This is a genomic window from Bacillus sp. 205(2023), assembly GCF_037027485.1.
GTDB lineage: Bacteria > Bacillota > Bacilli > Bacillales > Bacillaceae > Bacillus > Bacillus halotolerans.
Genome location: NZ_JAXCHF010000004.1, coordinates 1 through 57,671, shown reverse-complemented (window position 1 = coordinate 57,671; position 57,671 = coordinate 1). Strand labels below are relative to the sequence as shown.

The 57,671-nt window shown below is 43.4% G+C and carries 59 protein-coding genes, 1 other RNA gene and 1 pseudogene (1 of these 61 running past the window's edge); 46 read left to right on the top strand and 15 right to left on the bottom strand.

The genetic code is table 11. The annotated features are described in order from the left end of the window. Positions 1-473, bottom strand: partial view of a DMT family transporter gene (locus WA325_RS12375; protein WP_105992115.1) — the 5' portion only. It extends 445 nt beyond the left edge of the window; 473 of the gene's 918 nt are visible here — the first part of the coding sequence; its start codon is at positions 471-473; its stop codon lies off the left edge, out of view. A gap of 98 nt (positions 474-571) precedes the next feature. Between WA325_RS12375 and WA325_RS12370 the strand changes: the two genes are divergently transcribed. Beyond that, on the top strand, positions 572-1,444 hold the full coding sequence (locus WA325_RS12370) for a LysR family transcriptional regulator (RefSeq protein ID WP_105953932.1): 873 nt from the start codon (positions 572-574) through the stop codon (positions 1,442-1,444). A gap of 161 nt (positions 1,445-1,605) precedes the next feature. After that, positions 1,606-2,616 carry an LLM class flavin-dependent oxidoreductase gene (locus tag WA325_RS12365; RefSeq protein WP_059292524.1) on the top strand — a complete coding sequence of 337 codons (1,011 nt, stop codon included), beginning with the start codon at positions 1,606-1,608 and terminating at the stop codon, positions 2,614-2,616. Positions 2,617-2,664: 48 nt separating this feature from the next. On the opposite strand, the gene araR is transcribed toward WA325_RS12365, so the two are convergent. Continuing rightward, positions 2,665-3,753, bottom strand: a complete 1,089-nt coding sequence (araR, locus tag WA325_RS12360; protein ID WP_139372588.1) for an arabinose utilization transcriptional regulator AraR — start codon at positions 3,751-3,753, stop codon at positions 2,665-2,667. A gap of 203 nt (positions 3,754-3,956) precedes the next feature. Between araR and araE the strand changes: the two genes are divergently transcribed. The 3 genes from araE to gap all read left to right on the top strand — a co-directional run bounded on the left by araE (position 3,957) and on the right by gap (position 7,726). After that, positions 3,957-5,351: an arabinose-proton symporter AraE gene (gene araE / locus WA325_RS12355; RefSeq protein ID WP_024122896.1), complete on the top strand. Its 1,395-nt coding sequence runs from the start codon at positions 3,957-3,959 to the stop codon at positions 5,349-5,351. 298 nt (positions 5,352-5,649) lie between these two features. After that, positions 5,650-6,672: a gapA transcriptional regulator CggR gene (gene cggR / locus WA325_RS12350; RefSeq protein ID WP_105953930.1), complete on the top strand. Its 1,023-nt coding sequence runs from the start codon at positions 5,650-5,652 to the stop codon at positions 6,670-6,672. Between the two features lie 46 nt (positions 6,673-6,718). Beyond that, positions 6,719-7,726: a type I glyceraldehyde-3-phosphate dehydrogenase gene (gene gap, locus WA325_RS12345; protein ID WP_010331916.1), complete on the top strand. Its 1,008-nt coding sequence runs from the start codon at positions 6,719-6,721 to the stop codon at positions 7,724-7,726. Between the two features lie 112 nt (positions 7,727-7,838). On the opposite strand, the gene WA325_RS12340 is transcribed toward gap, so the two are convergent. After that, positions 7,839-7,991 carry a hypothetical protein gene (locus tag WA325_RS12340; protein WP_024122894.1) on the bottom strand — a complete coding sequence of 51 codons (153 nt, stop codon included), beginning with the start codon at positions 7,989-7,991 and terminating at the stop codon, positions 7,839-7,841. A 48-nt stretch (positions 7,992-8,039) separates the two neighbouring features. Here WA325_RS12340 and WA325_RS12335 point away from each other — a divergent pair, with 48 nt between their 5' ends. The 12 genes from WA325_RS12335 (at position 8,040) to WA325_RS12280 (ending at position 19,635) form a co-directional block, all read left to right on the top strand. After that, on the top strand, positions 8,040-9,224 hold the full coding sequence (locus WA325_RS12335; protein WP_305935122.1) for a phosphoglycerate kinase: 1,185 nt from the start codon (positions 8,040-8,042) through the stop codon (positions 9,222-9,224). Positions 9,225-9,254: 30 nt separating this feature from the next. Next, entirely contained in the window at positions 9,255-10,016 is a 762-nt protein-coding gene (gene tpiA / locus WA325_RS12330) for a triose-phosphate isomerase (protein WP_326139400.1), read from the top strand. Continuing rightward, positions 10,009-11,544: a 2,3-bisphosphoglycerate-independent phosphoglycerate mutase gene (gpmI, locus tag WA325_RS12325; protein ID WP_103671307.1), complete on the top strand. Its 1,536-nt coding sequence runs from the start codon at positions 10,009-10,011 to the stop codon at positions 11,542-11,544. Before tpiA ends, gpmI begins: the two co-directional genes overlap by 8 nt. Before the next feature lie 27 nt (positions 11,545-11,571). Continuing rightward, positions 11,572-12,864 carry a phosphopyruvate hydratase gene (eno, locus tag WA325_RS12320; protein WP_007409956.1) on the top strand — a complete coding sequence of 431 codons (1,293 nt, stop codon included), beginning with the start codon at positions 11,572-11,574 and terminating at the stop codon, positions 12,862-12,864. A gap of 446 nt (positions 12,865-13,310) precedes the next feature. Further along, positions 13,311-13,874, top strand: coding sequence for a GNAT family N-acetyltransferase (locus WA325_RS12315; RefSeq protein ID WP_336183700.1), 564 nt, complete (start codon positions 13,311-13,313; stop codon positions 13,872-13,874). 2 nt (positions 13,875-13,876) lie between these two features. After that, positions 13,877-14,116, top strand: coding sequence for an acyl carrier protein (locus WA325_RS12310; RefSeq protein ID WP_326222105.1), 240 nt, complete (start codon positions 13,877-13,879; stop codon positions 14,114-14,116). Between the two features lie 15 nt (positions 14,117-14,131). Next, the gene (gene fabZ / locus WA325_RS12305) at positions 14,132-14,590 is read left to right on the top strand and encodes a 3-hydroxyacyl-ACP dehydratase FabZ (RefSeq protein WP_336183699.1); all 459 of its coding nucleotides are present in this window, start codon (positions 14,132-14,134) and stop codon (positions 14,588-14,590) included. 1 nt (position 14,591) lies between these two features. Next, the gene (locus tag WA325_RS12300) at positions 14,592-15,791 is read left to right on the top strand and encodes a beta-ketoacyl-[acyl-carrier-protein] synthase family protein (protein ID WP_336183698.1); all 1,200 of its coding nucleotides are present in this window, start codon (positions 14,592-14,594) and stop codon (positions 15,789-15,791) included. 4 nt (positions 15,792-15,795) lie between these two features. Next, positions 15,796-16,695 (top strand): beta-ketoacyl synthase N-terminal-like domain-containing protein, encoded by a 900-nt coding sequence (locus WA325_RS12295; protein ID WP_336183697.1) that lies wholly within the window; start codon positions 15,796-15,798, stop codon positions 16,693-16,695. A gap of 14 nt (positions 16,696-16,709) precedes the next feature. Next, entirely contained in the window at positions 16,710-17,423 is a 714-nt protein-coding gene (locus WA325_RS12290) for an SDR family oxidoreductase (protein ID WP_336183696.1), read from the top strand. Further along, the gene (locus WA325_RS12285; protein ID WP_336183774.1) at positions 17,423-18,502 is read left to right on the top strand and encodes a peptidogalycan biosysnthesis protein; all 1,080 of its coding nucleotides are present in this window, start codon (positions 17,423-17,425) and stop codon (positions 18,500-18,502) included. The genes WA325_RS12290 and WA325_RS12285 overlap by 1 nt, the downstream gene beginning before the upstream one ends. After that, complete coding sequence (locus tag WA325_RS12280; protein WP_336183695.1) at positions 18,499-19,635, top strand: MFS transporter; 1,137 nt, start codon at positions 18,499-18,501, stop codon at positions 19,633-19,635. The genes WA325_RS12285 and WA325_RS12280 overlap by 4 nt, the downstream gene beginning before the upstream one ends. 290 nt (positions 19,636-19,925) lie before the next feature. On the opposite strand, the gene WA325_RS12275 is transcribed toward WA325_RS12280, so the two are convergent. After that, a complete protein-coding gene (locus WA325_RS12275) occupies positions 19,926-20,393 on the bottom strand; it encodes a GNAT family N-acetyltransferase (RefSeq protein ID WP_105992105.1) in 468 nt (155 codons plus the stop codon). A 126-nt stretch (positions 20,394-20,519) separates the two neighbouring features. Between WA325_RS12275 and WA325_RS12270 the strand changes: the two genes are divergently transcribed. Next, a complete protein-coding gene (locus WA325_RS12270; RefSeq protein WP_336183694.1) occupies positions 20,520-22,337 on the top strand; it encodes a zinc ribbon domain-containing protein in 1,818 nt (605 codons plus the stop codon). 40 nt (positions 22,338-22,377) lie between these two features. Here WA325_RS12270 and WA325_RS12265 read toward each other — a convergent pair whose 3' ends face one another. From WA325_RS12265 to opcR, 3 genes are all read right to left on the bottom strand, one after another. Then, complete coding sequence (locus WA325_RS12265; RefSeq protein WP_248339420.1) at positions 22,378-23,079, bottom strand: zinc ribbon domain-containing protein; 702 nt, start codon at positions 23,077-23,079, stop codon at positions 22,378-22,380. Between the two features lie 160 nt (positions 23,080-23,239). After that, positions 23,240-23,854, bottom strand: coding sequence for a PH domain-containing protein (locus tag WA325_RS12260; protein ID WP_010331909.1), 615 nt, complete (start codon positions 23,852-23,854; stop codon positions 23,240-23,242). 181 nt (positions 23,855-24,035) lie between these two features. Beyond that, positions 24,036-24,593 carry an opuC operon transcriptional regulator OpcR gene (gene opcR / locus WA325_RS12255; protein ID WP_336183693.1) on the bottom strand — a complete coding sequence of 186 codons (558 nt, stop codon included), beginning with the start codon at positions 24,591-24,593 and terminating at the stop codon, positions 24,036-24,038. A 263-nt stretch (positions 24,594-24,856) separates the two neighbouring features. On the opposite strand from opcR, the gene opuCA reads away from it, so the two are divergent. The 4 genes from opuCA to opuCD all read left to right on the top strand — a co-directional run bounded on the left by opuCA (position 24,857) and on the right by opuCD (position 28,294). Next, on the top strand, positions 24,857-25,996 hold the full coding sequence (gene opuCA / locus WA325_RS12250) for an osmoprotectant ABC transporter ATP-binding protein OpuCA (protein WP_101859940.1): 1,140 nt from the start codon (positions 24,857-24,859) through the stop codon (positions 25,994-25,996). Between the two features lie 21 nt (positions 25,997-26,017). Beyond that, entirely contained in the window at positions 26,018-26,671 is a 654-nt protein-coding gene (gene opuCB / locus WA325_RS12245) for a glycine betaine/carnitine/choline/choline sulfate ABC transporter permease OpuCB (protein ID WP_024122875.1), read from the top strand. 64 nt (positions 26,672-26,735) lie between these two features. After that, entirely contained in the window at positions 26,736-27,602 is an 867-nt protein-coding gene (opuCC, locus tag WA325_RS12240; RefSeq protein ID WP_105954126.1) for an osmoprotectant ABC transporter substrate-binding lipoprotein OpuCC, read from the top strand. A 17-nt stretch (positions 27,603-27,619) separates the two neighbouring features. Next, the gene (opuCD, locus tag WA325_RS12235) at positions 27,620-28,294 is read left to right on the top strand and encodes a glycine betaine/carnitine/choline/choline sulfate ABC transporter permease OpuCD (protein ID WP_336183692.1); all 675 of its coding nucleotides are present in this window, start codon (positions 27,620-27,622) and stop codon (positions 28,292-28,294) included. A 33-nt stretch (positions 28,295-28,327) separates the two neighbouring features. Here the strand turns inward: opuCD and WA325_RS12230 are convergent, their stop codons facing one another. After that, positions 28,328-28,861, bottom strand: coding sequence for a GbsR/MarR family transcriptional regulator (locus tag WA325_RS12230; RefSeq protein ID WP_105953914.1), 534 nt, complete (start codon positions 28,859-28,861; stop codon positions 28,328-28,330). A gap of 284 nt (positions 28,862-29,145) precedes the next feature. Between WA325_RS12230 and opuBA the strand changes: the two genes are divergently transcribed. Genes opuBA through WA325_RS12210 form a run of 4 tightly spaced genes read left to right on the top strand, consistent with a single transcriptional unit; the run spans position 29,146 to position 32,587 of the window. Beyond that, positions 29,146-30,291, top strand: a complete 1,146-nt coding sequence (gene opuBA, locus WA325_RS12225) for a choline ABC transporter ATP-binding protein OpuBA (protein WP_336183691.1) — start codon at positions 29,146-29,148, stop codon at positions 30,289-30,291. Positions 30,292-30,305: 14 nt separating this feature from the next. Then, positions 30,306-30,959: an ABC transporter permease gene (locus WA325_RS12220; protein ID WP_105953912.1), complete on the top strand. Its 654-nt coding sequence runs from the start codon at positions 30,306-30,308 to the stop codon at positions 30,957-30,959. Positions 30,960-30,970: 11 nt separating this feature from the next. Further along, entirely contained in the window at positions 30,971-31,891 is a 921-nt protein-coding gene (opuBC, locus tag WA325_RS12215) for a choline ABC transporter substrate-binding lipoprotein OpuBC (RefSeq protein ID WP_336183690.1), read from the top strand. Positions 31,892-31,906: 15 nt separating this feature from the next. Beyond that, complete coding sequence (locus WA325_RS12210) at positions 31,907-32,587, top strand: ABC transporter permease (protein WP_336183689.1); 681 nt, start codon at positions 31,907-31,909, stop codon at positions 32,585-32,587. A gap of 45 nt (positions 32,588-32,632) precedes the next feature. On the opposite strand, the gene WA325_RS12205 is transcribed toward WA325_RS12210, so the two are convergent. From WA325_RS12205 to rghR, 4 genes and pseudogenes are all read right to left on the bottom strand, one after another. Continuing rightward, a complete protein-coding gene (locus WA325_RS12205; protein WP_336183688.1) occupies positions 32,633-34,333 on the bottom strand; it encodes a methyl-accepting chemotaxis protein in 1,701 nt (566 codons plus the stop codon). Positions 34,334-34,460: 127 nt separating this feature from the next. Further along, a complete protein-coding gene (catR, locus tag WA325_RS12200) occupies positions 34,461-34,787 on the bottom strand; it encodes a catDE operon transcriptional regulator CatR (protein ID WP_010331897.1) in 327 nt (108 codons plus the stop codon). 91 nt (positions 34,788-34,878) lie between these two features. Continuing rightward, complete coding sequence (locus tag WA325_RS12195; protein WP_024122861.1) at positions 34,879-35,298, bottom strand: helix-turn-helix domain-containing protein; 420 nt, start codon at positions 35,296-35,298, stop codon at positions 34,879-34,881. A 28-nt stretch (positions 35,299-35,326) separates the two neighbouring features. Next, a pseudogene (rghR, locus tag WA325_RS12190) lies at positions 35,327-35,735 on the bottom strand (transcriptional repressor RghR). A 151-nt stretch (positions 35,736-35,886) separates the two neighbouring features. On the opposite strand from rghR, the gene WA325_RS12185 reads away from it, so the two are divergent. Then, complete coding sequence (locus WA325_RS12185) at positions 35,887-36,120, top strand: helix-turn-helix domain-containing protein (protein WP_024122859.1); 234 nt, start codon at positions 35,887-35,889, stop codon at positions 36,118-36,120. A 43-nt stretch (positions 36,121-36,163) separates the two neighbouring features. Here WA325_RS12185 and WA325_RS12180 read toward each other — a convergent pair whose 3' ends face one another. After that, positions 36,164-36,928 carry an alpha/beta fold hydrolase gene (locus tag WA325_RS12180; protein WP_105953907.1) on the bottom strand — a complete coding sequence of 255 codons (765 nt, stop codon included), beginning with the start codon at positions 36,926-36,928 and terminating at the stop codon, positions 36,164-36,166. A gap of 152 nt (positions 36,929-37,080) precedes the next feature. On the opposite strand from WA325_RS12180, the gene secG reads away from it, so the two are divergent. The 5 genes from secG to ssrA all read left to right on the top strand — a co-directional run bounded on the left by secG (position 37,081) and on the right by ssrA (position 41,688). Continuing rightward, the gene (gene secG / locus WA325_RS12175) at positions 37,081-37,311 is read left to right on the top strand and encodes a preprotein translocase subunit SecG (RefSeq protein WP_003220028.1); all 231 of its coding nucleotides are present in this window, start codon (positions 37,081-37,083) and stop codon (positions 37,309-37,311) included. Positions 37,312-37,442: 131 nt separating this feature from the next. Beyond that, positions 37,443-38,183: an alpha/beta hydrolase gene (locus tag WA325_RS12170; protein WP_142391728.1), complete on the top strand. Its 741-nt coding sequence runs from the start codon at positions 37,443-37,445 to the stop codon at positions 38,181-38,183. Positions 38,184-38,201: 18 nt separating this feature from the next. After that, on the top strand, positions 38,202-40,538 hold the full coding sequence (gene rnr, locus WA325_RS12165) for a ribonuclease R (RefSeq protein WP_095713015.1): 2,337 nt from the start codon (positions 38,202-38,204) through the stop codon (positions 40,536-40,538). A gap of 142 nt (positions 40,539-40,680) precedes the next feature. Then, the gene (gene smpB / locus WA325_RS12160; protein ID WP_010331890.1) at positions 40,681-41,151 is read left to right on the top strand and encodes an SsrA-binding protein; all 471 of its coding nucleotides are present in this window, start codon (positions 40,681-40,683) and stop codon (positions 41,149-41,151) included. Between the two features lie 174 nt (positions 41,152-41,325). Then, positions 41,326-41,688, top strand: a transfer-messenger RNA (tmRNA) gene (gene ssrA / locus WA325_RS12155). 620 nt (positions 41,689-42,308) lie between these two features. Here the strand turns inward: ssrA and WA325_RS12150 are convergent. Continuing rightward, a complete protein-coding gene (locus WA325_RS12150; RefSeq protein ID WP_024122855.1) occupies positions 42,309-42,509 on the bottom strand; it encodes a hypothetical protein in 201 nt (66 codons plus the stop codon). A 458-nt stretch (positions 42,510-42,967) separates the two neighbouring features. On the opposite strand from WA325_RS12150, the gene WA325_RS12145 reads away from it, so the two are divergent. The 8 genes from WA325_RS12145 (at position 42,968) to azoRB (ending at position 49,717) form a co-directional block, all read left to right on the top strand. After that, positions 42,968-43,762 (top strand): SDR family NAD(P)-dependent oxidoreductase, encoded by a 795-nt coding sequence (locus WA325_RS12145; RefSeq protein WP_105991558.1) that lies wholly within the window; start codon positions 42,968-42,970, stop codon positions 43,760-43,762. A gap of 113 nt (positions 43,763-43,875) precedes the next feature. Continuing rightward, positions 43,876-44,430: a TetR/AcrR family transcriptional regulator gene (locus WA325_RS12140; protein ID WP_105991559.1), complete on the top strand. Its 555-nt coding sequence runs from the start codon at positions 43,876-43,878 to the stop codon at positions 44,428-44,430. Between the two features lie 15 nt (positions 44,431-44,445). Continuing rightward, complete coding sequence (locus WA325_RS12135) at positions 44,446-44,799, top strand: DMT family transporter (protein ID WP_202853432.1); 354 nt, start codon at positions 44,446-44,448, stop codon at positions 44,797-44,799. 1 nt (position 44,800) lies between these two features. After that, positions 44,801-45,190, top strand: a complete 390-nt coding sequence (locus tag WA325_RS12130; RefSeq protein ID WP_202853431.1) for a YvaD family protein — start codon at positions 44,801-44,803, stop codon at positions 45,188-45,190. Positions 45,191-45,284: 94 nt separating this feature from the next. Next, positions 45,285-46,232 carry an EamA family transporter gene (locus WA325_RS12125; RefSeq protein ID WP_202853430.1) on the top strand — a complete coding sequence of 316 codons (948 nt, stop codon included), beginning with the start codon at positions 45,285-45,287 and terminating at the stop codon, positions 46,230-46,232. A 6-nt stretch (positions 46,233-46,238) separates the two neighbouring features. Continuing rightward, complete coding sequence (locus WA325_RS12120; RefSeq protein WP_105953900.1) at positions 46,239-46,895, top strand: GntR family transcriptional regulator; 657 nt, start codon at positions 46,239-46,241, stop codon at positions 46,893-46,895. Between the two features lie 135 nt (positions 46,896-47,030). Continuing rightward, positions 47,031-48,929, top strand: coding sequence for an FUSC family protein (locus tag WA325_RS12115; protein WP_336183686.1), 1,899 nt, complete (start codon positions 47,031-47,033; stop codon positions 48,927-48,929). Positions 48,930-49,090: 161 nt separating this feature from the next. Next, complete coding sequence (azoRB, locus tag WA325_RS12110) at positions 49,091-49,717, top strand: FMN-dependent NADH-azoreductase AzoRB (RefSeq protein ID WP_024122847.1); 627 nt, start codon at positions 49,091-49,093, stop codon at positions 49,715-49,717. 34 nt (positions 49,718-49,751) lie between these two features. On the opposite strand, the gene WA325_RS12105 is transcribed toward azoRB, so the two are convergent. Next, positions 49,752-50,798, bottom strand: coding sequence for an oxidoreductase (locus WA325_RS12105; protein WP_248339484.1), 1,047 nt, complete (start codon positions 50,796-50,798; stop codon positions 49,752-49,754). A 157-nt stretch (positions 50,799-50,955) separates the two neighbouring features. On the opposite strand from WA325_RS12105, the gene csoR reads away from it, so the two are divergent. The 6 genes from csoR (at position 50,956) to WA325_RS12075 (ending at position 57,526) form a co-directional block, all read left to right on the top strand. After that, positions 50,956-51,258 carry a copper-sensing transcriptional repressor CsoR gene (gene csoR / locus WA325_RS12100; RefSeq protein ID WP_024122845.1) on the top strand — a complete coding sequence of 101 codons (303 nt, stop codon included), beginning with the start codon at positions 50,956-50,958 and terminating at the stop codon, positions 51,256-51,258. Between the two features lie 75 nt (positions 51,259-51,333). Then, positions 51,334-51,543 (top strand): copper chaperone CopZ, encoded by a 210-nt coding sequence (gene copZ / locus WA325_RS12095; protein WP_044159112.1) that lies wholly within the window; start codon positions 51,334-51,336, stop codon positions 51,541-51,543. Positions 51,544-51,626: 83 nt separating this feature from the next. After that, complete coding sequence (gene copA, locus WA325_RS12090) at positions 51,627-54,038, top strand: copper-exporting P-type ATPase CopA (protein WP_336183685.1); 2,412 nt, start codon at positions 51,627-51,629, stop codon at positions 54,036-54,038. Between the two features lie 168 nt (positions 54,039-54,206). After that, the gene (locus tag WA325_RS12085; RefSeq protein WP_105953896.1) at positions 54,207-56,318 is read left to right on the top strand and encodes a heavy metal translocating P-type ATPase; all 2,112 of its coding nucleotides are present in this window, start codon (positions 54,207-54,209) and stop codon (positions 56,316-56,318) included. A gap of 118 nt (positions 56,319-56,436) precedes the next feature. Continuing rightward, entirely contained in the window at positions 56,437-57,105 is a 669-nt protein-coding gene (locus tag WA325_RS12080) for a DsbA family protein (protein WP_105991567.1), read from the top strand. A gap of 4 nt (positions 57,106-57,109) precedes the next feature. Beyond that, positions 57,110-57,526, top strand: coding sequence for a disulfide oxidoreductase (locus WA325_RS12075; RefSeq protein ID WP_024122840.1), 417 nt, complete (start codon positions 57,110-57,112; stop codon positions 57,524-57,526). The last annotated feature ends 145 nt before the right edge of the window (positions 57,527-57,671 follow it).

The following is a 57,671-nucleotide window of genomic DNA, read 5'->3' as shown; positions in this document are numbered from 1 at the left end:
CCCAGAGCCAGCAGAACCCCTATGACAGAAATATGCCCGCCAAAGCCCGCGGCACTGATGACTGCAACCCCGGCAAAACCGAGCACAAGCCCGATCACTTTCATCGCAAACATGGATTCTCCGAGCCACATCCAAGAAAAGACACCCATCAGCACCGGCTGAAAGAATACGATAGCGGAAAAGAGACCAGCAGGAAGATAATTCAGGCCAATCGTTTGCAGGCCGTAGAATAACGTAATATTTAAAAGAGCAGAAACAAGATAAATCGGCCACGTCTCTTTAAAACGCAGTTTATGAATACGCGGCAATGCGACAATCACTAATAAAAGCCCGCCGATCAGCGTCCGGATGCCCGCGAACAACAATGGCGGCGAATAGGCGAGCGCTGCTTTCGACAGCGGCCAATTGACGCCCCACATGATGACGAGAAAGGCGAGCAGGAGCGCTGTCCGCGTTTTTGATAGCTGCTTCACTTTTGATCACTCCTTGTAGAACATTTCCATCATATGATACGGTAGAACATAAGATAAATAAAATGAATCTTTTTTATGAGGAGCATAAGTAAATTGTTATGACTATTACACAATTAAGAGTTTTCGTCAAAGTAGCTGAAACGGGGAGTTTTACAAAAGCGGGACAGGCGCTGAACATGACACAGCCGGCTGTCAGCCATGCCATTTCCGCGATTGAAGCCGAGCTTGATGTGAAATTAATCATCCGTGACCGCAGAAACGGCCTGATGCTGACAGACACAGGAAAAAAGATCTTAGTCCATATCAGAGAAGTGTTAAAAGGAATCGAAAAAGTTGAGCAGGTCGCAGCGGCAGAAAAAGGGCTTGAGCTGGGAACGATTCATATCGGCACATTTCCAACCGCTTCCGCTTATTTTATGCCGAAGCTGATCAGCGAGTTTAAACAAAGGTATCCGAAATTGGAGCTTGTTTTGCATGAAGGAACCGTAGATGAAGTCAAGGAGTGGCTTCACACGCGGATGATCGATGCCGGCATTCTTCTGTATCCGGCAGACGAGATGGAGTACATTCGGCTGAAAAAAGACAAAATGGTCGTCGTGCTGCGTGATGACCACCCGCTGTGCAATCGCCCGGCCATCACGCTGAAAGATCTCGATTGTGAGCCGATAGTTGTCTGCGACGGCGGCTATGAATCACCTTTTATCGATAAGTTCAAGCAAGCTGGTTCAACGCTGCACACTGCTTTCACTGTCTATAACATTAACACCTCGATCAGCATGATCAAAGAAGGCTTGGGGCTGGCGATTTTATCAGAAATGTCCATGTCGGGAATGCCGCTGCCGGAGCATGTGGTGACGCGGGATCTCGATCCGCAGGTGTATCGGGATGTGCAGCTTGCCGTTCCTTCATTACATGAGGCTTCTTTGGCGGCTAAGCTTTTCATTGATATGGCACAGGAACTGTTTGCGTAAAAATCAAAATGAAGAAACGTCTTTTTTATTGTTCGAATTTCATCGAATCAAATTCTTTTAATCCTAAACGCAGTTGTGTTATGGTGTGATAGAAGTCCTTTCGATAAAGACATAACAGCATAAGGCTGTTTACTTATATCACAACTGCAAAGGAGAACAATATGTCTAACAACCAACGCAAAGATACCTTGCTTTCTGTCTTGAATTTATCTCCTGTTGTTCAAGGGGGAACGATAGCAGAGTCATTCCGAAACAGCATGGACTTGGCGCGCCGTGCTGAGGAGTGGGGCTATCACCGTTATTGGCTTGCAGAGCATCATAATATCGAAGGTGTCGCAAGCTCTGCCACCGCGGTTCTGATCGGCCATATAGCCGGCGGCACAAAGAAAATCCGCGTCGGTTCCGGCGGCATTATGCTTCCGAATCACTCGTCACTTGTCATCGCTGAACAATTCGGCACACTGGAAACACTGTATCCCGGACGGATTGATCTGGGGCTCGGACGTGCACCGGGAACAGACCAATTGACTGCAAGGGCGCTCCGCAGAAACATCAGCAGCGGTGAAGATTTCCCAGAACAATTAGAGGAACTGCGCAATTACTTTAAACCGTCAGGAAACGTGCGCAATCAAGTCCGCGCCATTCCGGGAGAGGGCATAGATGTGCCGATTTGGCTGCTGGGCTCAAGCGGCTTCAGCGCCCGTCTGGCAGGTGAGCTGGGTCTTCCGTTTGCATTCGCTGCCCATTTCTCACCGGCGAATACGGTTCCCGCTTTGGAGCTGTACCGCAATTCCTTTACACCGTCAGAAGTGCTTGATGAACCGTATGCGATGGTCGGCGTAACGATTATCGCCGCAGACACAAACGAGAAAGCGCAGCATCTGGCTACATCGCATTACCAGCGATTCCTTGATCTTGTCCGCGGTACGCCGAACCAGCTGAAGCCGCCAGTAGAAGACATGGATCAAATCTGGAGCCCATATGAAAAAGCGATGGTTCATGAGCAGCTCAGTTCAACCATTGTTGGCGGTCCTGAAGAAGTGAAAGAAAAGCTTGAAGACTTTGTCAAAACGACTCAGGCCGATGAAATTATGGTCAACTCAGAAACCTTTGAACACGCTGACAGAATGCGTTCATTTGAAATTGTGGCTGACATTTGGAAAAACAGATAAAGGCCATAAAAAAAAGCAATGTAAAGGGGAAACCCATACATTGCTTTTTTATTCATTCAGCTTTCTTGCGGACTGGCGGATGATCAGCTCAGGCTCAAAAATGACATCTTCCTGCTTAGGCTTTTTATGCTCCAAACAGTCAATAACATATTTTGCAGCCGCTTTTCCCAGCACAGACTTCGGGTGCTTCACAGAGGTTAATTTCACCTCGGAGATTTGCGCGAAATGGGAATCATCATACCCAACGATGGACATATCCTCAGGCACCTTGATATCCATTTCCCGAAGCATATCAATAACCTTCAGTGCAATTTCATCATTATAGCAAAGAATAGCAGTCGGCATGTTTTTGCTGTTTTTCTCCAGTGTCTCTTTTACTTTCTCCAGCAGCTTTGATTCCTTTTCTTCCGTCGTAAACGTCACAATCATATCCGGAGAAGGAAATAACTCACGCTCACGATGCGCCTGTATAAATCCGTTCATCCGTTTGACACCCTGCGTGTCATCAGCTTTAAAAATACCCATCATGTGCGTATGGCCGAGAGAGAGCAGGTGCTCGGCCGCCATCACGCCGCCTTTCACATCATCCAGAGTAAAACTTGGTGCGGCAAGCTCGGCGTATGACGCATTAATCATTGCAAAAGGAATGCCGTTTTTCTCTAAATTGAGATAGTAGCCAATATTCGGCGTTTGCAGAGCGCTTTTTGTCGGTTCTACAATCAATCCGTCAATATGCTGTGACAGCAGGTTTTCTAATCCTCTGCGTTCATTATCCGGATTGTTGTTTGTGCTTGTCAAAAGCATAGAATATCCCTGCTCGCTTAAATAAGACTCGATTCCCCTAATGATGCTCGGAAAAATATAGTCTGATATGTAGGTCGTCAGAACGCCGATCGTTTTATTGGAATGCAGCGCTGATTTAGCAGAGCGTGAAGCGACAAAGGTGCCCCCGCCTTGCACGCTGTAAAGCAGGCCTTGCGATACGAGGTCTCCGATGGCTTTACGAATGGTATGCCGGCTGACGCCAAATTGCTGCATTAACTCGTTTTCGGTAGGGATCTTTTGATCGGGCAGAATTTTGCCTTGATTAATCCATGAACTGATTTCTTCTTTTACTTGGGCATATTTTGGTAACATATCCATTCCTCCAAAATGTATACGGACAAATTTCAGTATATCACAGTGATCTATACAAGAAAACATTGACAGAAAATGCAAACGGGATTATTCTATATTTGTACGTACTAATAAACAATAATTTTCGTTAAATTTTTAAATAAGTACGTACAATTAGAAAGAAAAATGTAAACGCTTTACTCAACTTTCGGGAGGGCAGAGAAATGAAGAATACTCCAACTCAATTAGAACCAAATGCTCCTGTAACAAGAAGCCATTCAATGGGATTTGTGATTTTGATATCATGCGCGGCGGGACTTGGCGGTTTATTGTACGGCTATGACACTGCAGTTATTTCCGGTGCTATTGGTTTTCTAAAGGATTTATACAGCCTGAGTCCGTTCATGGAGGGGCTGGTGATTTCAAGCATTATGATTGGAGGAGTTGCGGGAGTCGGGGTATCCGGGTTTTTAAGCGACAGGTTCGGACGCAGAAAAATCTTAATGACAGCGGCCCTGTTATTTGCGGTATCAGCAGTTGTTTCTGCTGTTTCACAAGACGTGTCGACCTTAATCATTGCGAGGATTATCGGAGGTTTAGGGATCGGAATGGGTTCGTCATTATCCGTGACTTATATTACGGAAGCGGCGCCGCCCGCCATACGCGGAAGTTTATCTTCCTTATATCAGCTCTTTACGATACTGGGTATTTCCGCAACGTACTTTATTAATCTCGCTGTCCAGCGTTCCGGAACATATGAATGGGGCGTGCAAACCGGATGGAGATGGATGCTCGCTTACGGAATGGTGCCATCCGTTATCTTTTTCCTAGTCCTGCTGGTCGTGCCGGAAAGTCCAAGATGGCTGGCGAAAGCAGGCAGAACAAAAGAAGCGTTATCGATTCTGACACGCATTAATGGAGAAACTGTCGCAAAAGAAGAATTGAAGAACATTGAAAACTCTTTAAAAATAGAACAAATGGGGTCACTATCACAGCTCTTCAAACCAGGCCTCAGAAAAGCGCTTATCATTGGAATCCTGCTGGCGCTCTTTAATCAAGTGATCGGCATGAACGCCATCACTTACTACGGACCGGAAATCTTTAAAATGATGGGATTCGGACAAAATGCCGGATTTGTGACAACCTGTATTGTCGGTGTCGTGGAAGTCATTTTTACCGTCATCGCAGTTTTATTGATTGATAAAGTCGGGCGCAAAAAACTGATGTCCATCGGTTCTGCTTTCATGGCTATTTTTATGATCTTAATCGGGACTTCGTTTTATTTTCAGCTAACAAGCGGATTTATGCTGATCTTCTTTATATTAGGGTTTGTCGCCGCGTTCTGTGTATCGGTCGGGCCGATCACATGGATTATGATTTCTGAAATTTTCCCGAACCATCTGCGGGCGAGAGCCGCAGGGATCGCCACCATCTTTTTATGGGGTGCAAACTGGGCGATCGGGCAGTTTGTGCCGATGATGATCAGCTCGTTCGGACTGGCCTACACGTTCTGGATCTTTGCCGTCATTAACATTCTCTGCTTCCTGTTTGTCGTCACAATCTGTCCGGAAACGAAGAATAAATCGCTCGAAGAGATTGAAAAGCTCTGGATAAAATGAAAACGCTTTAAAATATGTAGCCCTTTCGATTGAGAGGGCTCTTTTATTTTGTGCGCACCATTAACGGTTTGCTGTATAAGATAGAGATATAAAGGAAAAAATAATGAATAAGAAACGCAGCTGCATGAAAACTGCGCGAATATTGTCGATGAATTGGCTCTTAACAGTTGAATAAACATTTCCACCCTGTTAAAATAATTAAAGAAAGCAGAAATAATTTTTTTTGGCTATGATGGGACGTTTTTTGTCATAGCGGGACGTTTGGTGTCCAGCAAAAAAAGGAAGGAACGTTTGAGTCATGAACCAGTTAATACAAGCTCAAAAAAAATTATTGCCTGATCTTCTGCTCGTCATGCAAAAGAGGTTCGAAATCTTGCAGTATATCAGGCTGACAGAACCCATCGGCCGCAGAAGCCTGTCTGCCAGTCTCGGAATCAGCGAGCGTGTGCTGAGAGGCGAGGTTCAGTTTTTGAAGGAACAGAATCTGGTCGATATTAAAACAAACGGCATGACGCTGACAGAAGAAGGTTATGAACTGCTTTCCGTTTTAGAAGATACGATGAAAGATGTTTTAGGTTTGACGCTTTTGGAAAAGACATTAAAAGAACGTTTAAATCTAAATGACATCATTATTGTATCCGGAGACAGCGATCAATCCCCATGGGTCAAAAAAGAAATGGGAAGAGCGGCTGTCGCATGTATGAAAAAAAGATTTTCAGGCAAAAATATCGTCGCTGTGACCGGCGGTACGACAATTGAAGCTGTCGCCGAGATGATGACGCCGGATTCTAAAAACCGCGAGCTTTTGTTTGTGCCTGCAAGAGGCGGTTTAGGCGAAGACGTAAAAAACCAGGCGAACACCATATGCGCGCATATGGCGGAAAAGGCTTCAGGCACTTACCGGCTTTTGTTTGTTCCGGGTCAGCTGTCACAAGGCGCCTATTCATCTATTATTGAAGAACCTTCTGTCAAAGAGGTGCTGAACACGATTAAATCAGCGAGTATGCTGGTTCACGGAATCGGCGAAGCTAAAACTATGGCTGAGCGGAGAAACACACCTTTAGAAGACTTAAAGAAAATAGATGATAACAACGCGGTGACAGAAGCGTTCGGCTACTATTTTAACGCGGACGGCGAAGTGGTCCACAAAGTGCATTCTGTCGGAATGCAGCTGGATGACATAGACGCCATTCCCGATATTATAGCGGTAGCGGGCGGATCATCAAAAGCCGAGGCGATCGAGGCTTACTTTAAAAAGCCGCGCAACACGGTTCTCGTCACTGACGAAGGAGCCGCAAAGAAGTTATTAAGGGATGAATAATCCCTCAATATAAATATCTCTCACTTATTTAAAGGAGGAAACAATCATGGCAGTAAAAGTCGGTATTAACGGTTTTGGTCGTATTGGACGTAACGTATTCCGCGCAGCATTAAACAATCCTGAAGTTGAGGTAGTAGCGGTTAACGATTTAACAGATGCTAACATGCTCGCTCACCTTTTACAATATGATTCTGTACACGGAAAATTAGACGCTGAGGTTTCAGTTGACGGTAACAACCTTGTTGTTAACGGTAAAACAATTGAAGTTTCTGCAGAACGCGATCCTGCTAAACTTAGCTGGGGTAAACAAGGCGTTGAAATCGTAGTTGAATCTACTGGTTTCTTCACAAAACGCGCAGACGCTGCGAAGCACTTAGAAGCTGGCGCGAAAAAAGTAATCATCTCTGCTCCTGCTAACGAAGAAGATATCACAATCGTTATGGGTGTTAACGAAGATAAATACGATGCGGCTAACCACGACGTTATCTCTAACGCATCTTGCACAACAAACTGCCTTGCGCCGTTTGCAAAAGTACTTAACGACAAATTCGGCATCAAACGCGGTATGATGACAACAGTTCACTCTTACACAAACGATCAGCAAATTCTTGATCTTCCGCACAAAGACTACCGTCGTGCGCGTGCAGCAGCTGAAAACATCATCCCAACTTCAACTGGTGCTGCTAAAGCAGTTTCTCTAGTTCTTCCTGAACTAAAAGGCAAACTGAACGGCGGAGCAATGCGCGTTCCAACTCCAAACGTTTCTTTAGTTGACTTGGTTGCTGAACTGAACCAAGAAGTAACAGCTGAAGATGTAAATGCAGCTCTTAAAGAAGCAGCTGAAGGAGATCTTAAAGGAATCCTTGGCTACAGCGAAGAGCCATTAGTTTCTGGCGACTACAACGGAAACAAAAATTCTTCTACAATCGATGCTCTTTCTACAATGGTTATGGAAGGCAGCATGGTAAAAGTAATCTCTTGGTACGATAACGAAAGCGGCTACTCTAACCGCGTTGTTGACCTTGCAGCTTACATCGCTAAAAAAGGTCTTTAATTCATAGCTGAAAAAAGGACCTTACTTGGTTCTTTTGAATAGAAGCGCTATAATGAAAGCGGACAAGGGAAGGGGACGGACTCCCTTTCCCTTTTTCCATGAAGACCGGCTTTCAGAAAACGTTCTGTGAAAGAGAAGCATCTGCGTTTTGCAGCTTTCCGGCGCCTTCGCCTGCGGCCACTGCCCTGGCTTCAGACGATCTGCCCTGTGCCGAAAAGTATGCGATCTGCCCTCGCGGAGTAATCGCTTGATCAGACGGTTTCACGTTTTTCGTGCTGCATGCAAACCATTTTGAAGGAGGATCTCCTAAAGCATGAATAAGAAAACTCTCAAAGACATCGACGTAAAAGGCAAAGTTGTATTCTGCCGCGTTGACTTTAACGTTCCAATGAAAGACGGGGAAGTAACAGACGATACACGTATCCGTGCTGCACTTCCGACAATCAAACACCTTGCAGACCAAGGCGCGAAAGTCCTTCTTGCGAGCCACTTAGGCCGCCCGAAAGGCGAAGTCGTTGAGGAGCTTCGTTTAACTCCTGTTGCTGCACGCCTCGGCGAACTGCTTGGCAAAGAAGTGAAAAAAGCGGATGAAGCATACGGTGATGCTGTAAAATCACAAATTTCCGACATGAAGGACGGAGACGTTCTTGTATTGGAAAACGTACGTTTCTACCCTGGCGAAGAGAAAAATGATCCTGAGCTTGCCAAAGCATTTGCTGAGCTTGCAGATGTATATGTGAATGACGCATTCGGTGCTGCCCACCGTGCTCATGCATCTACAGCTGGAATTGCCGAGCATCTGCCAGCGGTTGCAGGTTTCTTAATGGAAAAAGAGCTTGACGTACTCGGAAAAGCAATTTCCAACCCTGATCGTCCGTTCACTGCCATTATCGGCGGAGCGAAAGTAAAAGATAAAATCGGCGTCATCGAAAGTCTTCTTGATAAAGTAGACAACCTGATCATCGGCGGCGGTCTTGCTTACACATTCGTTAAAGCGCTTGGTTATGAGGTTGGTAAATCTCTGCTTGAAGAAGATAAAATCGAACTTGCGAAAACATTTATGGATCGCGCGAAAGAAAAAGGCGTTAACTTCTACATGCCTGAAGATGTACTCGTTGCAGATGATTTCTCTAACGATGCAAACGTAAAAATTGTGCCGGTCTCTGAAATCCCTAGTGATTTAGAAGCGATTGACATTGGTACAAAAACACGCGAAACGTATGCTGATGTAATCAAAAACAGCAAACTTGTCGTGTGGAACGGACCGATGGGCGTATTCGAAATCGACTTGTTCGCTCAAGGAACAAAAGCGGTTGCGGAAGCATTGGCAGAGGCAAAAGATACATACTCTGTCATCGGCGGAGGAGACTCTGCAGCAGCGGTTGAAAAATTCGGCCTAGCTGACAAAATGAGCCACATCTCAACAGGAGGCGGCGCATCCCTTGAGTTCATGGAAGGCAAAGAGCTTCCAGGGGTAGCTGCACTGAACGATAAATAATTTTAAAACTGCTATAAGGAAGTGGAACAGATGAGAAAACCAATTATAGCCGGTAACTGGAAAATGAACAAAACACTCGGCGAGGCTGTCAGCTTCGTTGAAGAAGTAAAATCTTCCATTCCAGCAGCAGACAAAGCGGAAGCTGTTGTTTGCGCGCCAGCGCTTTTCCTAGAAAAGCTGACTTCTGCTGTTAAAGGCACTGACCTTAAAGTCGGCGCCCAAAACATGCACTTCGAAGAAAGCGGCGCGTTCACAGGCGAAATCAGCCCGGTTGCTCTGAAAGACCTTGGCGTTGACTACTGCGTCATCGGCCACTCTGAGCGCCGTGAAATGTTCGCTGAAACTGATGAAACAGTTAACAAAAAAGCACATGCTGCTTTCAAACACGGCATTGTGCCGATCATCTGTGTTGGTGAAACGCTTGAAGAGCGCGAAGCCGGCAAAACAAATGATCTTGTAGCTGAACAAGTGAAAAAAGGCCTTGCTGGTCTTTCTGAAGAACAAGTTGCAGCTTCTGTTATTGCTTATGAGCCAATCTGGGCAATCGGAACAGGCAAATCTTCTACATCTAAAGATGCGAACGACGTGTGTGCACATATCCGTAAAACCGTCGCTGAAAGCTTCGGCCAAGAAGCGGCAGACAAGCTTCGCATTCAATATGGCGGAAGCGTAAAGCCTGCAAACATTAAAGAATATATGGCAGAGTCCGATATTGACGGTGCTTTGGTCGGCGGCGCGAGCCTTGAGCCACAGTCATTCGTTCAATTATTGGAGGAAGGTCAATATGAGTAAAAAACCAGCTGCACTCATCATTCTTGATGGGTTCGGATTACGAAACGAAACAGTAGGGAACGCAGTCGCTTTGGCGAAAAAACCGAATTTTGACCGCTATTGGAATCAGTATCCTCATCAGACACTGACTGCTTCAGGCGAGGCTGTAGGTCTTCCTGACGGACAGATGGGGAATTCCGAAGTAGGCCACTTAAATATCGGTGCGGGCCGTATTGTGTACCAAAGCTTAACACGCGTAAATGTTGCCATTCGCGAGGGAGAGTTCGAACGCAATCAAACATTCCTTGACGCGATCAGCAACGCGAAAGAAAACAACAAAGCCCTGCATCTGTTCGGTCTATTATCAGACGGCGGCGTGCACAGCCATATCAATCATTTATTCGCGCTGTTAAAGCTTGCGAAAAAAGAAGGGCTGACAAAGGTATATATCCATGGCTTCCTTGATGGCCGTGATGTAGGTCCGCAAACAGCGAAAACGTACATCAACCAGCTGAACGAACAAATCGAGGAAATCGGTGTCGGAGAAATCGCCAGCATTTCCGGACGCTACTACTCAATGGACCGCGACAAACGCTGGGACCGTGTAGAAAAAGCGTACCGTGCAATGGCATACGGCGAAGGCCCGACATACCGCAGCGCACTGGATGTTGTTGATGATTCATATGCGAATGGAATCCACGATGAATTCGTTATTCCATCTGTCATCACAAAAGAAAACGGTGAGCCTGTTGCGAAAATCGAAGACGGCGATTCTGTGATTTTCTATAATTTCAGACCGGACCGCGCCATCCAGATTTCCAACACGTTCACGAACAAAGACTTCCGCGATTTCGACCGCGGCGAGAATTATCCGAAAAACCTGCATTTCGTCTGCCTGACTCACTTCAGTGAAACAGTTGACGGCTATGTGGCGTTTAAACCGATAAATCTTGATAATACAGTCGGAGAAGTATTATCTCAGCAAGGATTAAAACAGCTTCGAATTGCAGAAACTGAAAAGTATCCGCACGTCACGTTCTTTATGAGCGGAGGCCGTGAAGCTGAATTCCCGGGTGAAGAGCGTATTCTTATCAACTCGCCGAAAGTCGCAACATACGACTTGAAGCCTGAAATGAGTGCGTATGAAGTGAAGGACGCGCTTGTCAAAGAAATCGAAGCTGACAAGCATGACGCGATTATCCTTAACTTCGCAAACCCAGACATGGTCGGCCACTCCGGAATGGTTGAACCTACAATTAAAGCGATTGAAGCAGTGGACGAATGCTTAGGCGAAGTCGTTGACGCGATTCTCGCTAAAGGCGGACACGCTATCATTACCGCTGATCACGGTAATGCTGATATTCTGATCACAGAATCAGGCGAACCGCACACTGCACATACGACAAATCCAGTCCCTGTAATTGTTACGAAAGAAGGCATCACGCTGCGTGAAGGCGGAATCCTAGGCGACCTTGCACCAACGTTATTAGACCTTCTCGGTGTTGAAAAACCGAAAGAAATGACTGGAACATCTTTAATTCAAAAATAAGCTGAAAATCAAAGGAGAGACAAACTCATGCCATACATTGTTGATGTTTATGCACGCGAAGTATTAGACTCCCGCGGCAACCCAACAGTTGAAGTTGAAGTATATACAGAAACAGGAGCATTCGGCCGCGCATTAGTGCCAAGCGGAGCTTCTACAGGTGAATACGAAGCAGTTGAGCTTCGTGACGGCGACAAAGACCGTTACCTTGGAAAAGGCGTGTTAACAGCTGTTAACAACGTAAACGAAATCATTTCTCCAGAGCTTCTTGGCTTTGATGTAACTGAACAAAATGCAATCGACCAGCTTTTAATCGAGCTTGACGGTACTGAAAACAAAGGCAAACTTGGTGCGAACGCAATCCTTGGCGTATCTATGGCTTGTGCACGTGCTGCTGCTGATTTCTTACAGATTCCTCTTTACCAATACCTTGGAGGATTCAACTCAAAAACGCTTCCTGTACCGATGATGAACATCGTCAACGGCGGAGAGCATGCTGACAACAACGTAGATATTCAAGAATTCATGATCATGCCAGTAGGTGCTCCTAACTTCCGTGAAGCACTTCGCATGGGCGCTCAAATCTTCCACAGCCTGAAATCAGTTCTTTCTGCTAAAGGAATGAACACAGCTGTAGGTGATGAAGGCGGATTCGCTCCAAACCTTGGTTCTAACGAAGAAGCGCTTCAAACAATCGTTGAAGCAATTGAAAAAGCCGGCTTCAAACCTGGCGAAGAAGTAAAACTTGCAATGGATGCTGCATCTTCTGAGTTCTACAACAAAGAAGACGGCAAATACCATCTGTCTGGCGAAGGCGTTGTGAAAACATCTGCTGAAATGGTTGACTGGTACGAAGAAATGGTTTCTAAATACCCAATCATCTCTATCGAAGACGGACTTGACGAAAACGACTGGGAAGGCCACAAGCTTCTTACTGAGCGTCTTGGCAAAAAAGTTCAGCTTGTTGGTGATGACCTCTTCGTTACAAACACGAAAAAACTTGCTGAAGGTATCAAAAACGGCGTAGGCAACTCTATCCTGATCAAAGTAAACCAAATCGGTACATTGACTGAAACATTCGATGCGATCGAAATGGCGAAACGCGCAGGCTATACTGCTGTTATCTCTCACCGTTCTGGTGAAACTGAAGACAGCACAATCGCTGACATCGCTGTTGCAACAAACGCAGGACAAATCAAAACAGGTGCTCCGTCACGTACGGACCGTGTTGCGAAATACAACCAGCTTCTTCGCATCGAAGATCAGTTAGCTGAAACTGCTCAATACCACGGTATTAACTCTTTCTACAACTTGAATAAATAAGCATAAAAAGGGCTTGGCTACAGATGCAGCCAAGCTCTTTTAAGTGTGAAGCTGAATTTCCTTTACCCTGACACGAGATGTCAGGGTTTTTGATTACAATAAGCTTTATCAATTGCGATTGGAGTGTTATTGCACAGTCAAAAACAGTTTATCTTTATGCTATACAATGTCAGATTGGGAATGTGGATATAAAATCAAGTGAACTCAGGAAGGCATTTCAAAAAAATGCAGCACCTTAAAAGTCATGATAGCAGGAGTGAATAAAGAAATGGAGACTACGTTAGGAAGGGTTTGTCCATAAAACTGGATATCTCCCTTGATGTTGTTTTAAAAATATTTTATGAAATATATGAAGCAATATAAAGTCCCAAATATTCCAAGGGAAAGAGTTGACATATAGGACCTTTAATGTATATATTAGGAAATGGAAGGAGGTGATGTATAAAATGGTTCAACCTGTAATCGTAAAAGAGATAAAGGATCCACAGAAGTTAAATGAGTTATTTAATCAAAGATATAAGACATTCGTGATTGATCAGAGAGCAGCTCCAGCTAAATTATATAAAGATCAATTGATGAAAGATGATTTTGATGATAAGGCAATACATTTAGGAGCATATGTTGACGGGATGCTATTAGGATCAGTATCAGTAGTTATTAAGAAACAAGATCAAGGCCTTTTGTTCATAGAAAAATGTCACAATATTCAGCTTAAAGTTGGAGAGAGTGCAGAAGTTATGAGGTTAATCATTCCAAATAATTCAGTGACTAATAATTTTATTAACAAAAATAGGATACTCAAAAAATTACTTCAAGCAGTGAAACACATTATAATAACTCATAATATTCAGGAAGTATACTTACAAACAACAAAATCAGCTGAGAAAATTTACAAAAAGATAGGATTTGAACAAATTGGCCCTTATCGTCTTTATGAAGGTATTTCTGATGAGGCTCCAATGATGCTTAAAATTCATAATGTAAACAAGAATATAATAAACGGGGGATAAAGATGAGTGAAACAATAAGCAAAAAAGTTAGATTAATTATTTCTGACGTCGCAGAAATGGAGATTGAGCAAATTGACTTTAATAGTGATTTAATTGATGATCTTGGTATTGATTCTATGATGACTCTTGAGATAGTTACTGAACTTGAACGAACATTTCATATTAAGTTGGAAGAAGAAGAACTTCAGGATATTACAGATGTGAATTCTGTTATTGAGGTTGTATCGAAAAAAATTAAATAAGGGGCTTTCTTTAAGATGACAAACCTTGACTTCCTATATATTCAAAAACATTTACCACACAGACATCCATTTATATTTATAGATAAAATTATCGAGTTGAGAAAGGAAGAAGTAATCACTTGCAAAAATACTACAATTAATGAAGCCTTTTTCGCAGGGCACTTTGAGGATATAAAAATTTTTCCAGGTGTTCTAATTATTGAAGCAATCGCTCAGTCTGCAGTTCTTTTATTTACGAATAATGAAAATGAAAATATTCACGAAAGCATTCCATTATTGTATCGTACAGACATAAAGTTCTTAACGCCAGTCTTTCCAGGAGATGTACTAATAATTAACGTCAGAACAGAAAAAGTTATTAATAACTCTATGAAAGTATCAGCAACTGTGAAAAATGATGAAGGTTCAATAGTTTGTAAAGGTAAATTATCCTTTGTTGTTAAAATGAAAAACTATGTTATTGGAGAGAATTAAATTGGAAAAAAGGGTCGTTGTTACTGGGATAGGAATAATTTCATCTCTGGGAAAAGAGAAGAATGAATTTTGGGAAAATTGCAAAATGGGGGCTTCAGGTGTTAGCAAGATTGATAAATCAAATTTAAATTTGTTAGATACCTTGTATGGGGGACAGGTAAAAGATTTTAAAGCATCAGATTATAATATTCCGAAGCAGGTTATTAAACAATGTGGACGAGCTTCACAGTTTTTAATTGCTTCAATGGACCAAGCAATCAAGGATTCTAAAATCGATAATAAAGAGATAGAGCAATCCTCTTTATATGTAGGATCCACTATGGCGGAAATTGAAATTGAAAATTCTAGAAAATTAGAGCATGTTTCAAATAATGATAAGAAAATAAATGACCCTTCAAGTATTATTAAAAATGCTTCAAAACATTTCGGAATAAGGGGATATAGTACATTAATAACTAATGCATGTTCAGCAGGAAACTATGCTTTAATTGAAGGTTATGAGTCCATTAAAAGAGGCGACTCTAAAACAAGTTTTGTTGGAGGAACGGATCCATTTTCAACAGTAGCGTACTACGGATTTAATAGTCTAAAAGCTGTTGCACCTGAAAAGTGTAGTCCATTTGACAAAAATCGAAAAGGAATGCTGGTTGCAGAGGGTGCAGGTGTACTTTTACTGGAAGACCTACAATCAGCGATAAATAGGAATGCTCCTATATATTGTGAAATAGCTGGATATGGGGTAAGTAATGATGCTTATCATATAACATCTCCCCATCCACAGAGTAAAGGCATTATTAAATGTGTACAGAATGCACTTGACTATGCAAATATTACTTCCAATGACATTGACTACATTTGTGCACATGGGACAGGTACTAAAGCAAATGATAAGGTTGAATCTTATGCCATTAAGAGTTTGTTTGATACCTCTAAAGTCTGCGTAAGCTCTATTAAGTCAATGTTAGGCCACTCAATGGGAGCAGCAAGCGCCATTGAGAACATAGTATGCTGTTTAGCAATTAAAGATAATATTGTCCCACCGACAATAAACTTTAAAAACAAGGATGATGAGTGCAATATAAATTGTATTCCGAATAAATTGATTAAAAAAAATATTAACTATGCTTTAAATAACTCATACGCATTTGGTGGAGCAAATGCTAGTGTAATCTTAAAAAAATTTAAGAAGGGGGCAGTTTGAAAAAGTGTTCATAAACAGTAGCTATTCTCTAAAAGAAGATGATTTTCTAAAAAGAGAACAAATAACTGAATATGGTGATATTTTCAACTATGACTTTGATTTTAAGAGCTATATAAATAGAAGAGGATTAAAAAATATAAATCGTTCAACTAAATTAGCCCTTATTTCAGTAAGTGAGTTATTGAATAATTCTGATTATTGTATTGGTGAAAGAACAGGAGTTTTTGTAGGAACAACTACAAGCTATTTAAATGATAATTATTTATTCCTAAAAGATGCAGATCAATATGGACCTGAATATGTAAGCCCTTTGAAATTTCCAAACACAGTTTTGAATTGTACCTCAGGTTGGCTCTCTATTGTTTTCGGAATCTTGGGAGTAAATAATACAATTTATAACGGTGTTACGGCATATACAGATTCATTAAAGCTGGCTTACGAATATTTAAAAAGAGACTTAATAGAAACAGCTATTGTAACAGGGACAGAAGATATCAATGAACTGACCTTAAAACAAATAGCTTTAACAAAGAAAAATAAATATCTTGAGACTTCTGGATCTTTATTTATTAGTAAAGAAAAGAAGGGAGCATGTTCAAAAGAAATTATTAGTATTATAAGCTGGTCAAATCCATATGATTCTATAATTGATGACATTGAAAAACTGAGTAAATGTATAAAAAGTTTTAACCCTGAAATGTTTATATATACAGGTGAAGTTTATGAACGAAAATTATCTAAAGAATTAAATGGGCATAAGACCAGTTTTATTCTAGATAAATATCCATTTGCATTTTGTGTTAATGGTTATTTAAAAGTAGAAGAGGCATTAAGAAAAAAAGAAATGATAGCAATATTTGATTATAACCCTGAGGGAACAAGAAATCTAATTATCCTTAAATGAACAGGAGAGATTTAATGAAGAAGGTAGCTTTAATAACTGGTGGAACCAGGGGGATAGGATACGAAATTTTGAAGAAATTTACACTGGAAGGTATTGTTTGCTATTTCACTTATTTTTCTAGTGATTCTTTTGCAAATAAAATAGAAAGCGAATATAAAAATGCTTTTGGTATAAAAGCTGATGTACGTAATTATTCGATTGCCAAAAATATTATACAGAAGATTTATGGGGAAGAGGGAAAACTCGATATTCTTATCAATAACGCGGGAGTAAACCAAGATAAAACAATAAGATTTATGAATGAAAAATCGTGGAAGGAAGTATTAGACACAAACTTAACGGGAACATTTAATTATTCAAAGTTCGCTTCACAAGTAATGAAAAAAAATGGGGGTGGTTGCATTATTAATATTTCTTCAGTTTCTTCATTGATATCAATAACTGGACAAACAAATTATTCAGCTTCAAAAGCTGGAATAAATAGTTTGACTATGACGTTTGCACATGAATTGGCAAACGACAATATTAGAGTAAATGCCATTGTTCCGGGATACATCGATACAGAAATGGTAGACTCACTTAATTTAGAGGAAATAATAAAAACAATCCCGCTTAAAAGACTGGGAACTGGAGCTGAAATTGCAAGCTTAGCTAATTATTTAATTAGTGAAGAAGCCAGTTATATTACAGGTCAATTATTTGTAATAGATGGAGGATTAACACTGTGATGAATATAGTGAAATATCATAGTATTAAGAAAATAAACAGAGAAGCATTAGAAAATCTGGGGGTTGATATTGAGTGGTACATATACCTTGAAACCTATCACAATTCATATGAATTTACATATTACGCATTTTACCGAAGCAATGAATTAGTTGCAGTATTAACTGGTTTTGTATGCCGAAAATTAGATGTGCAAGAGTATATTCCTGAAAAATATAAAAAAGTAATAAAAGGAATTCGTGTTTTTAATCGTCAAGCTCTTTACTATGATGTATATTTTATAGTTAAACCTTTATCAAGCGGTGAAGGTATCTATATTAAAGACAAATATATTGAAAATGTTACTTCAATAATTAATCATTTACTTGCACATTTCTATAAAATAGAAAATTACGATAGCGTATATATTACTAATTTGTATGATCTCAGTCTTTTAAATGCCTTCGAAAAGAATGATTTTATATCATTTGATTTTTATCCTAACACAGTATTGCAATTAAAGACAACGAACTTTGACGATTACTTAAAAACCCTAAAAAAGAAAAAGCGATGGGATATAAAAAATAAAATAAAAAAAATGAAGGAGTATGGAATTGAGTTTCAAATTCAGTTAGCAAGTGAAATATCTGAGGAATATTATCTTCAGATATACAAATTGTATTTAAATACAAAGAACAAAAGTAATGCAGTCCCTAGTCCAATTAACTACGATTTTGAATCTTTTAAAGCTTTGAGAAATTTGCGTACTAACTATAAATTCATTCTATTTGAATATAAAAGCGAACTGATAGCCTTTGGACTCATCGTTGTCCATAATGAGACCGAAATAACATTGAAACATGTAGGAATGGATTATAATCATTCTGTCCCTTCTTATGCTTATTTCAATATTTTTTATTTAACCATTCAGTTTGCAATTGAAAATAGGTATAAAAAAATTTATTTTGGATCAACCACTTACGATGTAAAAAAGGATATAGGATGTGAGCTAATACATAACAAATCACTTATCAATTTCAAACCTTCAGGATTGGGAAAATTAAATTATTATCTCACTAAGAAAGTAGCTGGTGGATCATGAAGCAAATTTTCACTATAAACATGCTTTTCTCATTTCTCTTTGGAGCATTGACTGCTATATTGCCATTGTCCATCCTTATGACAGGGGCAGCAAGTGGTATGTCTGGAAATGTAATTGGTATTTTCATGATCGCTCTTTTTGTTACTAGAATTATTTTTATGTTTCTCAACCCCTCTAAGAAGATACTGTTATTAGGATGTTTATTATTTCTAATTGGTATTTTGCTTTGGTTATTTTTCTATCATGTTCTTTTTGTTTATTTTTTAGTGGGAATTATTTTAGGAATTAGTGTAGGAGTTATACCTCCGTTATTGATTGTATTTGCTTTAGGGTTAAAAAAAGAAGAGGCAGGAAAAAGTTTATCGTGGATCAACATTTCACAGGCCGCGGGTTCTGCATTTGCTCCTTTACTTGCCGAAGTGGTTTTTAAACAGTTTAGCCTTGTGCTTTTACTGCAGATTTTCTTAATTATGAGTTTGACGATTTTACTCATCTCTTTTTTTATTCAACCTCCTGTAAGCAATACAATGGGAATTAGCAATAAAAGTGATGTGAAATTTCTTTTAAAAGATAGAGGTTTTTGGAAATACTGTTTTTTTTATCTTTTGGGTTCGTTGAGTTATGGATGCGCGATCGCCTACGGTCCAATATTACTTTCAGGTGAGGACGGCGGCAGTATTGGCTTGTTTTATTTTTTATTTTGGCTCTTTTTTGTGATATCTCAATTCTTAATTCGCAAGATTCCTCAACATATTCATTCAGAACCCATTAACCTGCTCATTTGTTTTATCCTCATGTTTTTTGGATCAGCGGGCTTGTGGTTTGCTAACATTCAAATCTTGTTTGTTCTATGCTCATCATCATTCGGTTTTTCTTTTGGTTTCGTTACGATATTTCTACAAAAAACAATTGCAAAAAGTATTGCAGATCACCTTCAAACAAGTGCATTTTCCCTTTTTAGTTTAATGTCTTATTTAGCCGTAGGGTTAAGTGGATTTATTTTTGCGCCAATTGTTAATTACAGTATTAAACTTCCGTTTCTGATTTCCCCGGTGTTTTCATTGATTTTTGCCGTGATCTTAATATTTTTCAGATGGCCTTTAAAAAAGGCTCTTAATGAAAAGTCGATGTGAATATAGGGTGTTTTTAGCAGGACAGAATATAGACCATTTGTTAACCAGGGGCAATTTTAGAATGGATCAACTGTTCATTAAGACACACGGTATAAAAAACGGTAGAAGTTTGATCATCTTATTTTGAATGAAGTATTAAGAGTTAAAAAACAGGGAAAGAAAATAAACAAAAAGCTGATACCCCGGTGGATCAGCTTTCGTTTTTGAGCATTTTTTTCTTCTTCAAAAGAATAAAAGAGCCGCTCCTGTCTCAAAAACGAGGGGCAGTCCCATCAAACGGCATCCCGTTTTTAGAGATCCAAATAAAGTCTCACCATATCACGGCATTGAATGCCGTTTTCGAAAATGTCCTCATCATAATGTCGGGTAAAGAAATCATGATCGATGGCCTGCAGGCGGAAACCGCATTTTTGATAGAGAGAAAGCTGATGAATGCTGGAATTTCCCGTGCCGATTTCAATCGTGTCCGCACCCAGCTCCTTTGCCTTTTCGATGGCGTCATGGACAAGCTGTTTGCCAAAACCCTTCTTTTGAAGAGTCTCTTTTACGGCAATATTTACAATTTCAACTGTTTGCGGCCTTGTTTTTAGCAATACATAAACACCGGCAAGTTCATCACCGGCCCAAGCTGTGTAACATTCTCCTCTTTCAAGATATTCATCTACAATGTCTTTCGACGGATCGGCGAGCAGCAATAGGTCGTATAATTCGTCATTTGCTTTTTCTCTTATTTGAATCCTGAGCTTTTGCACGTTCATTCCACCTTTTCATATGTTTATAGAGATATTTTCATGATTTCCTCCAATTTCATACCATTCTATTATAAAATATGTAACATAGGAAATCTGTACAAAATAGTGGATAAAAAATAGGAGGAAAGTCACATGTTTTGTAAGGAATGCGGTCAAAAAAATAATGAAGGGGCCAAGTTTTGTAAAGAATGCGGCACCCCGATCGGAGGGAGCAGCAGACAGGCAAATAAAGAAACAGCAAGCACTGCTGAAACGAGGCAGGCTCCGCGAAAACCAATCCCTAAGAAAACCATCATGTTATGGAGCAGCATTGCCGCAGCGTGCGTCATATTATTCGCTGCATATAAAACCGGAGCGTACCTTACTTCTAAGGACAGGTTAGTCGACAAATTTGAGCAGGCTGTAAATGATGAGGATAAAGACCAAATCGCTTCTCTGCTAACGCCGGTAAATGACAAGCTCAAGCTTACTAAACAAAACGTAAAGCCGTTTCTTACATATTTAAAGGATCATCCTGACAAAAAAGATGAGCTTTTTGCATCGCTGCGTGCTGAAACAGTCCAAAAGGATATTGTATACGCGGAGAAAGACGGGAAAAGCTTGCTAGTATTTGACCATTATGATTTAAAGATAGCACCTGTTTATTTTGAAGTAACCAGCAATTATAAACATACGGATCTCTATGTGAATAAAGAGGAAGCCGGATCTGTAAAGAAAGCAGATCAAGCACAAACCCTCGGACCGTACATTCCCGGCGAATATACAGTCTCAGCCAAACTGAAAAACGATGTAGTCGATCTTGTGAAAAAGGAAGACATTCAGGCGGTTGGTGACAACAACTTTCGTGTTGATCTCTCATTGGAAGCAGATAATGTAACATTCAGCTTAGCGGACGACATGAAGGATGGAAAGGGAGATTTGCTGATTAACGGTAAATCCATCCATAAGGATCCGTTCAAATCTGTCACATACGGCCCGCTTCTGACAGACGGATCAATGACAGCTGCGGTTGAAGCGGAGTTTCCGTGGGGAAAAACAAAAACAGCGGGTGTGCCGATTGATAGCAAAGAAATGGAGTTAACGTTAATTCCTGACCAAGACACACAAGAAACAATCATGAATACGATTGTCAAAACGACAAAGCAATATTCCAAGGCGCTTTCTGATGGAAATACAGCTCAGATGACAGAGGCAAGTGCCAGTTGGAAAGCCGAAGCAAAAGATAACGTGGATTCGATGAAAAACACGGATTCTTACTTAAAAGATAAATATCTGGAAACAGACTTTGATTTGGATACATTTGCTCTATCCCAGAAAAATGACGGTACATGGCAGGCGTCAGTAAAAGGAAAAGAACTTCACCAGTCGGCTAATTATAATGACTATACGAAACCTGAAATGTCGGATGAGAGCCCGAGCTATGAATATCTGCTTTCATATGATAAAAAACAGAAAAAGTGGATGTTCGAAGATGCAGAATCATCTTTTGATTCTGCCGGGACAAATATAAAGAAAATAAAAAATGATCATGCAGAGACGTACACATCAGCCTGGGCAGACGCAAAAGGCAAGAAAGCAAGCGTAAGCCCATCGACCGGCGATGTCACGGATGAACAAGTGACATCATTTATGGTTAGTTATCTGACAAATCAATCAACCGCAGTGAATTTAAATGAATTTGCGGTCATGGAAGGCAATCTGGAAAAAGGAAGTTCATTATATAATGATCAGCAGAAATTGGTTAAGAAGCTGTACAGCGAGGGGACGACTGAAGTATTTATTGATGTAGAGGTAAAAAGCTTTAATCAAAGCGGCTCGAATATCACAATTAAAACATATGAAGAATTTGATATTACAAAATCAGGCGGCAGTACAAAGCGCAGAACGTACAACTGGACCTACACCGGCGTAGTGAAAGACGGAAGAATCTATTTAACATCTATTCAATAAAAAACAAACCCCCATCACCAGCAGGCGATGGGGGTGTTTTTTAAAAAAAGATATAACGGAAAATCTCTTTAATATAATGTTCGATGATGAACCGAAACGCAACGCATGTGATGAGATAAATCACAATGGTTGAGTAAATGATATCAGCTTTTCCTTTATACGAATACTGGTAACTGCTCAGCATCGCAGGGGGAATAGCGAAAAATGCGCCAATTAAACCAATCGCTAACACGGTGAAGCAAAGATCTGTATGTAATAAAAACAATAGAAGTGCAAGAATCAAAATAGCTGTAAACGGAATAAGAAACGCACCAAATCTGGAGAATGAATCTTTAAATGAGACTTGGTTTCCCGCGATTTTTAAGGAAAAAAAGATCAATGCATGCAACCCGAAAATAAAAAGGGCAAAGTAAATGGTTGGCTTGAAAAAGATTTCTGTAAAGCTCGCACTGCCGGGACCATCTGAAAAAAGAATATAAAACATCAGCGGAGTTAGTAAACTGAAAAGCACCATTGTAATGATTCCGCTGATCAGCTGTTCGCCGCCTGTTGTTTTGCACTCCTGATAAGGGCGTTTCAGAACAGCCAGAACAAATGAACCGAACTGCTTTGCTGCTTGTTTTGCAGCTTCAGCTCCCGCCTGTGCTCCTTGATTTTCGCCGGCTTGGCGTGGAAGAGGCGATCCGCATTTCTCGCAAAACTTTCCGCCATCTGCTTGATGGCCGCATTGAGGACAAAACATATGATGACTCCTTTTACATGTAATATAGGGAAAATAGACTAATAATGTCATTATAAAAGAAAAAAGTAGAAAAGTAACCAATATCCAGCCAAAAATTTTCTCCAAGATTATATATCAGAAAAAAGACACGAGCTGCCAGATGCGAACTCGTGTCTTTTTTCTAGTTATTAATATATTTTTCAAATACGTCACCGAAATCTTTAATATGGTACTGCGAGCGGACGGAAGTGACCCATGTAAATCCGAATTCGGTCAGCTCTTTATATTGTGTTTCAATATTGACGTGCTCAGGGCGGGTATGCTGAAGGATGGTGACTGCTCGTTCCAGACTTTGTTCAGCCTGATTGATCAAAATGTCATTTTCATAGATCGTTTCAGAGATACGGAGAAGGGCTTTATACAAATCTTTCAGCTTTTCAATTTGCTCTTTATGCACATCGATGTCAAATTGTTCAGAGCCCAGCTTGAACTTGATTTCAACATCCAAATCGACCTTCCCGGCGGTTTCCAGAAAAACATCAGAGATTTTATATTGGGAATAAGGATAGCGTTTCAGCGTTCGTTTGGAGGAAGTGGCACGTTCGCCGTCAACATGGATCAGCGCCAGATTCGTGAAGCAATATTCATCGGCTTTTGTTTTAATCAGGAAATAAATTTTTTCGTTGTCTTCATGCATGACATAGTCATCAGCATCTGTTTTGTCATAATCCTGAGGTTCGATAATTTTTCCGATATCTGATAATCCGAGTGCATCTGCTGCAATTTTCTTGAACATATAGATACATCCTTCCTATTTACATAGTCACTTCATTGTAGCACGCGGCGTTTCCGAACGGCTATAAACGTTTGCGAAGAATCAGCCTCTTGGTAAGGCCAATGTCACATGGAGGAAGTATACGATGTTCTCATATATGATGTTTCCAATATTCATCTCATCATGTAGAAAAGCAGTTCCCTTACTTCAGGGAGCTGCTTTCAGCTGTTTTCGGCACGTATTCAAATACTTCTTCACTCTCAAAAAACTCAATTAAGCGGCTCAGCCAATCATAGTAATGAAGCCATTCTCTTAATTCATTCAGCAGCTGATTGACTTTCTCTTCGGCTTCTCGGGGAAGCTCGTCCCTTTGTAAAAGATCCGTCAGCTCCCGGTTTAATTTTTTGTACAGCACTTTGTTTTTGCTCACGACCTTTGTCCAGTTCGCCGCAAATAAAGATATGAAGGTTTGATAATAATCCTGCTCTACGTCGTAAAGATCTTTTCTTACGCCTTTTTCAAACACCTTTTCGGCAATGTTGGCATCAATCATTTCACGGACGACCTGGCTCATCCGTGTTTTGCTCATGCCTGTTGATTCTGACAGCTCGCTTAATGTCATCGGTTTTCGATTCATATAAATAATCCCGAGCACACGCCCGACAGTAGAAGGCATTCCAAACGTATGCATGTTTTCGGCAATCTTCTCGATGAGATGCTCTTCAGCATGTTCAATGATGTCGAGAGCAGTTTTTTCCACAGCTGATCATCCCTTCAAATGGCAATTGATGGTGTCAATATATCATATTTCTGCCAGTTGTTGAAAACAGCTGTATGCGGAGGAAGCGAGAGGTATCCGGCGTAATTGTAAGAACACCCTCTCTGCCTGAGTCATAACAATAAATAATCTGTAAATAACATATAATTTCAACACATTGTAAACTTTTTATTTTACAAAGTTCAAATTATAATAAAGATTATACTTTTCAGAAAAATTAACGGAAACCTGCGGAGGTGCACGGATTGCTGAAATTAGAACAAGTGTCAAAAGTATATAAAGGCGGTAAAAAAGCTGTGAACAGCATTGATTTAGATATTGCCAAGGGCGAATTTATCTGTTTTATCGGCCCGAGCGGCTGCGGAAAAACGACGACGATGAAGATGATTAATCGACTGATAGAACCGTCGTCAGGAAAGATCTTTATCGACGGAGAAAACATAATGGAACAGGACCCGGTTGAACTGCGGAGAAAAATCGGCTATGTGATTCAGCAGATCGGTTTGTTTCCCCACATGACCATTCAGCAGAACATTTCACTCGTTCCGAAGCTGCTGAAATGGCCTGAAGAAAAACGGAAAGAACGGGCGAGAGAGCTGTTAAAGCTTGTTGATATGGGCCCTGAATATTTAGACCGATATCCCCACGAGCTCAGCGGCGGACAGCAGCAAAGAATTGGCGTGCTGCGCGCACTGGCTGCGGAACCCCCTCTCATTTTAATGGATGAACCGTTCGGAGCGCTTGACCCGATCACGCGGGATTCCCTTCAGGAAGAATTTAAAAAACTGCAGAGAACATTAAATAAAACCATTGTGTTTGTGACCCACGACATGGACGAAGCCATTAAGCTAGCTGACCGGATTGTGATTTTAAAAGCGGGTGAAATCGTTCAGGTCGGCACACCTGATGAGATTCTCAGAAATCCGGCAAATGAATTTGTAGAAGAATTTATCGGGAAAGAGCGCCTGATCCAGACAAGGCCTGAAATTGAGCGGGTTGAGCAGATGATGAACAGAATGCCTGTCACGGTTACAGCGGACAAAACGCTTTCTCAGGCCATTCAGCTGATGAGAGAAAAACGCGTCGACTCGTTGCTTGTTGTAGATGAGCAAAATGTGCTGAAGGGATACGTAGATGTTGAAATCATTGATCAAAACCGCAAAAAAGCGAGCGTTGTTGGTGATGTGTACCGCTCGGATATGTATACCGTGCAAAAAGGAGCCCTTCTCCGCGATACCGTCCGGAAAATCTTGAAGCAAGGAATTAAGTATGTTCCCGTTGTTGATGAAGAGCACCATTTAGCAGGGATTGTGACAAGAGCAAGCCTTGTGGACATCGTATACGATTCCATATGGGGCGAGGAAAACCAGCTAATGACGATCTGATCAGGGGAGGAGCTCTTACACATGAATCAAATGATGACTTTTTTACAGACGAACGGCGGAGAGCTGCTGTATAAAACAGGTGAACATTTATACATTTCTCTCATTGCTGTTGTATTGGGTATTATCGTTGCGGTGCCGCTCGGCGTTCTGCTGACCAGAATGAAAAAAGGCGCAGGCGCGGTTATAGGTGCCGTCAACATTGTGCAAACCTTGCCGAGTCTGGCGATTCTGGCATTTTTTATCCCGCTTCTCGGTGTGGGAAAAGTGCCGGCGATCGTCGCTTTATTTTTCTATTCGGTGCTTCCGATTCTGCGCAATACGTATACAGGCATTAAAGGTGTAAACAAAAATCTGCTTGAATCAGGAAAAGGGATTGGAATGACCGGCTGGGAGCAGATCCGGCTCGTCGAGATTCCGCTGGCGATTCCGATTATTATGGCAGGCATCCGCACATCCACGATCTATTTAATCGGCTGGGCGACCCTTGCCTCATTTATTGGCGGCGGCGGTCTCGGTGATTACATTTTTATCGGACTGAACCTGTATCAGCCTGAATACATCATTGGCGGTGCTGTGCCGGTTACAATCTTAGCCATTATCATTGATTATTTGCTAGCCGTGACGGAACGAAAAGTGACACCGAAGGGATTGCAAGGGATGAAGGAAGTTTCTTAAGGAGTTGGCTGTATTGAAAACGAAAAAAATCAGATGGATCGGCGCGCTCGCTTTCGCCTTTGTCATGCTGCTGAGCGGCTGTTCTCTGCCGGGACTTGGCGGCGCCTCACAAGATACGATCAAGGTCGGGGCGCAAAGCATAACAGAATCAGAAATTTTAGCGAATATGATTGCGCAGCTCATTGAACACGATACGGATTTAAATACGGCTTTAGTCAAAAATCTCGGATCAAACTATGTTCAGCACCAGGCGATGCTCGGCGGTGACATTGACATATCCGCCACACGCTATTCTGGCACGGATTTAACGAGCACCCTCGGAATGGAGGCGGAGAAGAATCCGGAAAAAGCGCTGAACATTGTACAGAAAGAATTTGACAAACGTTTTAAATATAAATGGTTTGATTCTTACGGGTTTGATAACACATATGCCTTTACCGTAACAAAAAAGTTTGCGGAAAAGGAGCATGTAAACACCGTGTCTGATCTGAAGAAAAACGCTTCTGAATATAAGCTGGGGGTCGACAATGCCTGGCTGAAACGGAAGGGTGACGGATATAAAGGTTTTGTCAGCACGTATGGATTTGAGTTCGGAACAACCTATCCGATGCAAATCGGACTTGTTTATGACGCAGTCAAAAACGAGAAAATGGACGCTGTTCTTGCTTATTCCACAGACGGCCGGATTAAGGCGTATGATCTCAAAATCCTAGAAGACGATAAACAATTTTTCCCGCCGTATGACTGTTCGCCGGTGATTCCGGAAAAGGTGCTTAAGGAACATCCGGAGCTTGAAGGCATTATTGATAAACTGATCGGGAAGATTGACACGGAAACCATGCAGGAGCTCAACTACGAAGTGGATGGCAAACTGAAGGAGCCGTCTGTTGTGGCAAAGGAATTTTTAGAGAAACATCATTATTTTGACTAAGAAAAGAGGCAGACCAAATGGAAGTATTACAGCAGCTTGGCACTTACTATTCGCAAAACGGCAGTTATGTGCTGCAAGAGTTTTCCCGCCATTTTCTGATGTCGGTGTACGGCGTTTTGTTTGCGGCCATCGTCGGCATTCCGCTTGGCATCCTGATTGCCAGGTACAGAACATTAAGCGGCTGGGTTTTCGCCGTCACGAACGTGATCCAGACGGTGCCGGCGCTCGCCATGCTGGCCGTGCTGATGCTAGTGATGGGGCTTGGCGCGAATACGGTCATTTTATCGTTATTTCTTTATTCACTGCTGCCGATCATCAGAAATACGTACACAGGCATTGTCAGTATTGAACATGCCTATCTTGAATCAGGAAAAGCGATGGGTATGACAAAGTTTCAAGTGCTGCGGATGGTCGAGCTTCCGCTGGCGCTTTCTGTTATTATGGCCGGCCTCCGCACCGCGCTCGTCATTGCTATCGGCATTACTGCCATCGGGACATTTGTCGGCGCCGGAGGCCTTGGAGACATCATCGTCAGGGGGTCAAACGCAACAAACGGGACCGCGATTATATTAGCTGGCGCGATTCCGACAGCCCTTATGGCGGTGATAGCTGATTTGGTCATGGGCTGGCTTGAACGCACGTTAAGCCCGATTAAAAAGAAAGAGAAGAAAAAACTGGCCAGTGCAGCTTAATAAAAAAACGCCTTGTTCATGACAGGGCGTTTTTTACGGTTTCGGCACATATTTAAAAATCTCTTCACTCTCAAAAAACTCAATCAGACGGCCGAGCCAATTGTAATAGTCGAGCCAATCCTTTAATTCCTTCAACAGCTCATTCACCTTTTCTTCCGCTTCAGGAGAAAGCTCTTCATCCAAGATACTGAGCAGCTCCCGGTTGAGTTTTTTATGCATCATTTTATTTTTGCTGACGACTTTGCTCCAAGTGGCTGTAAACAGTGTGATAAAGGTTTGGTAGTAATCCTCTTCAACATCGTATAAGTCTTTTCGCACGCCCTTTTCGAACACCTTCTCGGCGATGTTGGCATCGAGCATGTCCCGCACGACCTGACTCATTCGCGTTTTGCTCATGCCGGTCGCTTCTGATAATTCCGTCAGCGTCATCGGCTTGCGATTCATATAAATAATGCCCAGCACACGTCCAACGGTAGAGGGCATTCCAAATGCATGCATGTTTTCCGCGATTCTTTCTATGAGGTGGTCTTCAGTCTGTTCAATTATCGTTAACGGATCTTTCTCCAACAGTTTCAATCCTTTCAGCTAACAATTCCGATGTCAATATACCACATTTTTGATGCGGCGGAAATGCTGTAATCATAGAATTTGGCAGGAAATTGGAGCAATAAGGAGATCATTACCGGTCAATACGGGTAAATCAGAGTTTACACATACTTTATAAATAATATGAACAAATTGTAAACTTTTTATTTTATAAACTTTATTCTATAATGGGAAGCATTCAATTGTCTGAAAAATTAAATATGAACTGAACGAATTGAATGAATTTAATTTTGGAGGTGCGATGTTTGCTGACATTAAAAAATGTCTCGAAAACATATAAAGGCGGCAAAAAAGCTGTGAACAGCGTGAATCTGGAAATTGAAAAAGGCGAATTTATTTGTTTTATCGGTCCAAGCGGCTGCGGAAAAACGACAACGATGAAAATGATTAACCGATTAATTGAGCCGTCAGCCGGTCAGATTTTTATTGACGGCGAGAACATCATGGAACAGGATCCGGTAGAACTCAGGCGTAAGATCGGCTATGTCATTCAGCAGATCGGACTGTTCCCTCATATGACCATTCAGCAGAACATTTCACTTGTGCCTAAGCTGCTGAAATGGCCGGAGCAGCAGCGGAAAGAACGTGCGCGTGAGCTTTTAAAATTGGTCGATATGGGACCTGAATATTTAGACCGTTATCCTCATGAATTAAGCGGGGGACAGCAGCAGCGAATAGGTGTATTACGGGCACTTGCCGCGGAACCGCCGCTTATCTTAATGGATGAACCGTTTGGGGCGCTTGACCCGATTACGAGGGATTCCCTTCAGGAAGAATTTAAAAAACTGCAAAAAACCTTACATAAAACCATCGTATTTGTTACCCATGATATGGATGAAGCGATTAAGCTAGCAGACCGGATCGTCATTTTAAAAGGCGGAGAGATTGTGCAGATCGGAACGCCTGATGATATTCTGAGAAATCCGGCAAACGAATTTGTTGAGGAGTTTATCGGCAAGGAGCGCCTGATTCAGTCATCAAGTCCTGATGTTGAGCGGGTTGATCAAATTATGAGTACACACCCGGTGACTATTACGGCGGATAAAACGCTCTCTGAAGCGATCCAGCTGATGAGGCAGGAGCGTGTCGACTCGCTCCTGGTTGTAGATGACAGCCATGTTCTTCTAGGCTATGTAGATGTGGAAATCATTGATCAATGCCGGAAGAAAGCCGAGCTCGTAGGCGAGGTCCTGCATCAAGACATCTACACCGTCTTGGGCGCAACACTGCTGCGGGATACAGTACACAAAATTTTAAAACGGGGTGTAAAGTACGTGCCGGTTCTAGATGAAGACCGCCGTTTAATAGGAATTGTGACGAGAGCGAGCCTGGTTGACATTGTGTATGAGTCCATCTGGGGAGAAGAAAAACAGATCGCAGTATTGTCATAGGGAGGTTGTCAGACATGGATCATATCATTGAATTTTTGCAAACCAACGGAGGCGAGCTGCTTTACAAAACATATGAGCATATCACCATTTCTCTCATCGCCGTCATTTTAGGCGTTGCTGCCGCTGTGCCTCTTGGGATTGTGCTTACCAGAATGAAAAAAGGAGCCGGCACCATTATCGGCATTGTGAATATCATTCAGACGCTGCCCAGTCTGGCAATCCTCGCTTTCTTTATCCCGCTCTTGGGAGTCGGAAAAGTTCCGGCTATTGTGGCCTTGTTTTTCTATTCCGTTTTGCCGATCCTGCGCAACACGTATACCGGGATTCGCGGCGTTAACAAAAATCTGCTTGAATCAGGAAAAGGCATCGGGATGACGGCCGCTGAACAAATCCGCCTCGTGGAACTGCCGCTTGCCGCGCCCGTCATCATGGCGGGGATCAGAACATCCACGATTTATTTAATCGGCTGGGCGACGCTTGCATCCTTTATCGGAGGCGGCGGATTGGGTGATTACATTTTCATCGGCCTGAATTTATATCAGCCGGAATATATCATCGGAGGAGCGGTTCCCGTCACGATATTGGCGATTGTCATTGATTATGTGCTGGCGTTGACAGAACGAAAAATCACGCCTGCCGGACTGCAGGGAATGAAGGAAGTTTCATAAGGAGGCTGCTCATGAAAAGAAAACATCTTAAATGGCTGTGCGGTTTCACGCTCGCAGTAATGCTGATGCTAAGCGGCTGTTCGCTTCCCGGGCTCAGCGCCGCTTCAGACCAGACCATTAAAATCGGCGCGCAAAGCATGAGTGAATCAGAAATCATCGCAAGCATGCTTGGCCAGCTGATCGAACACCATACGGATCTAAAGACAACAACCATTAAAAATCTCGGCTCCAACGCGGTGCAGCAGCAGGCCTTAATAAACGGAGAAATCGATATTGCGGCCACAAGATATACAGGTGACGCGCTGACAGGCACGCTGAGGATGAAACCTGAAAAAGATCCGGACAAAGCGCTGGCGCTGACACAGCAGGAGTTTAAAAAAAGATACGATTTAAAATGGTATGATTCCTACGGGTTTGATAATACGTATGCCTTTACCGTCAGCAAGAAGCTTGCGGACCAATATCATTTAGAAAACGTATCAGACGTCAAAAAATGGGCGCCGCAATTAAAGCTGGGCGTCGACAATTATTGGGTGAAGCTGAAAGGGAACGGCTATCAGGATTTCACGAAAACCTACGGCATGACATTCGGCGGCACGTATCCGATGCAGATCGGGCTTGTGTATGACGCGGTGAAAAGCGGAAAAATGGACATTGTCCTCGCTTACTCCACGGACGGGAGAATCAAGTCCTATGATCTCAAAATGCTAAAGGATGATAAACAATTTTTCCCTCCGTACGACTGCTCTCCTGTTGTTCCGGAACAGGTGCTTAAAGAACATCCTGAACTGGAAGGCATCATTCAGAAAATGATCGGAAAAATTGATACAGCCACGATGCAGGAGCTTAACTATGAAGTCGACGGTAATCTAAAAGAACCGTCTGTCGTTGCCAAGGAATATTTGCAAAAGCATCACTACTTCGAATCGTGAAAGGGGGATTGACCAATGAATATGCTTGAACAGTTAATGACGTATTATGCACAGAACGGCAGCTACGTAATGGAAGAGTTCGGCCGCCATTTTCTCATGTCGGCTTACGGCGTCTTGTTTGCTGCTGTCGTCGGGATTCCGGTCGGAATCCTCATTGCGCATTTCCGCCGCTTGTCAGGATGGGTATTCGCTGTAACAAATGTCATTCAGACGATTCCGGCGCTCGCCATGCTGGCAGTCCTGATGCTTGTCATGGGGCTCGGTGCAAACACAGTGATTTTATCATTATTTCTGTATTCCCTGCTGCCGATTATCCGAAACACGTACACAGGCATTGTCAGCATTGAACACGCATACTTAGAATCAGGAAAAGCGATGGGGATGACGAAATTCCAAGTTCTTCGGATGGTTGAGCTCCCGCTCGCGCTTTCTGTCATTATGGCAGGCCTTCGAACGGCTCTCGTCATCGCTATCGGCATTACAGCAATCGGCACATTTGTCGGCGCCGGCGGCCTTGGGGATATGATCGTCCGCGGGTCAAACGCCACAAACGGAACGGCGATTATTCTAGCCGGTGCGATTCCGACTGCGGTGATGGCGGTTGCGGCTGATTTGCTCATGGCTTGGCTGGAGCGGGTGTTACATCCGGTCAAGAAAAAAAGAACCAGGGTGAGACGTATTCAAACAGCTGCATAAGAACAAAAAAAGAGGCTTGGTTGATTCCAGCCTCTTTTTTCTTATTTAAATTGTAAACTGATCCATTTTCTCATTAAGTTCTTTCGCCAAACGCTCAAGCTCCTCAGCATTTTGAAGCACTTGATCCATTGAATGGGCGGATTGCTCGGTAATGGAAAATGTTTCTTCAATGCCGGCGGCGGATTCTTCAGAAACGGAGGCGATATTTTCAATCGATTGGTTAATTGTGATCGATTGGTTTGTTAACTGCTTTAATCCGTCCGTTACTTCCTTAATGCTGTCCGCTACATAGGTGACCGATTGCTTAATGTTCTGCATGGCCTGTCCGGTGTCAGTCAGGTTTTCAGTACCTTTTTCTACTTCGGTAAAGCTGCTTTCCAGGTATTGAATGACAGTGTTGATTTCCTGCTGTGTGCCGCCAACTATTTTAGTGATATCCTGAACGGAGTCAGATACGCCGTCTGCGAGCTTTCGGACCTCCTCGGCCACAACGGCGAAGCCTTTGCCGCTTTCTCCTGCGCGGGCTGCCTCAATTGCGGCATTAAGTGACAATAAGTTCGTTTGCTCGGCAATGCCGTTGATGACCTGAACAAGCTTGTTGATGTCCTGAGAATGCTGTTCCAGCGATCTCACTTTATGAACGGCCTCCTGAACGATATGATGGATTGTTTTCATTTGCTGCACTGACGTATCCATATTTTCGTTTCCGTTTACGGCGAGTTCGAGAACGTTTTGAGACGTATCGCTGATCGTCATGCCGTGATTGTAGGCTTTATCAATGCTTTTTGTAAATTCATTCATTGATTCGGCAATCGTCACAGCGTCTTGCGCCTGCTGCTCGGAGCCTTCAGCCATTTCGTTCATCGTTTCGGTAATATGTCTGCTGCCGGTTCTTGTTTCATTCGTTGCAGTGGTCAGAACCTGTGATGAAGAAAGCACGCGGGTGGAAATTTCTTTTGAATAGCCGACGATATCTCTTAAATTCCCTACCATTTTCTGAAGCGCTTCGTTCAGATCGCCGAGCTCGTCTTTTGAGGCCAGCGGCTCTATGTCATTTGACAGATTGCCTTCGGCGATCTCATTCGCAGATGACTTCATTCGAATAATCGGTTTTACAATGCTGCGATTGATATAAAGCCAAATACATATGCTGATGGCGATGGAGGCTGCCAGAAGCAAAGCCGTGTAAATGAGACCTTTATGATAAACGTCCTTGGTTTCTTTCACCGCCGTGTTGCTGCCTTCTTTATTAAAATCAACAAGTTCAGTGATTGATTTTTTCATATCCTCAAAGCTTGCTTCAGTCTGTACCAATAACCCCCTTGCTTTATCTATATCATTCGTGCGTCCGCTCTCTAAAATCTGGTTATGAATATTCGTATATGAGTTGACTTCAGTCTTGAGCTGTTCGAAAATGCTGCGTTCTTTGTCATTAGAGATTGTCTTTTCGTAGTTATCAAGCTTTTCATTGATATCCTTAAGGATCTGGTTCATATCTTGGTCCAGCGTATCCATTTTATCTTTGTCTGTATAAATCAGGAAATCCTTTTCCTTAGAGGAAAGGTGCTCTGTCAAATAATTAATAGATGTAATTTCTTTAATGCCGTCTATCCATTTTGCATTGATTTCATCTGTCTTTTTGATGATGTGCTGCATATTGAAAGCGCCTATTCCGCCTATAAGCAGATTGATGAGGATCAGTGTCAAAAATACCAGGCTGAATTTGCGGGAAATCGTCAGTCGCATTTAAGTGTTCTCCTTTTAAAAAAAGTGATGTGATGTACTATATATCGGCTGAGAAATTGTTTTTTCACCTGGAAATAAAAAATAAAAAACGGCTCTTCTCTCCGTGGAGATAGAACCGTTTTAGCAATTACATATGAAAGGAAGGGTCAATCCATTCAGTAGCCCATTTGGAGATTTCACCCAGAATGGGCGCTAACGCCATTCCTTTGTCGGTTAATGAATATTCGATGCGAACCGGAGTTTCGGGGATGACGTCCCGCTTAACCACTCCTTCAAGCTCAAGTTCTTTCAGCCTTTCTGACAGAACTCTGCCGCTTAGATTTGGAAGTGCTGCTTCTATTTCGCTAAATCGCTGCTGACCATTCAACAGCTGAAAAACGATTAAAGCAACCCAGCGTTTGCTCAAGATGTCGACTGCTTTTTCAAATCTAGGACACATTTCTGATTGGTTCATACTTTTCACCTCGTCTGTCATTATTATAACGCAAATAACGAGGGAACGTATGCATGCGTGATTGATAAAATGCGGAAAGAGATGCAGAGGATTACGTGGAAGAGGAGCGTTTTTTCGCTTCGGAAGCTAAAAAATCGAAGTATTTGCTGAGATTTTCAATATCCTGCTTGGAGAGATGCCGCCATTTTTCGCTGTTAAAAAGAGACAGGTTCTCCGTTCCTCGAGTGACAGCCGTCTGATAAATCGCATAAATAGACTGATAGCTTTCGGAAGCCTCTCGAATTTCTTCAGGAAAAGCGGTAATGTGCCCTGCGGCTGCCATCAGGTTTTCGTGAGGTATTTTCAGCACCGCTGCAAGCTTTTTTATGGTCGCGGGCTTTGGTGTGCCGCGCTTGCCGTTTTCTATTTTTGAAATGGTCGCTGAGCTGATGCCCGAGTACACCGCAAGCTGATTCACTGTCAGTTTGCGGGCGCGGCGCAGCGCCCTTAATTCCTGTCCGAATGTTGACATGATGATCGCCTCGCATTTCTGGAAAGAGTTATTGATCAGCAGATCGTTTTTTTTGCTTCGTCTGAAATAAAAGAGAAATAATGATCCAGCATGAGCAAATCCTCTTTGTTGAGATACTGCCATTTTTCACTCTCAAGAAGGGCAAGATTTTTCAGGTCATAAGCCTCCGCCTTTTCAAGCAGCTGGCACTTCGTTTCATAAGGCGCTCTGGCTTCATGAATCTCTTCGATATATCCCGCTTTATACATAAGCCCTTCATAAGGAATTTTTAAGGCCTCCGCCAATTTTTTGATGGTGGCAGGTTTAGGAACGCCGCGTTTGCCGTTTTCAATTCTGGAGATGCCGGCCGCGCTTACACCGGAATAAGTCGCCAGCTGGTTGACTGTCAGCTTTCTCTCCTCACGCAATGCCCGTAATTGTTCGCCGAAGCTTTCCATATGTCTCACCCCGTCCCTCACTGTTACTCATATTTTAGTATGTTTATTGACTAAAGGGAATAGGTAGGCTGGAAATGTATTGACAAAAGTTAACATACGCCGTAATGTAAATGTATAGAAAAAGTTTTTTCATGAACGGAAGGTGAGGAAAGTGCCAGTAGAAAAGATACAGATTAGACGTGATTATGTATTGCAGTATATGGTCAATAACGATTATTCCCTCAATCAGCTTGCGCTGGAAATCGGAGTCTCACCCGCCACACTGAGCCGTGTGCTGAATGGAGAAAGACGGCCGGGGCAGCTTGTGATCGGAAAAATGCTTCACTATTTTGACTTGAAGTTTGAGGATCTTTTTTACTATGATTTTGTTGACAAAAGTCAATAACTTAAGAACGCCTGGGGAACCAAGCGTTTTCTAAGCCTTATCATCAATGTGTCAAAACAAAACCCGTCACAAGTTCATTGCATGTTTTCCATTGTTTTGTCGGCAGCTGATGGCCTTGGTATTCCAGCCTGAAAAATTCAGCGTGGCTGCATGCTTTCCGGTAATAGCCTGCATGTGTAAAGGTCCAGTCGCGCAGGCCGCCATACATAAACAGCATCGGCATGTTAAAACGGGGCAATTGTTCAAGGCAGCTGTAGCGGAGCGAATCCCGATAATATTGATACCAATGGCCGAGGTCAGCTTTTTTCATATGATTCGTTAATAGATTTCGGAGCTGTCTGTTTTTCGTATGGCTGCTGGCGATAATTTTCATCAGCATGCCGGGACTTTTTTCAAGAAGATACATTCCCATTTTGTGAAGCTGCTGACCGGCCATGGTATGAACAGCGGGGTAAGCGCCGGCCAACACCAAATGAGATACTTTGTCCGGCCGGGTGAAGCCAATGTGCTGTGCGATTAAGCTGCCGGCGGAATACCCGAATACCGCAGCCTGATCAATGTGCAAACGATCCATAAATTGCACGATCTCGTTTGCGTAATAGGAAATCGAGATTTGCTGGTCTGCATGATCGCTGTCGCCATGTCCGCTTAAATCGGGAAATATCACCCTGAAATGATCCGCCAGAAGGCGCTGATAATAAAAAACCTTGCGTCCCATGCCTGGCGGGTGAATAAAAATGATAGGGATTCCCTGTCCATATTCCTCATAATATAGATGTTTCTTATTGACTGTGCTGATGATCGGCATTGTTGTTCTCCCTTTTCGTTCAATTCATACGAATAGGCTAACCAAAACAAAATGTCTTATCCGGTCTTTTGGCGTCTGATACGGCGTGACATGCCAAACCTTTTCATGTAAAATAGAAGTAATGTAGGCCAGTGAGTCTGGAGGTGTAAGGGATGCACGCGGTTTTGATTACCTTATTGGTTATCGTCAGTATTGCACTTATTATTGTCGTTTTGCTTCAATCCAGTAAAAGCGCCGGATTATCTGGTGCGATTTCAGGCGGAGCGGAGCAGCTCTTCGGGAAACAAAAAGCAAGAGGTCTTGATTTGATTCTGCACCGCATTACGGTTGTGCTGGCAGTCTTGTTTTTCGTGTTGACGATTGCGCTTGCTTATATCCTATAGGGCAATGTTTGTATAAGGTCTGATGTAAAGTCAGGCCTTTTTCACGTTTCTGGCTGATATTCAGAGCGTTTTTTTCTTATCAAACTGTGGAAAACTAAAATGATCGTGCAGAAAGAAAGGGAGACATGAGCATGAAAGTTGTGACACCAAAAACATTTACATTTAAAGGCGGAGACAAAGCGGTGCTTTTGCTGCACGGCTTTACAGGGAATACAGCAGATGTGAGAATGCTGGGACGTTATTTGAATGAACGGGGCTATACGTGCCACGCGCCTCAATATGAAGGACACGGCGTTCCGCCTGAAGAATTGGTACATACGGGGCCTGAAGACTGGTGGAAAAACGTCATGGATGGCTATGAATATTTAAAATCTGAAGGCTATGAGGACATTGCTGCCTGCGGACTGTCGCTTGGCGGGGTTTTTTCGCTGAAATTGGGTTACACTGTACCCATAAAGGGAATTGTTCCAATGTGCGCGCCAATGCATATTAAAAGCGAAGAGGTCATGTATCAGGGCGTCCTTTCCTACGCGCGCAATTACAAAAAATTCGAGGGGAAAAGCCCGGAGCAAATAGAAGAGGAAATGAAGGAATTTGAAAAAACGCCGATGAATACCCTTAAGGCGCTGCAAGACTTGATTGCCGATGTGCGAAAGAATGTCGATATGATCTATTCTCCGACATTTGTTGTGCAAGCCCGTCATGATCACATGATTAATACCGAAAGTGCCAATATTATTTACAATGAAGTGGAAACTGACGATAAACAGCTGAAATGGTATGAGGAATCAGGCCATGTTATCACGCTGGACAAGGAACGGGACATCGTACATCAAGATGTGTATGAATTTTTAGAGAAGCTGGATTGGTAACCAACAGGAGGTCGGATTATGGAAAAAGAAGCATTTATGGATAAGCTTCTCTCGTTTATGAAGGAAGAGGCGTACAAGCCTCTGACTGTTCAGGAACTTGAGGAGATGTTACAGATTACGGATGCCGAGGAATTTAAAGAGCTTGTCAAAGCGCTGGTTGCGCTGGAGGAAAAAGGGCTTATCGTGCGGACGAGAAGCGACCGCTACGGCATTCCGGAAAAAATGAATTTAATTAAAGGAAAGCTTTCTGCGCATCCGAAGGGATTTGCCTTTTTGCTGCCTGAGGATACGTCGTTAAGCGATGTGTTTATTCCGCCTAATGAGCTGAATACAGCTATGAACGGCGATATCGTAATGGTACGCCTGAATTCGCAGTCAAGCGGCTCTAGACAAGAGGGTACCGTCATTCGTATTTTAGAAAGAGCGATTCAGCGGGTAGTCGGAACCTATACAGAAACAAAAAACTTCGGTTTTGTCATTCCGGATGACAAAAAAATCACAAGCGATATCTTCATTCCTAATAGCGGGAAAAATGGAGCGGCTGAAGGGCATAAGGTGGTTGTTAAGCTGACCAGCTATCCTGAAGGCCGAATGAATGCAGAGGGTGAGATTGAATCCATTCTCGGCCATAAAAATGATCCGGGCATTGATATTTTATCAGTCATCCATAAGCACGGACTGCCGGGTGAATTCCCTGCCGATGCAATGGAACAGGCGACAAGCACGCCTGATACGATTGATGAAAAAGACCTGAAAGACCGCCGTGATCTCCGTGACCAGGTCATTGTCACCATTGACGGAGCGGACGCGAAGGACTTGGATGATGCGGTTACAGTGACAAAGCTGGATGACGGCAGCTATAAGCTTGGCGTTCATATTGCCGACGTCAGCCATTACGTGACTGAAAACTCGCCGATTGACAAAGAAGCGATGGAAAGAGGAACGAGTGTGTATTTGGTTGACCGTGTGATTCCGATGATTCCGCACAGACTGTCAAATGGTATTTGTTCATTAAATCCGAAGGTTGACCGCCTGACACTTTCTTGTGAAATGACCATCAACAGTCGGGGAGAAGTCACAGAGCACGAAATCTTCCAAAGCGTCATCAAAACAACGGAAAGAATGACATATTCCGATGTGAATCAAATTCTTGTTGACGATGATGAAGAATTAAAGCAAAAGTACGAACCGCTCGTGCCGATGTTCAAAGACATGGAGCGGCTGGCAGAAATTCTTCGCGAAAAGCGGATGAACCGCGGCGCCGTGGATTTTGACTTTAAAGAAGCAAAGGTGCTTGTCGATGAAGAAGGCGCGGTCAAAGACGTTGTGATCAGAGAACGATCTGTCGCCGAAAAACTGATTGAAGAATTTATGCTTGTTGCGAACGAAACCGTTGCAGAGCATTTCCATTGGATGAACGTTCCGTTTATTTACCGGATACACGAAGAGCCTAATGCTGAAAAACTGCAAAAGTTTTTAGAGTTTGTGACAACATTTGGCTATGTTGTAAAAGGAACGGCGGGAAATATTCATCCGCGCGCGCTGCAAAGCATTCTTGACGCTGTTCGTGACAGACCAGAGGAAACAGTGATTTCTACTGTCATGCTCCGTTCCATGAAGCAGGCGAAATATGATCCGCAAAGCTTAGGGCACTTCGGCCTGTCAACGGAATTCTATACCCATTTCACATCGCCGATCCGCCGTTATCCGGATTTAATCGTCCACAGATTAATCAGAACGTACTTAATCAACGGCAAGGTCGATGAAGCGACACAGGAGAAGTGGGCTGAACGGCTTCCGGATATCGCTGAACATACTTCATCAATGGAACGCCGTGCAGTTGACGCAGAGCGTGAAACAGATGATCTGAAAAAAGCGGAATATATGCTTGATAAAATCGGTGAAGAATTTGACGGCATGATCAGCTCTGTGACAAACTTCGGGATGTTTGTCGAGCTGCCGAATACAATTGAAGGACTCGTCCACGTCAGCTTTATGACGGATGACTATTATCGCTTTGACGAGCAGCATTTTGCGATGATCGGCGAGCGGACGGGGAATGTGTTCCGTATCGGAGATGAAATTACAGTCAAAGTCGTTGACGTCAATAAAGACGAGCGCAATATTGACTTCGAAATCGTCGGTATGAAAGGCACCCCGCGTCGTCCGAGAGAAATGGACAGCCGCAGCCGAAAACGCGGAAAACCTGCCAGAAAACGCGTGTTAAGCACAAATACGCCTGTATCTCCTGCTCCTTCCGAGGAAAAAGGGGAGTGGTTCACAAAGCCGAAGAAGAAAAAGAAAAAACGAGGCTTTCAAAACGCACCGAAGCAGAAACGGAAAAAGAAGAAATAGCAGCTCAACCAGCAAATAGGGCCGCAGCGCTCTATTTGCTTTCTTTCGGAAACAGCTTTTCATTGTAGCCATGCGTGACATTTGGTAAAATAGAGCGTATCGCAAAGGTGGACAGTTTTCCTTAGTGAGAGGAGGTTCTGGCATGCCGAAAGGGTCAGGAAAAGTATTATCTCAAAATAAAAAAGCCAATCACGATTATTTTATAGAAGAAACATATGAAACAGGCATTGTATTGCAAGGAACAGAAATCAAAGCGATTCGCGCCGGCCGCGTGAATCTTAAAGATTCCTTCGCTAAAATTGAACGGGGAGAAGTATTTCTCCACAATATGCACGTCAGCCCGTATGAGCAGGGAAACCGCTATAACCACGATCCGCTCCGGACGAGAAAGCTGTTAATGCACCGCAAGGAAATTAACAAGCTGATCGGCTTAACGAAGGAAAAAGGGTATTCTCTCGTTCCGCTCAAGCTGTATTTGAAAAACGGCTTTGCCAAAGTTCTTCTCGGTCTGGGTAAAGGGAAGAAAAACTATGACAAACGTGAAGATCTGAAGCGCAAGGATGCGAAGCGTGAAATTGAAAGAGCGTTCAGAGACAGTCAAAAAGGGTTCTAAAAGCATAACGCTTGATACTGAAATCCAGCCTGTGCTATACTGATTTCACGATGAGATGACACGGTCTTTTCTTGAAGGATTTGTCAATTGAAATGAGCCGTGATCATGTTATAATAGGAATGTAGCCAGTTTGAGTGAGAGCTTGATATTTCTCCCGTATTTCCCTTATAACAAGGGGACGTTACGGATTCGACAGGGATGGATCGAGCTTGAGCTGCGAGCCGAGAGGCGATCTCGTAAACACGCACATAAATATAACTGGCAAAACTAACAGTTTTAACCAAAACGTAGCATTAGCTGCCTAATAAGCGCAGCGAGCTCTTCCTGACATTGCCTATGTGTCTGTGAAGAGCACATCCAAGTAGGCTACGCTTGCGTTCCCGTCTGAGAACGTAAGAAGAGACAAACAGACTAGCTCTCGGAAGGCCCGCCCGCAGGCAAGAAGATGAGTGAAAACACAAATATGCAGGCTACGCTCGTAGACGCTTAAGTAATCGATGTTTCTGGACGTGGGTTCGACTCCCACCGTCTCCATACATACTTTGAAACCGCAGTGCTATCAAGGCTTCTAAAGCTTTCGAGGGCACTGCGGTTACTTTTTGGTAACACTTTTAAAAATTCTTCGTTTTCCGTGAAGCCAATAGCTTCATGTTGTGCAGACGGGTAAAGGTGACTATACCTGTTCAATGCGATGACCAATGGATTGCATTTTTTATTGATCAAGTATGACGCATGTGAAGTCTGAACTCGTGGAGCACTATTTTTTAACCCCTGATTTTTTAAGGTATTTTTCGTAGCGTCTATCAATTGTGCTAATCGCTATGCTATCGTAAAAAGAACCAAAAATCCTATAATCTGATTTTACTGGCGCTGTGTTTTCAGCGCTATTTTTTATGTCTTTTAAAAGAGACAGTTACTCTATCGGCTCTCTCTGAATCGGCATGTGAATTTTATCCTTAATCTCAATTATTCGGGAGATGCAATTGAGATGGTATGGGAGGTTTGGGACTTAGTGTTAGGGGAGCTATACTTCCAAACATCCTTGAACACTACTGATTTTGACATTCGTATAATGATATTCCTTATTCATATAATAAGCGAAAGCGATCATACCATAGGGTTTTAATCATAATAAGTCAAATATCGACAGAAGATTGTTACCACAAATGCAAAGCAAGAAACGAAAACGCCCATGCCAATATGCCGAACATTACAAAGAACCTAAGAAAAGTTTCATATTTTGTTAGTCTTCGTTCTCTTTTTGTTTTACCTAATCTCCAATACAGGGCGTAGCCGGAGAACAATAAAATGATTTGTCCAAATTGCGACACAGATTCTAAAAATTCTATACCATTCATTGATTTTCACCTCGTTTATTTATGAGAAAAAAATAAAGTAGACTTGCAGAGAGTCTACTTACCGCTTATCCAAAGTACCCATTTTCTTCGGTTTAAAAATCGCTTGAGGGTGAAATGGCTTGCGCGTCGGTTAATAAAGTAAGGCTGAATGCTATTGTTTTAAAATGCCCTATCCTTATTCGCCCCATTTATCCATCACATATTAGTTTTATTATCGCAAATGGAAAGGCCATTTCCAACAGTTATGTGAAAATTAGTAATTTGTAATATGTCTAATGGTATAAGGAATGTCGTTTCCCTTATCCAGCAGTTTTGCTCTGTTTTTTCGTATAACAGGCACCAAAAAGTGCGTACTTCCATTTGAATCCCAGCTGTTTCATACTGGTTTTACAGCAGATGTTTTACCAATCGCATTTCTGTTAATAAATAAGAGGAAACAAAAACGGAGGGATGAACGAATGAAGCTGAATTTACATGGAAAAACCGCACTGGTGACCGGCTCAACGTCGGGGATCGGCAAAGCGATTGCCGCTTCGTTAGCGGAAGAAGGCGCGGCGGTTATCATTAACGGACGCCGGGAAGAAAAAGTGAATCAGACGATAGACGATTTGAAAACACAGCATGCAGAGGCTGTGTTTTATCCGGCCGCATTTGATCTTGGAACGGAAGAAGGCTGCAGTGACCTGTTTCAGGCATATCCGCAGGTTGATATTTTGGTCAATAATTTAGGGATTTTTGAACCGGCAGAGTATTTTGATATTCCCGATGATGAGTGGTTCCGATTTTTTGAAGTGAATATTATGAGCGGTGTGAGGCTCACACGCAAGTATTTACACAAAATGATAGAGAAGAAAGAAGGCCGGGTGATTTTTATTGCCAGTGAAGCGGCAATCATGCCTTCTCAGGAAATGGCCCATTACAGCGCGACGAAAACGATGCAGCTTTCCATTTCCCGCAGCTTGGCGGAGCTGGCAACCGGCACAAATGTAACGGTAAATACAGTCATGCCGGGTTCAACCTTAACAGAGGGAGTGGAAACAATGCTGAACTCTCTTTATCCTGGTGAAAACCTGACTGTTCAAGAAGCTGAGACCCGTTTTATGAAGGAAAACCGTCCGACTTCAATTATCCAAAGGCTGATCCGGCCGGAAGAAATCGCTCACTTTGTTACATTCCTAAGCAGCCCGCTGTCTTCCGCGATTAATGGCGCGGCACTTCGGGCGGACGGCGGCTTGGTCCGCAGCGTCTTTTAGAAAACCTCTCCCTCTGGGAAGAGGTTTTTTTATTATATTGATTTCCAGAACCTGCTGTCGTATAATTTTGGTACCAAAAAAGTTTTTATGGTACCAAAAGCGAGGTGATTGATTTGGAAGAAAGAATATTGGCGGAAACCATTCGCCTGATCAGACAGAAAGGTTTTTCATTTACAATGAACGATCTGGCGGCAGCGCTTGGAACAAGCAAGCGGACGCTTTATGCGCATTACCCGTCGAAAGATCAGCTTGCGGAGGCCGTCGTGGCGCAGTTTATCGCAGAGATGAAGCAACTGGAAAAAAGCATCTATGAAGATGAGACCCTAGATGCGCTTGAAAAGGTGAAGCAAATGCTGATCGGTCTTCCAAAGGAAATGGAGCTGCTGAACATGGGGTTATTACAAGAGCTGAAGAAATCCCATTACGATGCGTGGCTCAAATTAGACACGTTTATGAAGGAAGAGTGGTCAGTTGTTATTGGATTGTTAAACGAGTGCAGGGAGCAAAAGAAGATCAGAAACATCAACATTGATTTATTGGTTCAAATGTATATAGGCAGCATCAACCAAGTGTATGATCCTGATTATCCGCTCAAACATCAGTACACGACAGGAGAAGTTCTTGAATCAATCGTAGATGTATTATGTAACGGGATAACAGAAAAATGAGGAGGCTGGTGGCGCGTGCAGTGGATGTTTTTATGTTTGGCCATTTTATTTGAAGTTGCCGGAACGGTCAGTATGAAGCTTTCAGCGGGTTTTACGAAGCTTCTGCCGAGTGTGCTATTGATGTTTTTTTATGGCGGGAGTCTTTTCTTTCTGACGCTTACGCTCAAATCTATCGATGTATCTGTTGCTTACGCTGTCTGGTCGGGGATGGGCATTGTCCTGATCACAGTTGTCGGGTTTTTGTATTTTCAAGAGAATATAAGTGTCATGAAACTGATTTCAATCGGGCTGATTATTGCCGGTGTTGTGTCTTTAAACCTGATCGATCAAGGGGAGGAGTCTCAAACGGTACATAAAAGTGAGCAGTAACATGAGAGTGATGAAACTGTTCTTTCTCGTAACGGATATCGGTTTTATATTGTACTGGCTGTCTGCCGGCTTTTCATTAATGCCGGAAAGCTGGGCCTTTACACATTATCAAGATCCGTTTATGATCGCCTGGAATTGGTCCTTTTTTCCCTTGGATATCTTAATCTCCATTACTGGTTTGTACAGCTTGTATTTGCAGCGCGTCAAAAGAGCAATATGGAGGAAGATGGCGCTGATTTCTCTTGTGCTGACCTTCTGTTCAGGCCTTCAGGCTTTATCATTCTGGACATTTAGCGGGGATTTTGATCTTGCATGGTGGCTGTTTAATGGATACCTTTTGATTTATCCTTTATTTTTTATTCACAGACTTTTATCTAAGCAGTGCGAGTAGCACTGTTTTTATTTTTTGAAAACACTTTGTTTTCTGAAAAGTAAAACGATATAATATGTAATATATTGCATATTACATGTCAGGAGGATATACGTTGGCGACTCAGAAACAACGGTTGTACGGCTTTTTAATGGTGATTGTCGGAGCTGCTTTTTGGGGATTATCGGGAACGGTTGCCCAGCATTTATTTGAAACGAGTGATGTATCGGTGGAGTGGCTTGTAACGGTGCGTTTGCTGTTATCAGGCCTGTTGGTGCTGATTATTGTGTCCGCCGGTAAAAACAGGAGGGCAGTTTGGGGCATATGGAAAGATAAAAAAGCGGCTGTCCAGCTGATTGTTTTCGGGATTGCCGGCATGCTGGGTGTTCAGTATACGTTTTTAGCTTCAATCGGAACCGGAAACGCAGCGGTAGCCACGCTGCTCCAATACTTAGCGCCTGTTCTGATTATGCTGTATTTGCTTCTGACCCGAAAGAATTCATTTCAGTTTTCCGATTTTTTGGGGCTATTATTGGCTTTAACAGGCACTTTTTTGCTGCTGACGAATGGAAACATCAGCAATTTAACAGTTTCTCCTATATCTGTTGTATGGGGTCTTCTTTCTGCTGGCGCGCTTGCCTTCTATACGTTGTATTCCAGTTCTCTTCTGAAAACATGGGGGTCGGCTCTCGTCATTGGCTGGGGGATGCTGATCGGGGGCGTCGGCATGAGCTTTATTCATCCGCCTTGGGCTGTACAGGCAGAAGGCTGGACGGTTTCTGGAATTGTATCGGTCGCTTTTATTGTTATTTTCGGAACGTTATTGGGATTCTGCATGTACCTAGAAAGTTTGAAATATTTATTCCCGCAAGAAGCGAGCATGCTGGGATGCACTGAGCCGGTTGCCGCAGTCGCGTCTTCAATTCTTTGGCTTGGCGTGTCCTTTGGGTTGTTTCAAGCAGCAGGAGCGGCATGCATTTTAGTCATGATTTTTGTCCTTTCACAGAAGAAAAGTGCCGGCAAAACGGCAGCATTAAAAAACCAAACCCATATTCAGAGGTGATGCTTTGTGCCGATACCGTCAAATACCCCGAAGCCGAAACGGCAGACTGCCAAAAAGCTTGCTTTTGAGCAAATTCAAAAATGGATCGTGGAAGGAGTGCTTGTGCCCGGAGAAAAATTGAATGACGATGCGTTGGCCAAAGCGCTTGGCGTCAGCAGAACACCGGTCAGAGAGGCTTTGCAATTATTAGAGATGCAGGGGTTTGTTGAAATGTCTCCGGGGAAAGAAACAAGAATTTCACAGATTGAAAAAAATGATGTCTTCAAAGTCTATCCGCCGATGGCGTCTCTCCAGTCCACCGCTGCCGAATTGGCAATTGAAAACATTCAATCGTTTCATATAGAACAGCTGACAGCCATCAATCACGAAATGAAAGCGGCAATTGACCGAAACGAAATCTATGAAGTGCTTGGCATTGATAAAGCGTTTCATGATGTGATAATTGAGGCGGCTGATAATGAATATATCCGTAATTTTACCTCTGTTCTTCACATGCATATTCTTCGGCTTGAGTACCTTTTTTTCAAGTCTCCGCAGAATTCTATTGAAGAACATAACCAAATCATTCAGGCATATAAGGAGAAGGACCGGAAAAAGGCGGCTGAGCTGACATACAGCAACTGGATCAAACCAATGCATGACATTGCGAAAAAACTTGTGTAATGAAGGCAGAGAAGATATGTCTCTGTCTTTTTTGATGAGAGCATATCCAATGAGAAGCTGGGTCTGTTTCTGGGCATACTATGGCGAATAAACGGGAAGAGACCAACATCATGTCGTAGAAGAGGGTTATGTAATATGAACAAGTCTTCTGATCAAAATCGAAGAACAGTGCCAAGTGTCGTCAAGGATGCCTTTCGCATTCATGCAACCCCTTTCCCATGGAAAAAGGCAATCGGTTCAGGCATCGCTTCAGGATTTCCTGTGTTTGTCGGCGCATTGTCGGGACACACGGATTTCGGTTTGACCGCTAGCATCGGCGGCTTTGTTTTTTTATATGCAGGCGGGGAATCGTATACGAAACGTATTCTGAAGCTGCTGTTAGTTTCAATGGGGATCGCCGCATCGTTTGGATTAGGGACGCTTTTGGCAGGTGCTTTTTGGAGCATGGCGGCTGTTCTGGGGCTTATCGGGGCAGCTGCAATGTTTATTTTTGGCGCGCTTGGGATACAAGGGCCAGCACCGATGTTTTTTGTCCTTGCCTTTTTGGTGAGCTCGGGTTTGCCGGCAGATCCTTCAGAAGCTCCGTTCAGAGCGGGACTGACATTTGCCGGCGGGCTTTTCGCCACAGGAATCGCCTTGATTGGCTGGATCAATAACAGGCATGGACCGGAAAATACAGTGCTGAAAAGAACATACCGCCAGCTTGCATCCTGCCTTTCCTATGTCGGAACTCCTGATTTTCATAACGCGCAGCATCAGACCGTGCTGATGCTGAGAACAGCCCGTCAAACGGTGCTCGGCAAAGGGAATAGATGGAGAAAATCGCCTCATGATGAACGTTTTATCCGCTTGCTGGAAAAAGCGGATGATCTCTTTATCTCGATCATTCATTTTTCTGCCGAAACACCAAACGCGGATACGGCGCAGATCGCAAAGGCACTTCGCCAAACTGCCGACATGCTGGGGCAATCTCGTGTTTCCGATGCGTTTCCTATTCAGGAGGATGAAGCGGAGCCAGCCCGGAAGCTGTATGAAGAAATCAACGAGGTGTTGAGTATCGCTTCAGGGCGGAATGATGATCCATCGGACGCGGAGCCAAGCCGTCTGCCATCCTCCTATTACTTTCTGAGAAATGCCTTTGACTGGGAGTCACCTGTTTTGATTCGGGCATTAAAGTATGGGATTGTGCTGTTTGCGGCGGCTTTGTTTGCCAATGCCTTCGGTTTTCACCGTTCTTACTGGATTCCGCTCTCGGCAGCGGCGGTGATGCTGGGTACGACTGTTGTCTTTACGCTGCAAAGAGCCATTCAGCGTTCGGCAGGAACCGTAATAGGCGTGATGCTGGCAGGGGCGATCCTGTTCTTTAAGCCATCCGGCGTGTATATCGCTTTATGTATCACAATGCTTCAATTTCTTCTTGAAATGCTGATTGTCCGCAATTATGCTTTGGCTGTTCCTTTTCTGACCGCAAACGCGCTTGTCATCACAGAAAGCATGCATGGCGGCTTGGGGGCTGGTTATTTTATAGCGGCGAGGCTGACCGATGTGGCTGTCGGCAGCATAATTGGCCTATTGGGAACGATGCTTTTGTGGAGACGTTTTTCAGCAAAACGTCTGCCTGAATACATGAGGGAAGTGATCAGGCTGGAAGGGCAGTTTATGGAGAAACTGTTAGCCGGACAGCAAATAGACGGACATCAGCTTAGAGTGGGCTTAGTCAGGCTTCGGGATGCATATGATAAAGCACTTGGAGATTTTCCAAAAGCGAAAGCGGATACGCTGTGGCCGGCGATCTCTGGAGTACAGCACTTAGGTTATTATTTGCTCTCGGCTCAAGCCCATCACCGCCCGCTCTCTCCGGTTTCTAAAGAAGAAATAAACCATTTGAGAGCGTTTTTTGAACAGGCTGAGCAATCAGTACTGATGAAAATGCCGCCCTCTGTTGTAGAAGTGCCGCGTTTTCCGTATTATCCGCGAATCAGCGGGGAGCTCTACACATTGTATACAGGTTTGCGAACAGCTTATGAGAAGTAAGCTGTTCGTAAGGGTTTTGAAAAAACCTTTAATTCGAGATGTTTTACTTGAAAGCAATTTTTATTGCATCTATAATAAGGTTTAAGAGATAAAGAATAATCATGACGCGTCTGAATGATAATAACGGATGTGTAATTTTAAAATTGAAAGGGCTGGTAAAAATGGCAAAAGTATTGTATATCACTGCTCACCCGCATGATGAAGCGACTTCTTACAGCATGGCAACCGGTAAAGCGTTCATCGAATCATACAAAGAAGCAAATCCAAACGATGAAGTTGTACATATCGACTTGTACAAAGAAAACATTCCTCACATTGATGCTGATGTATTCAGCGGCTGGGGCAAGCTCCAGTCCGGCGATGCACTTTCTGAAAACGAAAAAGCGAAAGTGGGCCGTTTAGGAGAGCTTAGCGATCAATTTGCATCTGCTGATAAATATGTGTTCGTCACGCCATTATGGAACTTCTCATTCCCGCCGGTGATGAAAGCGTACCTTGATTCAGTTGCAGTAGCAGGAAAATCTTTTAAATATACTGAACAAGGTCCTATCGGCTTGTTAACTGATAAAAAAGCGATTCACATTCAAGCGCGCGGCGGCTATTATTCAGAAGGCCCTGCGGCTGAAATGGAAATGGGCCACCGTTACATTGGCATCATGATGAACTTCTTCGGCGTCCCATCCTTCGATGGCATTTTCGTAGAGGGTCATAATGCAGAGCCTGACAAAGCACAGCAAATCAAAGAAGATGCGATTGCCCGCGCAAAAGAAGCAGGAAAAACATTCTAATGAAAAAGCCTCCCCGTATAAAGGGAGGCTTTATTTATTGTTCTAACGAAATGGTCCGTTTCTCTTCACTGCTTTTCACAGCCGCTTCAATGATCCTGATGACATCAATTCCCTCTTCAGCTGTGACAGGCAGCGGCACGCCTTCGCGTATGCTGTCCGCTATTTTGCGGTAATAGGTAAGGTAAGAGCCGTTAACTGATGGAATGGTTTCTGTTTTTTTGTTCTCGCCATGAACAGTTGTCAGCTGACCGTAAGACTCGGGATCATCCGCACCCCAGCTGTCATCCTCCGGTTTTTTCCCGGCTCTGAGGGCATCCTCCTGTCCGTCGATCCCGTATTTGATAAAGCTTGATTGCTGTCCGTGAATTTGATAACGCGGCCCGTTTGCCGGGACGATTGATCCGGCGTATAGAATGGCTTGGAGCTTGCCGTAATCCATTGTCAGATGAAAATAATCAACGGTTTCAGCATGTTCTCTTTGAGCCATGACTTTTGCGGTTACAGCTTTAGGCATTCCGAATAAATGCAGTGCCTGGTCTATGATATGAGAGCCGAGATCATACAGCGTACCGGTGGCAGCCCCTTCTTTTTCCCGCCATTTTGCTTGAACCTCAGGTTTGTATCGGTCATAGGAGACCTGATATGTATTGATATCTTCTAGAGACCCGTCATCAATGAGTTTCTTAATTGTTAAAAAGTCATTATCCCATCGCCTGTTATGGTATACGCTTAACAAGACGCCTCGTTCGTCGGCCGCTTTTTTTAATTTCTCCCCTTCTTCAGCAGTGGCTGTCATCGGTTTTTCAATGACGACATGTTTGCCCGCCTGAATGCATGCCAATGCGTGCTCGTAGTGGAGGCCGCTCGGAGTAGTGACGATGACAAGTTCAATTGCCGGATCATTTGTCATCTCCTCAAGCTCATGCACTACTTCGGCATCAGGGAAATCACGCTTCACCTCTTCCGTTCGCGATGTCATCACCTTGCTGATATGATACTCATCCAGAACGGCAAGCAGCGGCGCGTGAAAGACCGAGCCTGACAGTCCGTACCCTAATATCCCTACCTGTATCGTATTCACTTTTCTTCTCCCCTTTTAAAAGTGCATTGATAAAGGTATATACCCTTATCTTCAAATGGTAAAACCTGCATAGTGAATTTTTTTGCCGCCGCAAGCTTAGACAACGGTTTGGACAATCAGTATAATGGGAATTAATATATGAAACAGAGGTGTGCGCATGGAGAAGCATAATGAACATAAAGCATTAAACCATAAAAGCTCGAAAGAAAAGGATCAAATTACAAACCGATTGAAACGGATAGAAGGCCAGGTCAGAGGCATTCAAAATATGGTGGAAAACGATCGATATTGTGTTGACATTCTTGTGCAGATTTCAGCTGTTCAGGCGGCAATGCAAAAAGTGGCTCTCCACTTGCTTGAAGATCACGCCCATCATTGCGTAGCAGACGCCATCAAAAGCGGAGACGGGGACCAAGCCATTTCTGAGCTATTAGACGTATTTAAAAAATTAGCGAAATAATGATGTTTTATTATTGTAATACCCTACGGGGGTATGGTAGGATGAAAACAGATCGAATAAACAGGAGGAATTCATATGGAACAAAAAACATTGCAAGTTGAAGGCATGTCTTGTCAGCACTGCGTCAAAGCAGTTGAAACGAGTGTGGGAGAACTGGACGGGGTTAGTGCTGTTCATGTCAATCTTGAAGCGGGGAAAGTTGATGTCACGTTTGATGCCGGCAAAGTGTCAGTCAAAGACATTACGGATGCGATAGAAGACCAAGGCTATGATGTAGCCAACTGATTCACGGTATCGCGCCTTCATCAAGGCGCGATATTTCTTTCATTTTTATATACCCCCCGGGTGTATATAAAGGAGTGAGTGTATTGAGTGAGCAAAAGGAAATTGCAATGCAAGTATCTGGTATGACTTGTGCGGCGTGTGCCGCCAGAATTGAAAAAGGCCTGAAGCGGATGCCTGGTGTCACGGATGCCAATGTGAATCTGGCGACGGAAACGTCAAATGTCACCTATGACCCTGCTGAAACAGGAACAGAAGCAATCCAAGAAAAAATAGAAAAACTGGGTTATCACGTCGTAACGGAAAAAGCTGAGTTTGATATCGAGGGTATGACCTGTGCGGCATGCGCCAATCGGATTGAAAAGCGACTTAGCAAATTAGAAGGCGTTACAAATGCTCCGGTGAACTTTGCTTTAGAAACTGTAACAGTTGAATACAACCCAAAAGAAGCGGCTGTCAGCGATTTTAAAGAAGTCGTTGATAAGCTCGGATATCAACTTAAACTGAAAGGCGATGAGGATAGCGAAGCCGCTGCTTCCAAAAAGAAAGAAGAACGGCAGCAAACAGCGAGACTGATCTTTTCAGCTATTCTGTCATTTCCTTTGCTGTGGGCGATGGTGAGCCATTTTACATTTACTTCGTTCATTTGGGTGCCGGATTTATTCCTCAATCCGTGGATGCAATTTGCCCTTGCGACCCCGGTGCAGTTTTTGATCGGCTGGCCGTTTTACGTCGGCGCATATAAGGCGCTCAGAAATAAAAGCGCCAATATGGATGTATTGGTTGCACTCGGAACAACGGCTGCTTATGCTTACAGTCTTTATCTTACGATTCGAAGCCTCGGTTCCCATGGGCATACTGACGGCCTTTACTATGAAACAAGCGCGATATTGCTGACGCTCATTTTGTTAGGAAAGCTGTTTGAAACGAAGGCGAAAGGGCGCTCATCAGATGCCATTAAAAAGCTCATGAAGCTGCAAGCCAAAACAGCGGCGGTCGTAAGAGACGGACGGGAGCAAATCATCCCGATAGATGAAGTGGCTGTTGGTGATATTGTTCATGTCAAACCAGGCGAACGAATTCCTGTCGATGGAGAGGTGCTGGAAGGCCGCTCGGCTGTAGATGAATCCATGATTACAGGAGAAAGTCTTCCTGTTGACAAATCTCCCGGTGACAGCGTGACAGGAGCGACTGTGAACTCAAACGGTTTCCTGAAAATCAAGGCTGTTAACGTCGGGAAAGAAACAGCGCTTTCTCATATCATCAAAATTGTGGAGGAAGCACAAGGATCAAAAGCGCCGATTCAGCGTCTCGCCGACCAGATCTCCGGCATTTTTGTGCCGATTGTATTGGGGATCGCCGTCCTTACGTTCCTTATTTGGTATCTTTGGGCGTCTCCAGGTGATTTTGCTGAAGCGATCAGCAAGTTTATTGCGGTTCTCGTCATCGCCTGTCCATGTGCACTGGGTCTTGCCACCCCGACAAGCATTATGGCAGGATCCGGACGGGCGGCTGAATTCGGCATTCTTTTTAAAGGCGGAGAGCATTTAGAAAAAACACATCGCCTTGATACCATTGTTCTCGATAAAACCGGAACAGTGACAAACGGAAAGCCGAAGCTGACCGATGCCATTCCGGCTGATGGCTTTGAAGAAACAGAGCTGCTCCGGTTCGCAGCAGCAGCTGAGACGGGCTCGGAACACCCGCTCGGCGAAGCGATCGTTGCCGGTGTGAAAGATAAAGGGCTGGAGATACCGAAGCTGACCCATTTTGAAGCGAAAGTAGGCGCTGGTATTTCAGCCGAAGCCGGAGGCAAAACGATTCTCGTCGGCACAAGACGGTTAATGGAGAGCGAACGGATTGAGCATGAGGCTTTTCTTCCTCGGATGGAGGAGCTTGAAGGAGAAGGGAAAACGGTGATGCTCGTGTCCATTGATGGAGCAGCAGCGGGACTTGTAGCGGTTGCCGACACGATAAAAGACACGTCGCGGGAGGCAGTCACCCGTCTGAAAGAGATGGGTCTGGATGTCATCATGATGACCGGGGACAATCGCAGAACGGCAGAAGCGATAGCAAAGGAAGCTGGAATTGACAGCGTCATTGCTGAGGTCCTTCCTGAGCAAAAGGCAGCGGAAATCTCCCGCCTGCAAAAAGAAGGACGCCAGACGGCAATGGTCGGTGATGGAATCAACGATGCACCCGCGCTTGCCACAGCGGATATCGGCATGGCAATTGGAACAGGCACCGACATCGCGATGGAAACAGCGGACATAACGCTCATTCGCGGCGATCTGAACAGTATTGCGGACGCCATCCGTATGAGCAGACTTACCATGAAAAACATTAAACAAAACTTATTCTGGGCGCTTGGCTATAACAGTCTCGGCATTCCAGTCGCGGCCCTTGGATTTTTAGCGCCATGGATAGCGGGAGCGGCAATGGCTTTTAGCTCTGTATCTGTTGTTCTGAATGCGCTGCGTCTGCAAAAAGCAAAATAAAAACCGGTGATTTGCCGGTTTTTATTTTTCATTGACACTTTCTTGGAAAACACCATATAATAGATGTAACTATTATATGAGTATATGCTCATATATGTAATTTTGATACTCACACTCATTCATATGCTTTGATGAGGGAACCCTAAATCGGAAGGTAAGGTGAGACAAATGAAACAAGTGACGCGGGAATATGTTCTGGACGGTTTGGATTGCAGCAACTGCGCACAAAAAATCGAAAATGGCGTCAAAGGCATCAAAGGCGTTGACGGATGTGCGGTTAACTTTGCAGCAAGCACACTGACTGTCTCAGCCGATGGCAAAGAAGAACAATGGGTCACCAATAAGGTCGAGAAAAAAGTAAAATCAATTGATCCTCATGTAACAGTTCGTCCGAAACATAAAAAGAAATCAGCAGATGACGGTTATCGAAAAAGAATGATCAATATGCTGATCAGAATGGCAGCAGCGGTCCTTCTCGGAGCGGCGGCATATTTGATTCATGCCGGCCCAATACTGGAATTTTTACTATTTTTCGCCGCCTACTTGATAATCGGAGGAGACATTGTCGTTCGAGCGGTCAAAAATATCAGCCGCGGACAAGTGTTTGATGAACATTTTTTAATGGCTCTTGCTACAATCGGCGCTTTTTTGATTCAGCAATACCCGGAAGGCGTTGCTGTGATGCTGTTTTATCAAATCGGCGAGCTGTTTCAAGGAGCCGCAGTCAGCCGTTCTAGAAAATCGATCAGTGCATTAATGGATATCAGGCCGGATTACGCCAATATAAAAATAGGAGACGGCATCAAGACCGTTTCTCCGGAGGACGTGCAGACAGGAGATATCATTGTCGTCAACCCGGGAGAAAGCATACCGCTGGACGGAAAGGTTGTGCAGGGATCGGCGTTGGTTGATACATCAGCGCTGACAGGAGAATCTGTACCAAGAAAAGCGGCAGAAGGACAAGAAGTCATGTCCGGCTTTATCAATCAAAACGGCGTTCTGCATATCGAAGTAACAAAAGGCTATCAGGATTCCGCAGTATCCAAAATATTAGATTTGGTTCAAAATGCGAGCAGCCGCAAAGCGCGGACCGAAAACTTTATCACGAAGTTTGCCAAGTATTATACACCGGCTGTTGTCATCATCGCCGCCCTGCTGGCATTTGTCCCGCCGCTGTTTATTCCTGGCGCTTTACTTTCTGATTGGGTGTACCGCGCGCTTATTTTCTTAGTCATTTCATGCCCATGCGCCCTTGTTGTCTCCATTCCGCTCGGTTTCTTCGGCGGAATCGGCGCAGCTTCGAAGGCCGGGGTGCTTGTGAAAGGAAGCAATTACTTAGAAGCCTTACATCAAGTCAAATACGCTGTGTTTGATAAAACAGGCACACTGACAAAAGGCAGCTTTGAAGTGACAGAGATCAAACCTGCGGAAGGTTTTTCAAAGGAGACTTTACTCGAAGCCGCGGCATACGCTGAGCTCCACTCTCAGCACCCGATTGCAGAATCTGTGCGGAAAGCCTATGGAAAGCCGCTTTCCCCGGACACAATCGAGTCATATGAGGAAATATCGGGGCACGGTATTTTTGCAAAGGTGAACGGAAAAGAAATCCTTGCGGGGAACAAGAAGCTGATGGAAAGAGAGCAGATTGAGAGCGTCCCGGATGAAAACGCCGGTACAATTGTTCACGTGGCTATTGATCAGCGCTATGCCGGGGCGATCATCATAGCAGATGAAGTAAAGGAAGACGCAAAACAAGCGATTGCAGATTTGAAATCGCTCGGTATCAAACAGACAGTCATGCTGACGGGCGATTCAAAACAGACAGGGGAAACAGTCGGAAAACAGCTCGGCCTCGACGAGGTTTATGCGGAGCTGCTGCCGGAGGATAAAGTGGAGCGGGTAGAAGCATTGGAATCGAAGCTGCTCCCGAATGAAAAACTCATTTTTGTCGGAGACGGAATTAATGACACTCCGGTGCTTGCACGAGCGGACATTGGAGCGGCGATGGGCGGACTCGGATCAGATGCAGCTGTAGAAGCCGCTGATGTTGTGCTGATGACAGATCAGCCGTCAAAAATAGCGGAAGCGATTCGGATTGCAAAACGGACTCGGCGAATCGTGTGGCAAAACATCGGATTTGCTTTAGGTGTTAAGGCCATTTTCCTCTTACTCGGAGCGTTTGGATTTGCGACCATGTGGGAGGCGGTTTTCTCAGATGTCGGTGTTACGCTTCTCGCTGTTGCAAACGCTATGCGCGTGATGCGCCTCAAAATGAGATAATTGTCGGAGAGAATTCACTATTTCGGGCTTTTCTTATAGACGGTTGTCTTGTTAAAATAAAGAAGTGGGTCAATTGAGATCCGCTTCTTTTTTAATTTTAAAACGATGAGGTGTCGGAGTGAAAAAGAAACAGCAGTCTTCTGCGAAATTCGCGGTCATCCTTACGGTTGTCGTTGTTGTCTTGTTAGCAGCAATTGTAATCATTAATAACAAAACGGAGCAAGGCAACGAAGCAGTGTCAGGACAGCCGTCTATCAAAGGCCAGCCTGTGCTTGGCAAAGATGATGCACCGGTAACGGTAGTGGAATTCGGAGATTATAAATGTCCGTCTTGCAAGATGTTTAACAGCGACATCTTCCCCAAAATCCAAAAAGACTTTATTGACAAGGGCGATGTGAAATTTTCTTTCGTGAACGTCATGTTCCATGGAAAAGGCTCAACGTTAGCGGCTCTTGCCTCAGAGGAAGTATGGAAAGAAGATCCTGATTCTTTCTGGGCATTTCACGAAAAGCTGTTTGACAAGCAGCCGGACACAGAACAGGAATGGGTAACGCCGGCGGTTCTCGGTGATATCGCAAAAAGCACGACAAAGGTAAATCCTGATACGCTGAAGGACAATCTTGATAAGGAAACATTTGCTTCTGCAGTGGAAAAGGATTCGGACCTTAATCATAAAATGAACATAAAAGCAACGCCTACGATTTATGTTAATGATAAAGTGATCAGTAATTTTTCGAATTATGAAGAAATTAAAGAAACGATAGAAAAAGAGCTGAAAGGGAAGTAAGCGAATGAAAAATAGAATTGTTTTTTTATATGCTTCCTGGGTTGTTGCTCTTATCGCCATGCTGGGCAGCCTGTATTTCAGTGAAATCAGAAAGTTCATCCCGTGTGAACTGTGCTGGTACCAGCGTATTCTCATGTATCCGCTCGTTCTGATTTTAGGAATCGCCACCTTTCAGGGTGACACACGCGTGAAAAAGTATGTGCTGCCGATGGCGATTATCGGCGCATTTATATCGATTATGCATTATCTGGAGCAAAAAGTGCCGGGCTTTAGCGGCATCAAGCCATGTGTAAGCGGTGTGCCTTGCTCAGGCCAATATATTAACTGGTTCGGTTTTGTGACCATTCCGTTTCTGGCCTTGATTGCTTTTATTCTGATCATCATTTTTATGTGCCTCCTCAAAGGCGAAAAATCTGAATAAGAAAAAAGCGCCCGCGAATGGGGACTGACCCCATAAGATGAGACAAATAAAAAACACCTTCAAGTTTGAAAACGGATGATTGTTAGCCGAAATTAGACTTGGAGGTGTTTTTTCTATGGGGACAAGAGTGAGTTATCCGGTTGAA

Excerpts from the sequence above, each read along its gene's own strand:
- WA325_RS12280 (WP_336183695.1), top strand. The coding sequence starts at position 18,499 with ATGAAGCAAATTTTCACTATAAACATGCTTTTCTCATTTCTCTTTGGA.
- WA325_RS12315 (WP_336183700.1), top strand. The coding sequence starts at position 13,311 with ATGGTTCAACCTGTAATCGTAAAAGAGATAAAGGATCCACAGAAGTTA.
- tpiA (WP_326139400.1), top strand. The coding sequence starts at position 9,255 with ATGAGAAAACCAATTATAGCCGGTAACTGGAAAATGAACAAAACACTC.
- WA325_RS12205 (WP_336183688.1), bottom strand. The coding sequence starts at position 34,333 with ATGCGACTGACGATTTCCCGCAAATTCAGCCTGGTATTTTTGACACTG.
- opuCC (WP_105954126.1), top strand. The coding sequence starts at position 26,736 with ATGCTGCTGAGCGGCTGTTCTCTGCCGGGACTTGGCGGCGCCTCACAA.
- WA325_RS12290 (WP_336183696.1), top strand. The coding sequence starts at position 16,710 with ATGAAGAAGGTAGCTTTAATAACTGGTGGAACCAGGGGGATAGGATAC.
- WA325_RS12075 (WP_024122840.1), top strand. The coding sequence starts at position 57,110 with ATGAAAAATAGAATTGTTTTTTTATATGCTTCCTGGGTTGTTGCTCTT.
- copZ (WP_044159112.1), top strand. The coding sequence starts at position 51,334 with ATGGAACAAAAAACATTGCAAGTTGAAGGCATGTCTTGTCAGCACTGC.
- rnr (WP_095713015.1), top strand. The coding sequence starts at position 38,202 with ATGGAAAAAGAAGCATTTATGGATAAGCTTCTCTCGTTTATGAAGGAA.
- WA325_RS12220 (WP_105953912.1), top strand. The coding sequence starts at position 30,306 with ATGGATCATATCATTGAATTTTTGCAAACCAACGGAGGCGAGCTGCTT.
- fabZ (WP_336183699.1), top strand. The coding sequence starts at position 14,132 with ATGACAAACCTTGACTTCCTATATATTCAAAAACATTTACCACACAGA.
- csoR (WP_024122845.1), top strand. The coding sequence starts at position 50,956 with ATGGAGAAGCATAATGAACATAAAGCATTAAACCATAAAAGCTCGAAA.
- WA325_RS12130 (WP_202853431.1), top strand. The coding sequence starts at position 44,801 with ATGAGAGTGATGAAACTGTTCTTTCTCGTAACGGATATCGGTTTTATA.
- WA325_RS12145 (WP_105991558.1), top strand. The coding sequence starts at position 42,968 with ATGAAGCTGAATTTACATGGAAAAACCGCACTGGTGACCGGCTCAACG.
- WA325_RS12365 (WP_059292524.1), top strand. The coding sequence starts at position 1,606 with ATGTCTAACAACCAACGCAAAGATACCTTGCTTTCTGTCTTGAATTTA.
- eno (WP_007409956.1), top strand. The coding sequence starts at position 11,572 with ATGCCATACATTGTTGATGTTTATGCACGCGAAGTATTAGACTCCCGC.
- azoRB (WP_024122847.1), top strand. The coding sequence starts at position 49,091 with ATGGCAAAAGTATTGTATATCACTGCTCACCCGCATGATGAAGCGACT.
- araR (WP_139372588.1), bottom strand. The coding sequence starts at position 3,753 with ATGTTACCAAAATATGCCCAAGTAAAAGAAGAAATCAGTTCATGGATT.
- opuCD (WP_336183692.1), top strand. The coding sequence starts at position 27,620 with ATGGAAGTATTACAGCAGCTTGGCACTTACTATTCGCAAAACGGCAGT.
- WA325_RS12085 (WP_105953896.1), top strand. The coding sequence starts at position 54,207 with ATGAAACAAGTGACGCGGGAATATGTTCTGGACGGTTTGGATTGCAGC.
- WA325_RS12180 (WP_105953907.1), bottom strand. The coding sequence starts at position 36,928 with ATGCCGATCATCAGCACAGTCAATAAGAAACATCTATATTATGAGGAA.
- secG (WP_003220028.1), top strand. The coding sequence starts at position 37,081 with ATGCACGCGGTTTTGATTACCTTATTGGTTATCGTCAGTATTGCACTT.
- WA325_RS12195 (WP_024122861.1), bottom strand. The coding sequence starts at position 35,298 with ATGTCAACATTCGGACAGGAATTAAGGGCGCTGCGCCGCGCCCGCAAA.
- cggR (WP_105953930.1), top strand. The coding sequence starts at position 5,650 with ATGAACCAGTTAATACAAGCTCAAAAAAAATTATTGCCTGATCTTCTG.
- WA325_RS12275 (WP_105992105.1), bottom strand. The coding sequence starts at position 20,393 with ATGAACGTGCAAAAGCTCAGGATTCAAATAAGAGAAAAAGCAAATGAC.
- opuBC (WP_336183690.1), top strand. The coding sequence starts at position 30,971 with ATGAAAAGAAAACATCTTAAATGGCTGTGCGGTTTCACGCTCGCAGTA.
- WA325_RS12260 (WP_010331909.1), bottom strand. The coding sequence starts at position 23,854 with ATGTTCAAGAAAATTGCAGCAGATGCACTCGGATTATCAGATATCGGA.
- WA325_RS12285 (WP_336183774.1), top strand. The coding sequence starts at position 17,423 with ATGAATATAGTGAAATATCATAGTATTAAGAAAATAAACAGAGAAGCA.
- gap (WP_010331916.1), top strand. The coding sequence starts at position 6,719 with ATGGCAGTAAAAGTCGGTATTAACGGTTTTGGTCGTATTGGACGTAAC.
- araE (WP_024122896.1), top strand. The coding sequence starts at position 3,957 with ATGAAGAATACTCCAACTCAATTAGAACCAAATGCTCCTGTAACAAGA.
- WA325_RS12115 (WP_336183686.1), top strand. The coding sequence starts at position 47,031 with ATGAACAAGTCTTCTGATCAAAATCGAAGAACAGTGCCAAGTGTCGTC.
- WA325_RS12170 (WP_142391728.1), top strand. The coding sequence starts at position 37,443 with ATGAAAGTTGTGACACCAAAAACATTTACATTTAAAGGCGGAGACAAA.
- WA325_RS12210 (WP_336183689.1), top strand. The coding sequence starts at position 31,907 with ATGAATATGCTTGAACAGTTAATGACGTATTATGCACAGAACGGCAGC.
- WA325_RS12370 (WP_105953932.1), top strand. The coding sequence starts at position 572 with ATGACTATTACACAATTAAGAGTTTTCGTCAAAGTAGCTGAAACGGGG.
- WA325_RS12270 (WP_336183694.1), top strand. The coding sequence starts at position 20,520 with ATGTTTTGTAAGGAATGCGGTCAAAAAAATAATGAAGGGGCCAAGTTT.
- opuCB (WP_024122875.1), top strand. The coding sequence starts at position 26,018 with ATGAATCAAATGATGACTTTTTTACAGACGAACGGCGGAGAGCTGCTG.
- WA325_RS12335 (WP_305935122.1), top strand. The coding sequence starts at position 8,040 with ATGAATAAGAAAACTCTCAAAGACATCGACGTAAAAGGCAAAGTTGTA.
- WA325_RS12310 (WP_326222105.1), top strand. The coding sequence starts at position 13,877 with ATGAGTGAAACAATAAGCAAAAAAGTTAGATTAATTATTTCTGACGTC.
- catR (WP_010331897.1), bottom strand. The coding sequence starts at position 34,787 with ATGAACCAATCAGAAATGTGTCCTAGATTTGAAAAAGCAGTCGACATC.
- smpB (WP_010331890.1), top strand. The coding sequence starts at position 40,681 with ATGCCGAAAGGGTCAGGAAAAGTATTATCTCAAAATAAAAAAGCCAAT.
- gpmI (WP_103671307.1), top strand. The coding sequence starts at position 10,009 with ATGAGTAAAAAACCAGCTGCACTCATCATTCTTGATGGGTTCGGATTA.
- WA325_RS12265 (WP_248339420.1), bottom strand. The coding sequence starts at position 23,079 with ATGTTTTGTCCTCAATGCGGCCATCAAGCAGATGGCGGAAAGTTTTGC.
- WA325_RS12150 (WP_024122855.1), bottom strand. The coding sequence starts at position 42,509 with ATGAATGGTATAGAATTTTTAGAATCTGTGTCGCAATTTGGACAAATC.